We start from the raw sequence: 57,671 nt of genomic DNA on the forward strand, positions 1-57,671 counted from the left end.
AGCGCCCGTCAGGCCCCTTGTTTTTACCGATGACAAACTGGTATTTGTCTTTGCCGAAATCCATGGTGCTGATGATCTTGTTCAGCTCATCCTTCCTTCTGAGTGCCTCACGGATTGCAGTCCTGATTTTAAAGATAAAGTCGTCCTTAAAATGGATCACAGCCGCCCTGGCCTGTTCGTCTGCCTTCCTTCCATACTCTTCCAGCCTGTCGCACCGAAGGTCCTCAAGAAGCTTGTCATATGGACCGTTATCGCGGATTGTAGGGGAAAACGGCCTTCCCGGGTATTTCCTCAGATATTCCATCCTCGCATTCTGAAGCTGGTTATAATACTCATCCTTTTTATTTCCTTCTTCCTCAGATAACAGGTGAAATTTCTCTTTCAGACGCTCATATCTTGGATTCTGTATATCCTTAAGCACTTCTTCCGAAGCTTTCTCACAGCTTTTTGATGGTACAAAGCAGCTTGTCTTTTGAGCAAGCTCTTCGTTCAACGCCAGATTTTCCGCCATCTTTCTGCGGATTGTCTCTTCCAGCTGCCAGATACTCTTTCCTGCCCGTTCCGCCAGTTCTCTGGCGCCCGTATTTCCCTCTCCAGGCTTTCCCGCTCAGCTTCCCACTGGCTGATATGATTTTCCCTGATTTCGGAGAGCTTCGCTTCCAGCTTCCTTTTTTCACCCGTTCTCTTTTTCAGGCTGCCGATGTCATTCAGAAGTTCCATGTACTCTTTTGCATCCAGCAAAAGCGCCTCCAGCTCAAGAATACGTTCACACGATCTTCTGATCTCTTCCTGAGGCTTTTTCTCCTCTCTGATTCCTTCCAGTTCAGCCTCCAGCTGTTCCATCCTCTTCTTCCGGCTCATGGAACCGATCAATGCATTCCGCGTATAATTCTCCGGATTGACATGCTGAAGGCGGAAGCTGTGGTAAAGCATGCAGTCCTTCGTAATGCCGACCCTGCATTTTCTTAATTCCTCCACACTGCTGCATTTCACCACCCGGCCCAGGAGAAAATCCACATATGCCCTTACGTAATCGAAACCGGCAGTGACTTCCTCCGCCAGAGCTCCAGGCAGATTCTTTTCATTTTCTCCACTCTCCATCACCTTTTCCGTGTCAACGAGAGCTACCCGGAAATATCTGTTCTTGTCCAGCTCTTCATAGATTTTCATAGCCGTGCCTATGTAACGGGGATCCACAATCAGGGACAGCTTATTTCCTCCCATATAACCTTCCACTGCATTGCGCCATACGTCGCTTTTAATATCAATGAGATCAGCTAGTACTTCCACGTGCACTGATTTACCGGTTTCCTCCAAAAGCCGTTTCTGAATATAGCTTCTGGCATGCTCCAGATCCTTGGGATATGCATTTTTTCCCTGTCTGAGCTTCTTTAAGTCCTCTTCCAGTTCTTTTTCCTGCCTACCAAGACGGCGGATTTCCGATTCTGCCTCTTTCTGCTGCTCCGCAGCTTCCGACCTCATTTCTGCAATGGCCTTCTGAAGGCGTACAAGGGCTTCTTTAGTAATCTTCTGCTCTGCAAAGGCCTCCATATCCCAAAGAGTCTGATTCGCCGTACAGTCCTCTTCTTCCCATAAACGCAGCCGTTTGGCTGTCTGGTTCCAGCGCTCTTCGCTTCTCCTGTCCTTTTCCACCAGCTCATTTATGGAACCAAGGCGTTCTTTCAAATCTTCATACCCGCTGGAAGCAATCCGTCGCAACAGCTCTTCGCTCTTTGCCTGAGCCGTTCTTACCTGTTCTTCCAGCCTCTCTTTTTCCGCCGTCTGCTTCTGAACGGAATCTCTGGCATTTGCTGCCTCATCCATCGTGCCGTGAACTTTTTCCTGAAGCTCCAGAATCTCCATTTTCTTCGAAAGCCCGCTGTATTTGTCCTCCTCGCTCTCCGCTTCCTTCATCAGCCGGTAACGTCTGCTTATATCTTCCAGATCTCTGATTTCATTCATCGTATCTTCGATCTTTTTTCTCATACGGCCGTACTGCATCACACTTTCCTGCATATCTTCAATATGGATGTCCGCTTCCGTACATATATATTCTTTTACGAAATCTTCCAGCTTGATATCCATCCGAAATGGAATTGCCCGTTTAAAAAGGAGAGGAAATTTCTCTCCGTCCAGGCCTCCCAGGTATACGTTGTACAAAAGGGACCGGAACCGTTCGTTGTGAGAGCCAAAATAGCAGTCTTCATCGGAAAACTCTCTCTTCAGATAATTCTTTACCTCTTCAATCGTCATGGTTCTGTCCGGCGTGCGGTATTCATGGTCCGGCAGCCTGCCCTTGTGCTGGAAAAACAGACGGCTGACTGAATTGGAAGCCGTTTCTACGTCGAAGGCGACGCCTACACACTGGGATTCCCCTGTATCTGTTCTGGTGAATTCCATTACGATCGTACTGGAAAAATTCTTATTTCTCAAGTAGGAGAACTGGTTGTTCTCTTCTATATTAACCATACCTCTTAAGTATTCGATCAGGCTTCTGTCCGAATCGTCCGCCGCCGCTTTGTTGAAAAAGCCCCGCCCGTCCGTATTCGCATACAGTACGATCTGCATGGCATCGATAATGGTAGACTTACCGCTTCCAGAATGGCCTGTAAAGAAATTGATTCCCTCGCTGAAGGAAAGCGTCCTGTGGTTCATATAATGCCAGTTATTCAGGCATATTCTGCTCAACGCCTCAAACCTCTGCTCTGCCATGTCCGTCCTCCTCCATCATAGTTTTCTCTCCTGTTACGGCGTTCTTTCCTGTCACAATATCTTCTTTATCTTCTATTATAATATCTTCTATGGCGTCTTCAGCTGCCGTATTCTCAATCATATCGTCTTCTGCCATATCAGATGCAGAATCATCCTCTGTTTCGTCTCCGTCTGCCTCTGCGCCTTCTGTTTTCTCATTCCCGCTTCCCATGCTGATATCGGCAAGGATCTCTCTGGCATCGTCTGCCATGAGCACGAGGTTTACTGTCGGATAGATAATGAGCCGTGTACTTCCGTCAAAGTCATCCATGATATCTACTGGCTCTACGATCTGATACTTTTTCAGTACCGTTATTGCCCGCTTGACTTCCGTAGGCGTTATCCGTGAAATGAGACCGTATGCGCCAAGCCGTTCGCTCAGTTCTCCAAGTGTGGTATAGATATGGGCGGCTGTAGAAGCCGTCATCATCTGTTCATCATAAATGACCTTCAGAATCAGAAGGTATAAGGTCGCAAGCCTGGAGAGCTTTTCACCCATAACAGTTTCTCCCTGAATATAGATGACCCCCATCTGGCTGTCCTCGCGCACCTCGATCCCGCTGATTCGGAAATATTCCCGGATAAATTCCAAGTGCTTGCTGCAGATTCGGTAATCTCTGCCATACAGGAACCGTCCCTGCCTTCTGTCAAATTTTCTCTCCAGAATATATGTCTGCCTCTGGAGCATCTGAATCACATTTGTTACCGTTTCCTGCTCCTCCTGCAGGAGTTCATCATAATATGGTATCATTCTTTTCTCCTTATAAATGTAAGCTTCGGATAGCAGAAGGAACCATTGTCGATCATTTCTCCCTCTTCTGCTTCTACGTGGTACCGTCCTTTTTTCTTTCCGGCTCCGTCGTATGCCAGGATCATCTTTTCAAAATCTTCCTCTGTCCGGATACTGTCTTCGGAAAAGACAGCCTTTCCGCCCGTCATCCGGCTCTCCACGAAGCGTCTATTTCCTCTCTGGAATACCGCGTTTTCACTTTGTTCAGCTTCAGAATCTCATCTTTTGTGAGCTCGCGGACCGCTTCCTCCGCCGTCAGGTTCTCACGGAAGGATTCCCTCGGTTTTCTCTTTTTATAGAGTGATTTTTCCGACAGGATTTCGCTGTAGGAAAGGTTCATCCTGCTGCTGATTTTACTGATCTCGTCATCTGTATGCACGGACCCGGAGAGATGATTGAGCATCTGGAGAATCAGCCCCTTTGTATCATCCTCTCTGTTCAGCAGATGGTACAGGCGGCTCACGGTTACGCGGACATACTTCGTATGTTCCCTGTCCATATTGGCTATCCGCCGTTCAATATCGTCAAATCCACGTTCGATGCTGTCCAGCATCCTGACCGCCTCTCCTATGTCCGTCTCCTGACCGCTTCTTCGTACGGCTTCCTCCAGAAATTCCTCGTCTTCCCGCATTTCCTGAAGCCACTGCTTGATATCCGACTTGTAGAGGTAAAAATTGTCGGAAGTCTTCAGAATATGGTATTTTTTCCTCACAATTTCTTCTACATACCCATCCAGATGCTCCTGTAACAGCTCCCCGTAGTCACGTTTTTCCAGAAGGCTTGTAAAAAATTTATCCATGTTGTGAAGCATATCCTGAAGCGCCTTATTCAGCCGTCTCGTATTGATATCAGCGGTATGCAGAAGGCTCGTCCCGGCTCTGGCGTCGTTTTTAAAGGAAAACAGGTTGGCGTAGATGTTCTGTATATAAACTTCCGCCTCATCCATATTATCGTTCACAAGGCGTTCAAAGGCTTCAACAAAAACCGCCGCATAGTCCGGAATCACAATATAAACTGTAAAGGAGGCAAAATCATCGAGCCGCTTCAGCCAATGGTTTTTCAGCAGCCAGTTCAGAACACGGGTGGCCGGCGGTTCCAGAGCTTCCACGTCATTTTCCTGCTCTTCTCTCTGAATCAGAAACTTTCTTCTTGAGAAGTGATCTCCCAGCACCTGAATGCACAATTCCCTGCTCAGGAAATAATTGCTGTACTGATATTCTTCGCTGATTTTTAAAAGGGCTTCAATATAGACATCCCGGTTTGGAGACCGGAACAGTCCCCAGAAGCTCCCGGGAATTTCATTCATTAATTTCATTCTCTTATCCTCTGTTATGTTAATGCCATTCATGAAAAATAAAGGATGCTGCCTGATCTTACTTCTGCAGCATCCTGAGCGCCTTACCATTCTTATGTGCAAAACGGGATTATGTCGGCTGTTCATCCTCCGGCACATATTTCTCAAAGCTGCCTTTGGATTTTTTCTTTACCCTGTACATGGCGCTGTCTGCAAACCGAATCAGCTCCCTGTATCCTGCCGTAACCTCAGGATAGCAGACGTATCCGCCTGACAACCGCACCTCTACCGTCTTCCCTCCAGGCATGCAGACCTTTGCATGCATGATATTGTCGTACATACGCTTTATATATTCAAACAGTTCTTCCTGGGAATCGGCGCCGTAAATAACCAGTATAAATTCATCTCCGCTGAGTCTGGCTGCAATCTTGTTCGGCGCTTCACATCCTTTTAAAAGCTCTGCCGCCTTCTTTAATATCTGATCACCATACTCATGGCCCCAGCCGTCATTTACCGATTTCAGATTATCCAAATCGGCCATCAGGATCACCGCTGTTTTCAGCACTTCCGGCTGCCGGAAAAGGCAGTCCATCTTTTTGAAGAACGCCCGCCGCGTAGTCAAGCCGGTCAGCAGGTCAATGTCCCGCTCCAGTTCAATCTTTTTCTTTTCCAATACGTCTTCCGTCGCATCTACGATAATTCCAAGGGTACTGCGCTTTTCCTGATAAGATTTTATCTTCAGATAGCGTGGTTTGTCTCCGCCCAGCTGATACACGTCTTTTTCATCTCCCAGCGGACAGGCGACGATACCGCCGATCATTTCGGCAAAGGCGTCCCTGTCTGCCAGAACTTTCTGCATATCTTCCTCTGTCATCATCAATATCTCGCCTATTTTACTCGTTGCAAGAACACGCTTCATGTCCTGACTGTATTCATAAACGGCCACCGGGATATCCACATTCTGAAAAACAAGAGATAACTTTCCCGTCATCTCCAGCAGGCTCTCTACCATCTGATTGATGTTGCTGCCCAGTTCTGCAAATTCCGGCGAACTCGTCTCATTTACCCTTACATCCAGGTCCCCACCGGCGATCTTCTTCATTCCGCCGATAATTCCGTAAATTCCATGAATAATAAACCGGTCCAGCATCCTCAGAATCAGAAAGATCACTGCGGCCGAAAGCAGACATAGACTGAAAATCACTATCTTCATGTTTGACGGTATATTTCGATACAGGTTCTCATATGTACTGCTGATACATAACAGGACGTCCCCCGACTGGCGAAACACGCAATAATGCTTGTCTCCTTCGATTTTCAGTTCCGCGGCAAATCCTTTGTCTCTCTGCTTCTCATCCGGCAGAATAAGTCCCATTCCCGCTACGTTTTTTCCCGTCAGACTATCATCTGTTGAACCGAGAATCTCTCCTGTCCGCGTATCGGCGGCAAAGGCGGTAATCCCCTTTTCCGCCGTCACCATGGTAAATATATAGGACAGTTCATTCTTCTTCATGGCTTCCAGAAGCCTGACCGGTTCCATCCCGATCTGGACGATCCCCTGACGATCCTCACGCCAGACGGCAATATACTGCATCAGCTTCCCTTCTGCCGTATTCGGGGTAATATCCTGGCACAGCTGGAGGGAATAGTCATCGAGCATGGGAAGGAAAAACTGCATTTGTTCCCCTGATCGAAACGTATAGTTGAAATACTTCGGCTCTGTTCCTGCATAAAGAGTGCCTTTCGTATCGAACAGGTGAAATTCATCCACCTGAAGCAGCGCAGCAATCTTCGACATCTCTTCCTGATCGCCTGTCACTTCCGGATGATTCTGCACAATATATGCCGCTGCCTTCGCGCGGATAAAGTAATCCTCTTTCAGATTCTCTTTCAGACGCTCCACATCCTCGCTGTTGTTATCCAGGACCTGGGATATCTGGCTGATTCTGATCATGGAATTGACATACATGGCCTCTTTTGCCGATTTTATCTGAATATAGCAGCTCAAAAATGCAGTCACCATCATACTGATTATGATCACGATGCACAATCTGAGCGTAATAGCTTTTTTCATATACGCCTCCCCTTGCAGATTAAGGCAAAACATCACTAAATATAGGAACTGTTCAGGACAATTCCTATATAGTTTATCATAGCCTGATCTCAATCACAATCCCGTTTTATCCCATATTTTAGAAAGAACCCGTGATTATCTCCCGCTTTTTCCGGAAATGAGGAAGAGAGTGCCGCCTCTGATTTTTTGTTTCTGCAGCACTCTCCCGTTATCCATTTTTGCTTATCTCCTATTATTTTTCCAGCAGCTGAATCAGTCTGCTGGTTCCCAGGCGGTCTGCCCCCAGCTCTATGAACCGCTCCGCATCCTCCACCGTGGCAATTCCACCGGCCGCTTTTACTTTCACCCTGCTTCCAGAATACTTCCTCATCAGCGCAACATCATCAAACGTTGCTCCGCCTGTAGAAAATCCGGTTGAGGTCTTGATATAATCCGCCTTCGACTCTGTTACAATTTCACACATCCGAATCTTCTCTTCTTCTGTCAGAAGGCATGTTTCAATAATAACCTTGAGAAGTTTTCCATGGCATGCTTCCTTAATTGTATTGATCTCTGCCAGAACTCCGGGATAATCGCCTTCCTTCACCATCCCAATATTGATGACCATATCGATTTCATCGGCTCCGTTCGCTACGGCATCCTCTGTCTCTGCTGCCTTGGCAGCCGTTGTCATATTGCCGTTGGGGAATCCGATTGCGGTGCAGACGGCCAGCCTGTCTTTTACATATTCCTTTGCCCGTTTTACGAAACAGGGAGGAATGCATACGGATGCCGTCTGATATTCCATGCCTTCATCGCACAGGGTACGAATCTGGTCCCACGTCGCCGTCTGTTTTAATAGCGTATGATCCAGTCTCTTTAAAATTTCTCTTTTATCCATTGTATTATCCTCTTTTTGAAATGATCCTGATGATCTCTTTCTCTTATTTTTTGTTCATTCCACTTCCTGAAGAAGTCGGTCCAGCAGGGAATAGCCGATCGTTCCGTCCGGCATCTTCACGTTAAAATTATCTGCAGCAGTCGCGCCGATCACGGCAAATGTATCCGCTTCTCCAAGGCTTCCTCCGTTTTTCATAGAAGGTGACCATGCGAGAAAAGGCACCTGTTCCCTGGTATGGTCCGTACCTGTATAAGTAGGATCATTTCCATGATCTGCCGTCAGAATCAGCAGATCGTCCTTATTCAGCACATCCAGCAGCTCTCCCAGTTTTCGGTCGAACCGTTCCAGCTCTTCTCCGTAGCCTTTTACATTTCTCCTGTGGCCCCACAGGGCATCGAAGTCTACCAGATTGACGAAGCAAAGGCCTCTGAACTCTTTTCCAGCCGTATCGATGGTCTGTTCCATACCGTGTACGGAAGAGTTCGAGTGAAGGGATTGCGTCAGTCCTTCTCCGTCAAAGATATCGTGGATCTTGCCAATACCGATTACATCCAGTCCTGCTTCCTTCAAGGCATCCAGCGCAGTCTTTCCAAAAGGTTTTAATGCGTAATCGTGACGGTTGGACGTACGTTTGAACTCACCCTTTTTCTTTCCAATATAAGGACGCGCAATGACCCGTCCCACCTTCCACTCGTCTTTCATGGTCAGTTCCCTGGCTATCTCACAGTAATGGTACAGCTGATCGAGTCCCATCGTTTCCTCGTTACCGCAGATCTGGAGTACGGAATCAGCAGATGTATAAACAATCAGATGGCCTTCCCTGATTTCCTCTTCTCCAAGTTCGTCCAGTATGGCTGTTCCGCTGGCACTTTTATTGCCGATAATCGTCCGGCCTGTCTTTTCCGAAAGAGCTTCTATAAGCTCTTTCGGAAATCCGTGTTCCGTAAACGTTTTAAAAGGCTTCGTCACTTTCAGTCCCATCATCTCCCAGTGGCCCGTCATGGTATCCTTTCCCAGACTGGCCTCATGCAGAACCATATACCGCCCAAGCGGATCCGCTTCCGGTGCAATTCCTGCAAGAGGGCGGAGATTAGCGATTCCAAGACGCTTTAAATTTGGAATCTTCAGATTTCCCGCAGCCTCAGCAATATGGCCAAGGGTATCCACGCCTACGTCTCCGTACCGGGCCGAATCTTTTTCTGCTCCAATTCCGAGAGAATCCAGAACAATTACAAATATCCGGCTATATCCTGCCATTCGCTCCACTCTCCCGTTCTTCCTTAATCAGGCTTCTGATTGCCTCCACCGCAACCGTTATGGCTGCCTCCGTATCGTGTACGATCGGATTGTCCAAACCGGCTTTATCACGTTCCTGATTACCTACGACCAGGAAATCAGAACCGCAGCGCACGCCCAGATAGCTTGCTACAATAAACAGCGCGGCAGATTCCATCTCTGATGCCTTGCAGCCAAGGCGCAGCCATGCCTTCCACTTATCCGTCAGCTCATACCCTACCGGCTTTGACTCCGGGTCATGCTGGCCGTAAAAGGAATCCTTACACTGCACCACACCTGTATGATAAGTATAGTTCAGCTTTTTAGCTGCTGCCGCAAGAGCATTGGTCACATTTAGATCGGCAACGGCCGGAAATTCTATCGGCGCATATTCCTTGCTCGTTCCTTCCATGCGTACCGCCCCTGTGGCTACCACAATATCGCCGCCCTTAACATCCATATCCATACCTCCGCATGTTCCGACGCGGATAAATGTATCGGCACCGCAGTTAACCAGCTCTTCCATTGCGATGGAAGCCGACGGCCCTCCGATTCCAGTGGACGTAACGCTTACTTTTTCTCCGTCCAGATATCCTGTATATGTTACATATTCCCGGTTGTCGGCAACCAGCACCGGATTATCAAAATGCTGGGCAATCTTGACGCAGCGTTTCGGATCACCCGGCATGATTACATACCGCCCTACATCCCCTTTTCTAATCTGTAAATGGTATTGCAGCCCTTCTTCTCCTGAATAATTCTGCATAGCATAATACCTCCTTCTTCTCTTTGAATCAATCTGCTCTGCAGTCATTATACCATATCCGCTACGCGGATACGGCGCCTCCGGCGGAATTTAGCGCCCGGTTTTCTGCGGTGTACGCAGAAACCGGGATGCGCTGGTATAATGCCTGCTCTGCAGTCATTATACCATTCAAAGCCCATGTTTTCAATGAGTCGTCTGTGCCTTCCACTTTAGTTTATTTTCTGCAAATGATGCTTCTGTCATTCCCCTGTCGTGCAGATAAGAGAGGTAAGAACGGATGGTGCTGCCTACAAGAGCATACTGAGTAAAATCCATCGTCAGCCCGTAGTGCAGAATACGCCCTGTATTAAATCATCCGTACTCATGGGTTCCCTGCACAAATCCAGAAGCAGTTCGATAATCTCTTCTGCCTTGGCCCTGTTGACAGCCGCCAGTGGCCTGATGTCTGCAGCAGGTTCTGCATGAGCCGGTATGAACAGTTTTCCTTCCAGTCTGCTTATGACCTCTAAGGTATTCAAATATCCTTCAACATCATAAAGAAAAGAAACGTGGTACTTTTTTATAATCGCCTCACTTGTCAGGCAGTCTGCCAGAAACCAAATATCATCATCTGTTCTGATCGCCGTCATGGAAATGCTGTGTCCGTCTGTCCGCAGCATTTCAAGGCCCTGCGGAAGCACGTCTTCCGTCAGCTCCTCCACTTCACTCTCCTGAGCCATCAGAAATTTGTTCTTCAATTCTCTGCACGGCCGGCCGCCGAACAGAACGGATGGTTCCAGCAGAGGAAATCGGGCAAAGGCTTTGTCTATACCCGCCATGTAAATTCTGCATCCCGTCCTCTGCTGCAGCAGGCGGTTTCCGCCGATATGGTCTGCATGAGAATGGGTACAGATCACCATATCCAGGGTCCATCCGTTGGCCTCCAGGATTTTCAGCGCCTTTTTCGCCGCATCCTTGTCATTGCCGCTGTCGATCATGCAGACCTTATTCCCATCCATCACATAAATTCCCATCTTTGCCGGACAGTCGATATAATATGTCCGTGTCCCTGCCTGAATTAATTCATACATGTTCTTCTGCCTCCTCCTTTACAAACATCATCACGAAACCTACAAGCATGAGCATGGAAGCAATCCAGATCGCCCTGTCTCCGATCTTCATGGAAAGAACCGCTCCCACTGCCGCCCCTACTGCAAATATAAAGATAATAAAATAGTAATGCTCCGCTCTGCGTTTCATCTCTTCGTCCTTTGTGATATGGTATTTACAGAGCATCTCCGTGGCGCTTCTCATATTGCCGATACACATGGTCGTAGCACATGGAATCCCTCTGAACTTCCGGAAGCTGTCCACCTGCATGGCACATGCGAAGGACATCAGCACATTTGCCGGTATATTCATACTCTGGGGAAGAAATCCTGCAGCCAATAGTAAGAGCATTTCAACCAGCAGCACAATCTGCCTCCAGTGAATTTTCCTATAGTCCTTATAAAGCTGCCTCACCCACTCTGTCATATATACGCCTCCGATAAATGCCAGTATCGGAAACAGATAGCGGACGGCGTGCTGCCAGTTGCCTGTCGCCAGGTTTTGGCCCAACAGCACGATATTGCCCGTCTGGGCGTTGGCAAATACCCCGCCCCTGCAGTTATAAGAATACGCATCCTGAAATCCTCCGGCAAGGGTCAGAACGATTCCCAATGCCATCGATTCCGACATCTGTTTTGACTGTCCTGTCATATTATCATCCCTTTCCATCTCTGTTTCCCAAATTATAGCGCAGGCCTTTTTATGTGTCCAACCATATATGAAATCATAGCCGTTCCGAACGCCCTATCTTCCTGCACTTTTACCGTACGAAACAGCTGCATAAAATCTTACATCGTCTCCGAAATCCACACTTCCAGCTCTGCCAGCTGTTCCGGCGTATGGAAATAGTGGCCTGCTTCCGGTAGCGTCTTCAGGCTGCATGAAAACGCATCCGTAAATTTCGTTATCGTATCGATTTCACACATATCATCTCTGCTTCCATATAAAATGCTGGTAGGAGCTTTCCATGCCTCCACCGGGTGTTCCTTCACATAACAGTAATAATCCCAGTACAACATCTGGCCTGCCGGTGTGGGAACCGCCTGTTCGCTTTCCAGCCGTTCCTCCGTAACATGAAACCATTTCATCATGTTTTCAATCATTCTCTGCATATCCACAACCGGTGAGAGAAACCATGCCTTTTTCAGCTGCTCCTCTTTATATGCCAGCAGGCTGAAGTATGCTCCCAGGCTGTTTGCGAACAGGCTGAGTTCATTCCAGTTCCCTTTTGCATATGCCATGATTGTCCTTAAATCCTTCACTCCGTACTGTACTTTACATGGAATTCCTTCCTCTTTCCGGTCTCCATGCTCCGGCAGATCGAAGCTTAAAACCTGGTATCCCTTCGATACGGCCTTCTCTGCGAATATTTTAATCGGTATATCCGCTTTATTCGACATATTTCCGTGTACTGCAATGATCCCCTTATCTGATTTTTCTCCCCATATTATAGATGGAATCCCGTTTATTTTAATCGCTGCTTCCTTCATAGCTGTTTTCCTCTACGGTATAAGGGTCGGAATTCGGATACTCCGACACGATTACCGTAACCTTTCTTTCTACAGGGCTGTCTGCCTGGATGCCGACTGCGTAATCTTTCTTTCTGTCAAGCTGAAACATCGTCCCCGCCCCTCCTGCCTTTATTTCCATTCGGGCGGCCGGTTTCTCTACCTGTATCGCTTCGCCGTCTATCTCGTAAAGAAACCACATCATATCAACATCCCCATGATTTTGCATACTCAGTTCTCCGGAATCTGTCTGAACAACAGTATTGCTCAAAACGATCTCATCACTGTTCTGAGGTATCGTTACCGTACAATCCCACGTTCTTCCTTCCTTTTCTTTTTCACATCCAGACAAGACAGCTGTTAATATTGCAACAAACAGCAGGTATTTTATAACTCCTGGTCTTATCGTCAAACTGCATGCACCTCCATTCTCTGTATTTTCCTGCCGGTGTCCGCCGAAAGCGGACCGCCATTGAGTCATTTCCATACTAATCGGTCTCTCTTCTAATGTCAATTTATTTTACAGAACCGGCAATCGAACGCCTTTTTCTTTTCTTATAAAATTGTAAATAGTTTTTAAGAATACGGCAAGGTTATCACAATACGCTTTCTATTCTTCCATGATATAATAATGGCAGCCGAAACGATTCGGACAGCTGCCATTTTGTATGTATGAAGTATTCGAAAAGGAGTGTTCATGATAAAATTAATAACAAAGCCGCCATATATTCTTCTTTTTCTCCTTTCAGCCTCAGCTCTGCTGTTGTCAACTGGATGTTCCAGGCAAAAGGAGCCGTCTCCTCTTCCTCCTGAAACGGAGGTATTTGCAGAAACGATCGCTCCCATGGCTTTCAGCGAACAGCAGATATCCATTCCGTCCCTCACGGTAGTAAGCGAGGAGGGGGTACAGGAAATTCCTTCATCCTCTGGAAATTCATCCTGGTCTTTTACAGACGACGCCGGAAACATGCACTCGGCAGTAGCATGCGGTTCCGATCCCCTGATCGATCTGATCGAGCATGAAGAATCCATTCCTTATGCAGAACTCGGCAGTACCTTCCAGCTCCTGTTTGACGGAGGACCGGCTCCTGACTCCATAGAAATCGAAGATATTATTCTTAATGAGAACGGAAGCCATAAATATAATGATTCTACGATCAATCGAGGCACTCTGGAATGCACGGACAAAACCGCAGTGTTTACACTGAATCAGAATTCATTTGCTCTTCTCAGCTCCGACATGTCCACCTATGAAAAGGGCGGGGTGATCCGCGGCTTCCGTGTGATCTGCAGCTGGGATAACGGCAGCAGCGCCGAATATGGATTTGTCCTCCGCACGGATGCCCAGCCGGATGATCCTATTTCATAAAAGGAAGGGGCCGGACGGTTATGATGCAAGAACAATATCTTTCCCGCATAGCAAAAAGGAGATACTGCAAAACCAATACCGGCTCGTTTTGCAGTATCTCCCTTGTTCCTTCCAATACCTTTCTTCTCTGTTTCTGTACTTTTTAAAGGCCAAATCCAAAATAACGGTTTACATTGCGCCAGCAGATATCCTGTATCATGCTTCCTGCAAACGGAATATCTTTAGGGTATTCTCCCCTGTCAATCCATTCTCCAACCGTATCACAGAGTATCCTTCTGAAGTAATCGTGGCGTGAATAGTTGACGTATGCACGTGAATCGGTCAGCGTTCCGATAAAATTCCCCAATACGCTCAGACTCGCCAGCGAAGTCAGGTGATTCCTGATTCCATTCAGGTTGTCACTGAACCACCAGGCCGCTCCGTGCTGTATCTTTCCGACGGTACCCGCCTCCTGGAAACACCCTATCATGGAATCCAGGACCGGATTGTCGGCCGGGTTGATGGAGTATAGGATCATCTTTGGAAGGCAGCATGCCTCATTGAGCGCATCCATGAATTGCGGCAGCATGCTCAGATTGCCGAAACTGCCGATACAGTCGCCTCCCACATCCACGCCCACCGTGCGAAGCAGATAGCTGTTGTTATCCCTCTTTGCTCCCACGTGAAGCTGCATTACCCAATCGCGTTCTTTGCATGCTGATGCTATTTCAAACAGCAGGCCGCACAGGTAAATATCTTCTTCCTGTTTTGTCGGAATGCCGCCTGCCAGGGCCTTTTTCAAAATCCTGTCAATCTCTTCCCTGGTAAATGGTGTACATGGTACATCCATCAGCGCCTGATCGATGCTGCGGCATCCTCTTTTTGCGAAATCATCCATTCTGATACGGATAGCCTTTGCAAGACCGGCAAAATCCGTTATGGCGCAGCCGGCCACATCCGACAGTTTTCCCAGATATTCAGAGAATCCGGGAAGACCGATGTTGACTACGGAATCCGTTCGGAACGTCGGCACCACCGTTACGTCAAAGGACGGATCCGACCGGATCGTATCGTGCGCTTTCAGCGGGTCCAGGATATCGTCGGTACTGCCGATCAGCTTCACGTGAGCTTTTTTAATCAATTCCCGGACAGGCATATCTGCAAGGCCCTGTTGCAGACCTCCCAGGCCTCCTGAGCTGTTTCGGGACTTAATGTCTTATCAAACCCAAATACGTCTTTCAGCTCCATATGGGAACGGTGATATAATGGATTGCCGATACACTTCGGAAGAACCTCTGCCCATGCGAGAAATTTTTCTTTGTCGCTGCCCTCTGCAGTGATGTATTTTTCTTCTATTCCACAGCTGCGCATCGCCGTCCATTTATAGTGATCCAGAGAAATCCACGCCTGGGTGATATTATCATAATGCAGGTTTTCGGCGATTTCACCAGCGTTCACATGACAGTGGTAATCGATCACCGGCATCTGTTTCGCATAGCCGCGGTATAGCTCCTGGGCAGTTTTTCCCCTTAGTAAAAAATTGTCATTGATATACATGATTCTCCCCTCTCTGCCTCCATGCTTGCTTCTTACTGACTTTCATGTGTCTCAGCTTTCATGCTGCGGATAAATGCCTGTATCTGCTCTACGTCATCCTCCATCTCCAGCAGTACACTTCCAATATAAACTCCGTCGGCCTGCGCTTCCCGTATCATGCGGACGTCTTCAGGAGTATATACACCTACGCCGCAGTAAATTTCCTGCAGAATACCCCTTTGACGCAGGTATGCCACACAGTCTGACAACGCTTCATATCCTGGACGTACATTATTGTTATATGTAGGCTTGGCCTGCAGATAGACCAGGCCGTTTGTCTGTTTTGCCGTTTCGATCTCTTCCTCCGGCATGTGATATCTCACAAAGGCCGCCAGGCGGATTCCCCCTTCCAAAAGCTTGTCCTGGAAGTCTGGCCGTTCAGAGCCTACGTAGATCATTGCGTCGATACCAGCCTTCTTACAGAACGCCACTACCTTGTCGATACCGATCCGCTCCATCGTATTTTCATACAGGGCCAACTGGACTGCAACCCGGGGATATTTATTTCGAATCTCCTGTATCGCTTCAAAATATTTGTCATAATCGTGACAATTTTCAAAGGCAGCCGCCATATGGCGGGCAATTACGTCACTCTCGAAGTAAGGATCCGGGGAAGGAATATCCAATTCCAACGTATCTGCTCCTGCTTCTATGTATTTATCCACCATCTCCAGGCTTTTTTCCATTGTGGGATAGCCGAGAGAAGAATAGCACACCAGCTTTAACTTTTTCTCCGGAGCCTGATAATCACTGCCCAGAAATGCCTGGCGGAACAACTCTTCAAATTGTTCTGCCGAAGGCACCAGCGGGTTTGTTCTCGTACAGCCGTCCAGCAGCGCCTCCCTGCTCATCTGAGGAATCATCTGAAGATATTGTTCCCTGTCATCAATGATTTCCTTCAGGCAGGATGGAATATCCAGTTTGATCTGGAGCTCCGATACAATTTCCTCCAGACTTTCCCCTCCCATGTCTCTGGCCAGCACCTCATACCGTTCCTTTGCCTGGGGATTCCTGCAGTTAAACCGAATGACATATGGTAGTATCACAGCATCTCCCAGTCCATGGGAAATCCCGAAGCGGCTGCCGATTACGTGGGCCATGGAGTGGACAATTCCCAGGGATGAGTTGGTGAAAGCCAGCCCCGCTGCGGTAGACGCATCCAGCATCATTTCCCGCGCCTTCATATCAGCACCGTCACGATAAGCGACGGGAAGCCATTCCACAATATCGAGAGCCGCCTGCCGGGCCAGCGTATCGGAGATGTAATTCGGGCGTCTGGATACCCAGGACTCAATGGCGTGTGTCAGGGCATCCATGCCTGTTTCCGCTGTCAGATGCTTTGGCATGCTGGCAGTCACCGCCGGATCACAGATGGCCACATCCGGCATCATCTCCATATCTCCGATTCCACATTTATTATGGCTGATATCGTCCGTAATCACGATGGAACGGCTTACTTCACTGGCAGAACCGCTGGTAGAAGGTATGCACACAAACTTCGCCTTTTTTCGCAGCGGCGGGATGGTATTCGGTGGTTTCAGCTGATCCAACGTGGTGATTTCGGAATGCTCGTACAGCACCCACATGCTCTTTGCCGCGTCCATCACGGAACCGCCTCCAATTGCGATAATCCAGTCAGGGCCGTAATCTCTCATAACTTTTGCTCCGGCCTTGACCGTAGAAAACGTCGGGTCCGGCTCCACCCCCTTAAAGACCGTGGATTCCATTCCGGCCTGGGAAAGGTATTCCTGGGCCTGGGAAACAATTCCGGCCCGTTCCATACTGCCTCCGCCGATTACAATAAAAGCTCGCTTTCCTCTCAGAGTAGCCAGATGATTCAGGCATCCTGTACCAAGCATCAGTTGTTCCCCACCCAATTTCAGAGGCTTTGTTTTCATAGGTCTCATATTCTGTTCACTCTCCCACTTATCAATTTTTGCTGCATCCTTCATCTAATTCCATAAACAGTTCTTCTCTTGTCAGTACGCGGCCCAGATAGCGGCGGATATCCTCCAGGTTTATCCGTCCTGCTTCCTCACAGTCCGTAGCCACACAGTCTTCTGCCACAATCACATGATAGTCCAGATTATGGGCGTCGGTTGCCGTAGCCCGTACGCAGCAGTTTGTCTTCACCCCGCAAAGGATCACGTTCTGTATTCCGTTTTCTCTGAGCACGAGGTCAAAATCCGTGCCGAAAAAGGCGGAGTATCTGCGTTTTCGGATAACATAATCCTCTGGAAGGACCTCCAGATCCGGGTGAATCTCTTCCCCGCCGGTCTTCTCCACACAGCATTTGCGCATTTCATTTAAGTTGCGATCAGGTTTTCCCTCCCGGTAGCAGTGCTGGATAAAAACTATTTTCATTCCGCGCCTGCGGCAGCCGTCCAAGAGCGATTTTACATTCGGCACAATATCCCGGCTGCTCTCTGCATAGGCACATCCGCCCTCGCAGGTAAAATCATAGAGCATGTCTATAATAACCAGTGCCGATTTCTTAACGTCAATCATTCATATACCCCCTTATCTGGTTATTTCTGTTGTCAATCAGGGCGGTAGCAAACATGGCAATCAGGATAAACACGTACGGCAGCATCTCAATCAGGGAAGCGGTTGCTGAGTCCACTACCGTCGTAAGCTTGATCTGCAGGGCGCGGGCCAGACCGAAGATCAGGGTAAACAGGCTGGCTTTGATCGGGTTGCCCTTTCCGCATCGAGCTGCGGACAGCGCGATATAACCGCGGCCTGCTACCATTCCCAGCGTGTACATGCCAAGGCTCTCTACCGACAGATTGGCTCCTGCCAGACCGGCCAGGGCGGAGGATATGAGGATTGCAAAGTAGCGTATTCCTTTCACCTTGATTCCCACCGCTTTTGCAGCCTCTTCATTTTCTCCTACCAGCCGTACATAGACGCCGATCTTTGTCTTATACATCAACATCCAGATAATAAAGATCAGAAGGAAGGAACAGTAGGTCAGGATTGTCTGATTATTCAGGACTTCGTTAATTATGGGGATGCTGCGCAGGACAGGAACGTCCAGCCGGAAATCCGTCGTATGGATCACTTCCGTGGCAATCAGGGAAGTCCTGTTGCTGTACATCGTCTGAAGCAAAAACGGAACAATACTGATGGACAGCAGGTTCACAGCCAGTCCGGTGATAATCCTGTTTCCTTCCAATGTGATGCTGAAAATGGAAAAGATGAGACCCAGTACCATGGCGCACACCACTCCCATGACGATACCAAATAACACATTGCCGGTGATAAACGAAAAATATATGGAAGCAAATGCCCCGATATTCATCATACCGTCCATCGCTATGTTCAGCACCCCGGCCTTGTGGGGAAAGATCCCTCCCAGAACACAGATCACAAGCGGCGTAGACATGGCTATGCCGATATTCATCATATTCAAAAGTTCATTCATAGTTTCTCCTCCTTAGCGGAAGATACGGCTGCCTGTCCGTTTCTCTTTCCCGGAAACAGCGAGGACAGGGTTTTTCCCGCCCAGGGATTCTTCTTCACAAAGTCCACTGCCAGGAAGAGAATCAGAAGGCTCTGGATAACCGTGATAATATCATAGGGAACGCCTACATAACTCTGAAGTGTCGTACTTCCGTATTTCAGCGCCCCGAAGAAGATTGCAGCCACAAAGACGCCGACCGGATTGTTTGCGCCCATCAGCGCTACCAGCATGCCGTCCCAACCCAAACCAGGATTCGAGGAAAAGGTGGGGGTAAAACGGCGGTGTACCCCAAGCATTTCCGTAGCGCCGGCCAAACCGGCTACGGCCCCGCTGATCACCATGATAATCATGATTTTCCTGCGGACATTCATCCCGGCGGCATCGGCAAAACCGATGTTTTTTCCAATTGTATCCACCTCATATCCCAGCTTTGTTTTGTTATAGATAAACCAGAACACAGGGACGCAGGCGACTGCAAACAGAATTGCTGCGGAGAGTGTGGTACTTGGCGTCAACCGGGGCAGCATGGCACTGGAAGCCACCTTGGCAGTAGCCGTATATCCGATATTCTGCTTGAATGGACCGCTGGTCAGATATTCTGTAAATATCGTTGCCACATAGTTCAGCATCAGGGTAACCACAATCTCATTGATATGGAAAACTGCCTTGAATACACCCGCCACACTTGCAAACAGCGCGCCTGCTGCCATAGCCAGCAGGATGCAAAGGGGCAGATGAACTGCCATTGGAAGATTCGTAAAGGTAAACCCCGCCCAGGTGGCTACAAAAGCGCCTATGTACATCTGTCCTTCCACGCCCATATTGATAATCTGAGCTTTAAAGGTAATCGCTACGGCCAGACCCGTCATAATCAGCGGACTGGCATAACAGAGCGTTCCCATCAGCCCGTCTTTTGTAAAAAGTGACTGGCTGATTAAACACCGGTATGTCTCCAGAGGACTGTGGCCGGCAGCCAATATCAGAATTGCCCCTGTTCCAAATGCCAGCAATATGGGCAGAAAAACATTGATGAGGGAGCCTGCCAGTTTCGATCGTTTTTTCATCCAGTTTTTCCTCCCTCCTCATCTGATTTTACACCCATCATGTAAAGCCCGAGTTCTTCCTGGGTCGTCTCAGAAGCTTTAAAGTGACCGGTAATCCTGCCCCGGAACATGACAACGATCCGGTCCGACAGGCCAAGAATCTCCGAAAGCTCTGAAGAGATCAGCAGAACTGCCTTTCCCTCATCCCGCAGATCAATCAGTTTCTGATGAATAAATTCAATGGAGCCTACGTCCACCCCGCGTGTGGGGCGCGATACAATAAGCGCTCTCGGATCGGAGGAAAATTCCCGTGCAACCACAACTTTCTGGGCATTTCCTCCCGACAGTCCGTCCACATCCGTATTCCAGCCGTCGTTATCATCTCCGGATGTACGGATATCATAGGATTCGATCAGCTGCGCTGCATTTTTTCTCATCTGTTTATAGCTCAGAATCCCGAACCGGCATACAGGTTCATGGACGTGATAACCAGCCGTCAGGTTTTTGGCAACATTCATCCCCCTGCAAAGGCCCAGGCGGAACCGGTCCTCCGGCACGATAGCCACACCGCTGTCCCGAAGCTGTCTGGGATAGAAATTTGTAATATCTTTCTCACCGAGGGATACGCGCCCTCCGGATGTTTTCATCATCCCCGTAAGAGCCATGGTCAGCTCATACTGCCCGTTTCCCTCCACACCGGCGACTCCCAGAATTTCACCTTCCCGGATAGCCAGAGAAATATCATGGAGCACCGTTTCCCCGTGGGAACCTTTCACACAGAGATGCTTCACTTCATACGCAACGGGTACACCTTCATAATTATGCTCACTTTTCTCCACATTCAGCTTTACTTCCCTGCCTACCATAAGAGCCGCCAGTTCATCTTCGCTGAACTGAGTGGTACTGTATTCTCCTACCAGCTTGCCTCTGCGCAGAATCGCACAGTGTTCGGACAGGCTTTTCACCTCTCTCAGCTTGTGAGTGATGATGATAATGGTTTTTCCGTTGTCTCTTAAATTTTTCAGAATCTGTATCAGCTCATCTACCTCCTGAGGCGTCAGCACCGCTGTGGGCTCGTCCAAGATCAGAATGTCCACATCCCTGAGAAGCATCTTCAGGATCTCTACCCTCTGCTGCAGCCCGATCGAAATATCTTTCACTCTGGCTGCAGGGTCCAGGTCAAAGTGATATTTTTCGATCAACTCTTTTACCCGCTTCTTCTCCTCCCGATTGTCTATGAAAGGCAGTTTGATCGTCTTACCCACCGTTTTGGAAAGCTCTGTGCCCAAAAATATATTTTCATAGATCGTCAGGCTGGGAGCCAGTTTAAAGTGCTGATGCACCATGCCGATGCTGTTTTCGATGGCGTCCTTGGGAGACTCATTCTGACCTGTCTGGAATTGATCCAAATCTCCCCCCGGGTTGGGGAAAGCAGCCCGTAAAGCATATTCATTAACGTTGATTTTCCGGCGCCGTTTTCCCCGATAATACACAATATCTCGCCTCGTTTCACCTTCAGGCTGACCTCTCTGACTGCGGTAAAATCCCCAAAGCATTTCGTCAGCCCTCTGGTTTCGATAATATAGTCCCCCTGTACCGGACTTTCGCTCATAAACCGCCCTCCTGTCAATTCACCCGGCTTCTCTCATTTGTTTCAGGCTCCCGGTGTAAAGACTTCTCCCATGGATCCGTCCACTACATTGATCTTGCCGGAGATAATGTCCTTCCGTGCCTGTTCTACTTCCTGTTTGATCTCATCCCATTTCGCCTCATCGGTAATATATGGGGCAATGACGCTGTAATCGGTCAGATCTGCGCCTCCCTCTTCCAGAGTCATGACCACAGTTCCCTTTTCCAGTTCTCCGTTCAGCAGCTGATCTGCCAGTTTATACAAAGCCGTATCCATTCGTTTCACGGCGCTGGTTACGATAAATCCCGGCTCCTTGGCATCCATGTCATCGGTTGCCCCCAAAGCCAGCACGTTGCATTCCTTTACCCCCTGGAATACGCCCAATGCTGCCAGGCCCGCCGCTACAAATATTACATCGGCATTCTGGCTCTGAATCTGGTTGATGGCAACTGCCTTCGAATTCTGTGTGTCGGAAAAGCCAACCGTAAAGTCCGTAATGATCTGGATATCAGGATTCACACTGTATGCCCCCTGATAGAAGGCCTCATAAAACACCTTAAAGCCCGGGCTGTCGGTAGCGCTGATAAATCCAACCGTATTGCCCGCCTTCATCTGGCGGTCACCGATAATTGTGACATCCGGTTTTGTCAGTTCTCCTGCAATAATTCCCGCCAGATAAGAGGCATCCTGGATGTCAAACATGATAGAGATGACATTCGGCTTATCCACAATCAGATTGAATACGACAAATGTCACATCCGGGAATTCGTCTGCCACCATCTCTACCGCATCTGCATGGCTGTACTCCAGCGTTACCACCAGCCCGTACCCTTCCTGGGCAAACTGGCGCAGGTACGTCTCTCCCTGGGATACTTCCGCCGGTTCTACAATAGTATATTCCAGCCCCAGTTCCTCTGCAGCCTGATCCAGCCCCCGTTTCGAGGCATCGTTGTAACCATTGTCTCCCAAACCGCCGGATGAACAGATCACCGCCATCTTCTTTGCATTATCTCCGGCCGCTTTGTCTCCGACTGCGCCTGCTGCAGAGGATGACTGAACTTCGGAACTGCTGCCGGCCGCTTTCTTTCCACAACCTGCAAGCACTGAAAACACCATGGATACGCAAAGCAGAATCGATATTATTTTTCTCATGTATATTTCCTCCTCTTGGTCTTGCCTTTTTTCTTACCGCTTCTTTGTTACTTTTACCGTTTCTTTGTTACTCTTACTGTTTCTTTTTTCCATCAGACATTTCTGTCAGGCGCCCAGTCTCGATCCAGCAGAAGCGTCTCCTCCTCCTCTGCCATCATGCCAAGTGAAATGTCATGGCGGCCGCTTCATACTCATTTGTAAGCCAGGCTTCCAAAATATCCAGCAGTTCAAAAATCCCCTGTGTCTTTCCTCCCAGGCAGAGTACGTTTGAGTTATTATGGCGTCTCGTCATCATCGCCATATAATGGCTTGTACACAAAGACGCCCTGACGCCCTTGAACTTATTAGCCACCATGCTCATGCCGATTCCGGTCGAACAGATCAAAATCCCTCCGTCTGCCGCCTTTGTAGCGACAGCTCTGGCCACCATAGCCGCATAATAAGGATATCGGACGATTTCAGAAGAATCTGTGCCTACATCCTTTACCTCATAACCTTGTCTTTGAAGATATTCCCGAATCTGTTCTTTTGCCTCGTATCCCCCATGATCACATCCTATCCAAATTGTGTGGAACACACAGCCCCCTCCTTTTTCACCAGTTTGTACAACAACACCGTCAATTAACTTGTCTTTTATGTTATAATTATACAATTTCAATCCACTCAATTGATATAGTATACAAACCAAAAAAGGACTAGACTTGTTTGTTATTCATGCCAATTTTTTCTTTGACTTCTGAAAAAAGCATTGAAAAGCCAAAATATTCAGAAGAATTTTTTAATTAACAAAAAAACTGCCGCAAAATTAATTTCTCATATCAGATAATGGTTTCAGCCAGGTAGCCAAAAACCATATCTTTCTGGAAATTATTATTTTGCAGCAGCCTTTTTCGTTCCCTGTGAACTCAATAGTGCTGTCCGGAATCAAAAAGAATCGCAATATAAAGTTTCAGTGCATCACAAGTATTCCTTGGATCATAGCCGGTCTGTTCCTTTATTTTGTTGAGTTTATACTGAAGCGTATTTTTGTGTATGTACAGCATCTCTGCTGTTTTGCCTATGGAACCGCTCTGTGTGAAAAATGTGCGCAGCAGTACCTTCCACTCATCCACATCACTTTTTTTGCAGTTGGCAAACACCTTGCTGACAAAATCCGTCTTTATCTGAGCCGGTATTTCCTCCACCAGCAGATCGATGGAAAGCTCTTCATACCGCATAACCGCTGTTCCTCTGGATTTGAATGAAATCGTGCAGGCTTTTTCCGCCTTTTCATAGCTCTCATGGACGTCCCTGTAATCGCAGCTGGCCGGTCCGATTCCTCCCGATACACTGACGGAAAAGCTGCTCTCCAGGATATTTTTCAAGGTGGCAAGAGCCCTCTGAACCGCCACGGCGCTTTCTGTTCCAAACAGAAAAATCACCTTGGACTCCACCATAATCTCTCCGATCAGCGTTGCCATATGGGTGGTATGCTGTGACACCGACTGGCCGATTTTATGCATCATTTCCTCATCCAGAGGGCGTTCGTCAGGAGAAAGTACCTGCAGTACCCCCACCACATACCGGCCGGAAATATCAAGGCCTGCAATCATCGCGCACGTTTCAAAGGTATTATCCTCTGAAACAAAATCATTAAAAATCCACTGTTTAATCAGGTCTCTTCTGTTGATTGCATGCAGTCTTTCCTGCTGTTCCAGCAAACTGGTCCTGATCAGCAGTTCTGCCAGCCGCTTCGCCATAAAAAGCTGATCCTGCCGCTCTTTCTGCAGCCCTTCTACAATTAATACGCCCACCGGTTTGTCCCCCACGGTCAGCATGGACACCCCGTCCGGGCCGTCAACAGCAGCAGACAGTTCCGCCCCTGCGGCATATCGGCTCAAAAGCCCGGCCGCACCGCCGTGGATGTCCCCCGGTCCGTCCTTCGTTAAAATCCGTCCATCCATATCCGCGACGCAGACAGGAAGATGCAGCATTTCGTAAAGTTCCTCAATGATTCTTTGTGTCGTATCCCAAGATAGTATCATGTTATCCCTCCCGCCGGTTTTGTCATGTTTTGTCAAGATGGACTGTCAGGCTTTTGTCCGATTAACCAAAAGCGTCCCGGCTATCTTTGTGTGCAAATACATATTCATATCGATTATAATGAAATCATCACCGGGCAGTGTCTGCTGTCCCGATATAAACCACCAAGAGGAGGCGCTGCAATATGTATTCCCAAAAAGTAGATTTACAAAACTGTATTTCGCTGCTTGAGCAGCATCAACAGGTAATTCGCGTAAAAAGTGAAGTGAACCCAGTCCATGAACTCAGCGGAATTGCCAAAAAACTGGAAGGCGGACCCGTAATTGTGTTTGAACATGTGAAAGGCAGCTGTTTCCCTGTTGTGACAGGACTGTACGGCAACCGTGACAATCTGGCTCTGATCTTTGGCTGCACGGCAGCCGATCTGCCCTTTTACTTGGACCGTGCAGTCCAGGAATGGCTCAGGAATCCGGTAGAACCCGTCATAGTCGACCATGCGCCTTCCCAGGAAGTCATACAAGAAAAACCCAATCTGTATGAAATTCCCACCCCGACTATTTCACTGGAAGACGGCGGCCCTTATTATGCCAGCAGTTTGGTAATTGCGAAAGATCCCGATACCGGCGTGCGCAATGCCTCCGTCCATCGCATTATGGTAACCGGAAAAGACCGTCTCACCATGCTGTTAGGCACTGGAGGACATTTGAAAGATTATTTTGAGCGGGCGGAAAAACAGGGCAAGTCTGTGGAAATTACAATCAATAACGGCGTGGACCCCCTTGCTTTTTTCGCTTCTATTATTCCAAGCACCTCCGTTCCCATCGACAGAGATGAACTGGGGATCGTCTCTTCCCTGCTGGGACATCCCATGGAACTTTGCAGAAGCAAAACGGTCTCTGTTGAAGGAATTGCCAATGCCCAGGTCATAATTGAAGGTGAAATACTGCCGGGTGTCCGGGAACCGGAAGGTCCTTTCGGGGAAGTGACCGGGTATTACGGAACCCGTGCGGACCGCTGGGCTGTCCGGGTGAAAGCAATCACCCGCCGCCGGGAGCCGATCATCTCCGCTCTTCTGCCCAGTAAAGAGTCTTATGTAGCCTTAGGTGTTCCAATGGAAGCAGGTCTTTACCGCATGGTTTCCAATGCAGTAACAGGAGTTAAGGCGGTCCGCATGCACGACGGAGGGTGCGGTACCTATCATGCTGTCATTCAGATGGAACCGGCACGGGCCGGGATGGGGAAAGTCGCCATATGCGCTGCCTTTGCTGCATCACCTTCCATTCAGATGGTAACTGTGGTTAATGAAGATGTGGATTTATCCAGCGCAGAGGATCTCATGTGGGCCATGTCCACCCGTTTTTCCCCTGACGAAGACACGGTCCTGATTCCCAATATGAGTTCTCAGACAATTAATCCCATAAGCGCCAATGGATGCAGCGCCAAAATTGGATTTGACTGCACGGTTCCCGTACCCAGGACCGACCGATTCAAGCGGGCCGCCTATCAGGAAGTAGACCTGTCTCAATACGACATCGTATATCCCGGATATAAAATGGGACGGTAAAAGAGGAACCGGGCCAATCTCAGATATGTTCCTGTTCCAGTCTGGATGACCACTGTCTCTTTTCCTGAACTGCTATGTCCAAAAATCCAAGAGCATGGGCACAGGTCTGGAGCACCAGCTCTTCGATCCCCTCAGGCCTTGTGTAAAATGCCGGCATAGGGGGCAGGATAATGGCGCCTGCTCTGGCAAGGCGCAGCATATTTTCCAGATGGATCGCTGAAAGAGGAGTCTCCCGCGCCATAAGGACTAGCGGTCTGCGTTCTTTCAGGCAGACATCCGCCGCCCGAAGGAGCAGGTTATCCGTATATCCTCCGGCGATCCCGGCCACCGTCTTCATGCTGCAGGGAGCAATCACCATACCCCTGCATGGAAAAGAGCCGCTTGCTACAGGAGCTGCCATGTTGTCATTGGCGTAACAGAAGTCCGCCAGCCGGCAAACCTGTTCCGGCGTATCATCCGTTTCCTCCAGAATGGTACGCCCGGCCCACTCTGACATCACAAGATGCACCCGTATATCAGGTTCCTTCTTCAGTAATTTCAGCAGCTGGATTCCGTAAAGGCTTCCGGTTGCGCCGCTCATCCCAATAATAATATCTTTTGTTCGATCCATATGTCCCCTCTTATCCCAATTATTTCCCTTTTATATACTCTATCTATTGTAACAAGCTTTCTTTTAAACTGCAAATGGTAATGAATCCCTGTCTGACGACCGCTTCACAGCGATATGCTTCCCGGTAAACAACAACGGGAGCGCCGCAAAATGAATCGGGACAGTCCGATCCTGTTTCCGTCCATTTTCCCGGAAACAGGATCAGATATCAGAAATTCACTTTACAGCATCCCCCGTATGTTCTTCCCGCTCCTCTTTTTTTTGCTTCATTCTGCGGAAATAAGAACTCATCTCATCCGCCATTCCCGACAGCCTGTTCAAGAGCGTCGAGAAGTCCTTAAGCATTTCATCATCTTTAAAATAGGGGTATACGATATCATGGTCGATCTCGCTCCACCCTTCTTCAAAAAGCGTTCTTCCCTGTATTTCCACATAATAGCCTTTATATTTAATGATATAGTGCAGGGACCTGTATATCCCGTCGGAACGGATTTCAATCAGATCATCATCATAAATCCTGGTGTCTCCCGTTCTCCTGTATACTTTCGGCCGCTCTGCAATATAAAAATGGCCTTCATTTTCGTCAAAGTCTTTAATTCTGTTATGCACATAGATATCGGGATTATTTTCAAAAACAGTTGTAATATACTTGTGAAAATGAATCCAGTCTTCCCGATAGAGAAAAAACACACGGATTCCGATCAGATCCGTAATATACTTATGGTAATTGGAACAGTCGATATTTTTAAACTTTTCGTACTGTTCATCCCTTTTTCGAATGATCTTCTCCAGCAGATGGCCCGGCTCCTTTACGCGGTAGCGGTATGAGTGAATTCCTGCCTTTTCGATATCATAAAGGTAGTCATCCACAAAGTCCTTGCCGATTTCCCTCAGCCTTCCTTCGATTGTCTGGTAGTTTTCGTAAATCGCTTCCAGCTCTTCCCAGCTGATTCTGGCGCCCTCAAAATCCTGTTCTTCCATATTATAATTCTTTAAAAACTCATTCTTATCTATCATTTATGACTCTCCGCTCATTTTCTCGTCCCTGAAAAAGCTCTTTTCAAAGATATCCGCCGCCACCGGACGTCCAAAGTAATATCCCTGAAAAAGCTCAATCCCGCTGTCTCTGACTGCATTATATTCTTCTATTGTCTCTACGCCTTCCAGGCATACGATCTTGCCTACTTCATGACAAAGCTCTGTAATATAAGAAATAAATGTAGCATTAAATACGTCTGTCGCAATATTTCTGACAAATCCCTGGTCGATCTTTACGATATCCACAGGAATTTTCTTCAACGAAAACAAGGAAGAATACCCTGTTCCGAAATCATCCATGGCGATCTGAATTCCCATTTCCTGCATTGCGCTGACCATCCGCCTGATGGCCACATCTTCCTGAACCAGATAAGTTTCTGTCAGTTCCATTGTAATATGGGACGGATCAAGGCCGGATTCATCGATCGTCGTCCGAATAAAATCCAGAACGTCGGTATCTAAAAGCTGTCGGTAGGACACATTGATACTGATATGAAAATCACTCTTCTTTTCACACCATTTGCTGCACTGGAATACAGACTGTGCGAATATCCATTTTCCAAGCTGTACGATCATTCCGCTCTGCTCCAGTAACGGAATAAATTCTCCCGGCGAAACATCCCCGTATTTCCCGCAGTGCCATCTGGCAAGAGCCTCTGCTCCGTAAACCTCTCCTGTAGCTGCATCGATCTGAGGCTGATAATAGATGGAAAATCCAATAAAGCCACGTTCAATGCTCTCTCTCAAAAGTTCATTCAATTCCAGTTTACGTTCTTTTCTCCGAAGAATATCCGTGGAAAATACTGTCATTCTGTTCTTCCCCATTAATTTTGAATATTCCAGAGAGTAGTTAGCGTATTTCAGCAGATCCAGATAGTTGTCTGCGTTTTCCGGGTAGAACACACAGCCGGCAGAGAGAGTACAGTAATATTTTCTTCCATTGTGCTTCTGCTGATTATGAAAGCTCCTCTGAACTCTTCCGAAAATACTGCTTAAGTCCTCCATCACTCCGCCCAGGACCACGATTCCAAACTCATCTCCGTCCAGACGGAAAAGCCTGGCGTTTGGAGGAAGGAGCGCCTCGATCTTGTTGGCAGTCAGGCGCAGAATCTCATCGCCGAAGGAACGGTTATACAGGTCATTAATATCCTTAAAGGAATCGATATTCAGGATTATAATCCCCAGCGTTTCCTGTTCGCCGTCGGCAATCTGTTGTTTAATCAGGCCTTCAAATTCGTATTTATTATAAAGCCCTGTCATATGGTCAACCTTGTTATTTTTTCCCTGATTTGTAATCATACCGGCAAACAGCCACGGTACGCCCTTTTCATCCCGCATCATTCTTCCGCGGCAGCGCAGCCATATCCATTCGCCCTTTACATTTTTAGCACGGTATTCAATATCGTGACTGTCCGCATGACCGTCGGCAATTTCCTGATTGCTCTCTAAAAATCCCTGTTCATCGTGAGGATGGATCAGCTTTCCCCAGAAAGCAGCTGCGTTCTCTACGATTTCTCCAGGCAGGCCGAATTCCGCCACCATCGCAGGAGGATACCGGAAGACTCCCGTCTTCATATTGCCCACAAAGATATAATCGTCCGTGCTGTCCGTCAGCGCTTCATAAAGATGCTCTCTGTCATAATCAAACGGCTCTTCATACTTCTGAGGAGCTCCTGCATTCGCCAGCCTTTCTCTTGCGCACCTGATATGATATTCCCTCTTCTGTATATACATTCTCTCATCTGCTTTGGAAATAATCTCAGGAACGGTGTAATGATCTTCCGGATAAACTTCCGCCAGACCGCAGCTGAAAGAGACTTCATAGAAAATGGACATATCTTCTCTGCCTTCTTTCAGCTGTCTTCCGATCCACTGTATATTCTTGTCAGCTTCTTCCTTATCCTTACCCATAAAGATAATGACGAATTCATCCCCGCTTAAACGGAATGCGAAATCTGGTTCTTCCACATTTCGTCTGATCACGGATGACAAATAGCGAAGAAGATGATCCCCCTCGCTGTGTCCGTACATGTCGTTGACCCGCTTCAGCCCGTTAACATCGCAGAGGGCCGCCGTAAAAATAATTTTTTCGCTTCTGGCCTGATCCAGAGCTGCCGTCATTCGTTCTCTGCCCGCCCGTCTGTTTAACATCTTCGTCAGTTCATCAATTCTGGCCGTCTCTGAAAGACGGGAAAACTCAGTAATATCTGTCTCATACTGTATAAAATACTGTTTTCCATTCTGCTCCAGTATCCGTCCGTAGTTCTTATAAATCTTCCCCGTTATCAAATTGGTTTCATCCCAGGTACAGCTGTTTTCCGATCTTCCTGCCAGAAGTCCGTCGATATTGCAAAGACTGCAGCGCTGTTTCCCATCGCGGACAAGTATTTTCCAGCATTTTTCCCCTTCTGGATGCTTCAATTTAAAATCCTTTTTCATCGTTTCATTCATATAAACGATCTGATCCGTCTCTATATCCGTAATGTAAATATTGACGTTTATCTGATCCAGGATATCATTCAGAAAAACTTCGTCAAATGATCCTTTCCTATCCAACGGCATATCAGTCTTCTCCTTTACTGCCAAGACATACGTTTCCTATCACATTATAAGCTTTTACGGCGCGGTGTACAAGCAGTTTATTCCGCCAAACCCAGGCAGCTGCGCACGGTATCGGCGGTAATGCGTTGTTCTTTTAATGTATCCTTCATTCCTGTGAATATCAAGAAATTTCCGCAGCTTATTGTATTTTCTTTATATAAGGTATAAAATTGATCTAAATATATCAATTCATCTGTACATCCAAATATATACCAAGGAGGTTCTGCCATGGAACACATAAAGAAAATTCCTGACTGTCCTGTTGAAATGACCATACAGCTGATCGGAGATAAATGGAAGGTCCTGATTATCCGCGACCTGCTTACCGGAACAAAGCGGTTCAATGAACTGATGCGTTCTGTAAACGGCATCACGCAAAAAGTCCTGACCAGCCACCTGCGTGCCATGGAGGCTGACGGACTTTTAACGCGCACCGTTTATCCGGAAGTTCCGCCCAGAGTCGAATATACGCTGACAGAGACCGGATGCAGCTTAAAGCCGATCCTGGATTCCATGTACTTATGGGGAACAAAATATAAACTGGACAGCGCCAGGAAACAGTCTGAGCACGAGGAGGTAAGCTAACAGCTGTCCTGGCTGCACTTCCCATCCTTTCATCCCGGCGGTACAGTGTTATGCCGTTTTCACCCCAAAATGCTCTTCAAATCCTCTTTTGGCATCGTAACAGGCGCAATATTGTAATTCGCAGCCAGGAGATTCAGTACATTCGTGGAAAGGAATGCCGGCAGAGTCGGACCCAGGCGGATATTCTTGATTCCCAGATGCAATAGAGTAAGCAAAATGCAGACCGCCTTCTGTTCATACCATGACAAAATCATAGACAGGGGAAGGTCATTGACGCCGCAGCCAAATGCAGAAGCCAGAGCAGAAGCCACTTTAATTGCGCTGTAAGCATCGTTGCACTGTCCCATATCCATAATACGGGGAAGCCCTGCAACTGTTCCAAGGTCCAGGTCATTAAAACGGTATTTACCGCACGCCAGCGTCAGTACCACCGTATCCTCCGGTGTCTGTTTTACAAATTCCGTATAGTAATTTCTACCAGGGCGGGCCCCGTCGCAGCCTCCGACCAGGAAAAAGTGACGTATCTGCCCTGACTTCACAGTTTCTATCACCTGGTCTGCCACACTTAGCACCGTTTCATGTCCAAAACCGGTCAGCACAGTATTTCCTCCGTTAATTCCCGTAAATACCGTATCTTCAGCGTAGCCTCCCAGTTCCAGAGCTTTTTCTATCACAGGAGTAAAGTCCCTACCCTCGCCCACATGGACCATTTCCGGATATGAAACCATCTCTGTAGTGAATACGCGGTCGGCATAGCTTTCCTTTACCGGCATGATGCAGTTAGTTGTAAACAGCACGGGCGCAGGAAGTCCTGCAAATTCCTTCTGCTGGTTCTGCCAGGCCGTTCCTAAATTCCCCTTGAGGTGAGAATACTTCTTAAGCTCAGGATATGCATGGGCCGGAAGCATTTCACCATGAGTATAGATATTAACACCTTTACCTTCCGTCTGTTCCAACAGCAATTTCAGATCATACAGATCATGGCCGGTAATGACGATAAACGGCCCCTTCTCCACAGTCAGGGATACCGACGTGGGCTGCGGCGATCCAAACGAAAGCCTGTTGGCTCTGTCCAGAAGTTCCATACAATCCAGATTTACTTCACCCGTTTCCATTACAACGGGGAGCAGTTCCTCCACGGTCCATTCTTCTGCCAGGACAAACAGCGCCTTATAGAAGAAATCATTTACCCTCTCGTTTGTATATCCCAAAAGCATGGCATGGTAAGCATAAGCCGCCATCCCGCGTATCCCGAACAGAATCAGTGATTTCAGAGAACGGATATCCTCATCTGCGTTCCACAGGCGCGTCATATCATAGTCATCCGTATTTCCGCAGCGGGAAGCACAACACGCACAGCCTGGAGCAATCCTGGCCTTTTCTTCCCGAATCCGTCTGATCATCTTCGTTATCGTCTCGTCATTAAAATTGACATTTGTTACTGTTGTAAAAAGTCCTTCCAAAATGAGGCGGTCCGTATCCTTCGTCTTAGGATTGCTGCTGCATGCATGGGCCAGACCGATCATAGCTCCGGTCAGTTCATCCTGAAGGTTGGCTGTATTGGCAGTCTTTCCGCACACCCCAGCACTCTGTGTACAGCCTGAACAGCCTGCCGTCTGTTCACATTGAAAACAAAACATCTGTCGTTCCATGATTCTCTCCCTATTCTTTCCTTTTTCTATTTCTATTCTGCTCACATAGAGGAAAAACCTTTTTCCTCCTGTTGTTCATTTGTGAGTTTATTATAAGAGAATCATTCCGACATGTCTGTTGTTATAACAACGAATTTTCTTTTTAATTTATTCCGACTCCGTTACAGGGAAACTTTGCCCGCACCTCACTGTGATTGTTCAGGCTCCCAGTATGCATGAATTTCTTCCTGGCTCAATTCTTCTGCAAATTCTCTCTTCATGATCAGAAATTGTTCCAGCTCCAACAGAATCTGAAACAGTACGGCCCGCGCTTCAAACTCCTCCCTCCCAGCGGGAAGCGGCTGCAGCTTCATTTCCTCTTTCACATCCTTCACTTCTGCCAGCAGGCCGACCGCATTGTTGGATTCATGAAAGGAACTGCTGACAGAGGAAAACAGACCGGCCAGTTCTTCTGCCTGTTTTGGCAGCCTCCCTGTCCATTCCAGGCCGTCCCGTATTCTGTATAAAACGGAAAGCTGGCTTTTACGGAGTCCCATATATCTCAAATAATACCGGGTATCCGTCAGCAATCTGTTTTCCATATGTTCATATGCTTCTTTTTCTCCTTCTTCGATCATATGCTCGAGCGCTGTGAATCCATCTCCATATTCTGCGTCCTGCTTTTTCCCCTCCAGGATTCCGGCCATACCCGCCAGGAGCAGCTTAAACTGTGCCTCGATCTGACGCTGTTTTTTCCATATCAGCTCAGTTTTTCCGGGAATATAGAGGTTCATCATGCCTCCGATTCCTGCGCCGGCTAGCAGCAGGAAAATCTCATTCCATACATTGTCCGCCGACATGGAGCCTTCTGCCAGAAAATGGGTCATCAGCACTGTGCTCACTGATATTCCTTCCTGAAGCTGCAGAACCATGCTCGCCGGTGTGAATAGAAGAAGAAATGCTCCAATCGCAGCAGGTCTATATCCGGCCAGCCGAAAACAAACAGGTGCAATCATCAGGGCAATGCCGAACGAAACAAGACGCCTCACCATCACGCGGAGCGTCTCCCTCTTCGTATCATGGATGCTCAGCAGGGCGATTACCCCTGCCGATGAACTGTAGTTCAGCCCAATCCATTCGGCCAGGATAATTGCAAGAAAACAGCCCCCTGCCGTCTTTATGGTTTTTAATAAATTCAATCGGCTGATCATCGGATGCTACCTGGCCTTTCTTCCTTTTAATTAAATATGCCGGAACATTTTTGCTTCCTACTTATTTTCCCCTGTTCCTTCTCCTTCCATTCACAGGCTGAATACGCGATTTCACAAATAAAGCTTGGCTGATCTCTCATAAAGGCTGCCGAGTTTATAATTCTTCCGTCTCACTTCGTCCGTTCCATATGAGATTTTTCAGATATTCCTTCGTCTTCCTGTCCGTAAATGCAGCCTCGGCCGCATTCAGGAGAAGGCGTTCCTTCTGTGCCTCTGAAATTCCCAGCTGATCTGTTACATATTGGAATTCGTCCGCCATAGTCGTTCCTGAAATTGCCATATCATCCGTATTCACAGTTGCCTTAATCCCCATATCCAGATACGTTTTCAACGGGTACAGCCGCATATCCTCTACCGCTTTCGTCTGCCGATTGCTCGTCGGACACATTTCCAATGGAATTCCTCTGTCCCGAACCAGTTCCATCAGTTTCTTATCCTGATAAATCCTGACCCCATGCCCGATCCGGCTGGCTCCCATTTCTACTGCACATGCAGCGCTTTCCGGTCCATCCGCCTCACCGGCATGGATTGTAAACGGAATCCCGTATGATTTTGCCAGTTTGAAGATATCCATGTAATCTCTCGTTGGAAAAACCGCTTCTGCCCCGGCCAGGTCAAGAGCTGCGACTCCGCTGCTCTCTCTGAGGAACTCCCTGGCAAGTTCCACCGTTTCCAGATTGGCTTTTCGGTTTCCCGCTCCCCGCATACAGCATAGAATCAGGCTGCACGGGATATCCGACTGCTCCAGCCCCTCCAGGGCGGCTTCAATCACTTGCCTCTGCGTCAGGCCCTTTTCCGTGTGCAGCTGCGGAGCAAACCGTATTTCTGCATATACAACGCCCTGTCTTTTCACATTTTCCTGCACCATTCTCACCGCTCCCACGATGCCTTCTCTCGTCTGCAGCAGGGAAAGCGGCAGCGCAAAACATTTCAGGAAATCATTGAGGCTTCTGCAGTCTGCCGGAACAGACAGCAGTTTCGCAAGCGCCTTGTCCCCATCCGTCGGAAGCTCCATATGCTGAACAGCGGCCAGCTTTTTTGCAATATCCGCTGTGATCGCTCCGTCCAGGTGTATATGGAGGTCAATATAGACATCTTTCCTCATCGGCTTATCCCCCTTCCATTCGATTCTGCTCTGGTTGTTCAGATCCGGTCAGCCGGTTATGAGTCCGCTTTTTTTCAATCCGTCAAGGATTTCGTTTTCCTCCTCACAGCATCCTGTACTGCCCAGATGAATTGCAGGTTTTGTCTTGCCGTGGAAGTCGCTTCCACATGTAACGAACAGTCCGCCGCGTCTCGCCTGCCTGTAAAAATGGTCGCACTGGGCAGGCGAATGATAGCTGCTGAATGCCTCGATCCCATCCATTCCCGTCAGAATAACCGGCATAAGAAGTACTTCCCTGTTCTTCAGATTTACTCCGGGATGGGCCAGAACCGCCTTTCCTTTACTTCTGTGTATCATCTCCACCGTTTTTTCTAAACCGGGATATTCCATCTTTACGTAACACGGTTTACCCTGAGAATAAAAGTCCCAGTAGAAATTCACATATGGATTGTCGCTCCTGGAACCGCCCTTCCGGTAATCCTTAAGAATGGGATGGTCTTCATATTCCGGCTTTTTAAGCAGCACCTCTGCAAACATTTCGCCTGTCCAGCGTCCCTTCCAGAAACAGGATTCTTCCAGCTTCTCCATATCGCCTTTTGTGACCTGAAATCCCATTTCCTGCGTAGCACGGAGCATCTGATATGATGCCTCCATGCTCTGGCTGTCGATGTTATGCTCAATCCATTTAAAATCCTCACTTTGGCTGTCGATTCCATATCCCAGCACATGCAGGTTCACTCCCTGGAACACACAGTCAATTTCAATAGCCGGTATGTACGTAATTCCCATCGCTCTGGCGGCTTCTTCTGCTTCCTCATTCGCCCGCACACTATTGTGGTCCGCAATCGCCATCACCTGAATTCCCTGCTCTTTACACATGCGGACAAGGTCTGCCGGGGAATATTCTCCGTCATCGCTGTACAGGCTGTGCATGTGCAGATCGATTCTTTTTTTCTCCATAAATACACCCTCTTTCTTTTACTCCGGAATCCATCTGAGAAACGCTTCTTTTGACTGGCTGTCCCATTTGGCCTGGCCTTTTCCATTAAATTTAGCCTGATAGAGCGCCTGATCGGCACGCTGATAAAGGGACATAAAGCTTTCATGGCCCGGTTCTGAATAGGACATTCCGGCTGAACAGCAAAACGGCGTGCCCAGTTCATCTGATACATGGCTGCATTTTTCCACCAGCATGCAAAACCGGTCTTCTGCCTCTTTCTGAGCAATTCCCGGGCACCATACGGCAAACTCATCTCCGCCCATACGGCCCAGAATCGCTCTGGAATGAAATACCTCCCGCAGCAGCTGGGCGAACTGCTGTATCACATGATCCCCCTGCAGGTGGCCGGCCGTATCGTTAATTTCTTTGAAATTATCCAGATCAAGCATGATAAAAACACCAGACTCTTTTCTCATGGCCTGGCCGATGTGGCGCTCGGAAGCGACCCGGTTCAGCAGTTCGGTCGACGCATCCAGCTCCATGCGCCGCTCCAACACCATATTTTTCTGTACGGCTTCTTCTGCCAGTGCCGACAGAGTCCTGGGATAATATTCTTGATCCGATTGATCGACGTAAGGAATGGAATGATGGATGCTGCAAATCTGAACGCCGTCCGGCGTATCTCTGCATACAGCCGTAAACCGGCTGTTCATCTCCACGTAAACCATCTTTCCAAGTGCAGCCTTTTCCCGAACCCAGATCGTTCCGTAAATACAGCAGACATCTGCAGTAATCGCCTGAACTTCATACCATTCATCCAGAATGTCAAATTCTACTTCCTGAGCTTCTGTCTGATCGGCCTCCATCCCTGCTATAAATGCCTCCCGGTTCTCATACATTTCGTGTCTTCCTGTCCCAATAACCACCAGATTGCCAGGCATGGCAGCTATTTCGGCAGCCAGCTGTCCGGAATTAATATTCAGAATATAAAGATGCCAAATCTGTTTCATTTTTTCTCTGGCTCTGGTGTGGAAATCCGTCTGTTGTATATTCACGCAGTACCTCCCTCTCATTCATTCTCAACTCTCTTGTTTCATCCGTATCCTGTATTCTTCAGTACCAGTCCCGCCTTTCTTTAGCGGTACAGCACATAATCCTGCATCTCTTTTAAAAATCCGGCCGCTTTCAACGCTTCTGCCGCTTCCTTCGGGTACTCCTTCACGATCAGACGCTTTAATTCGGGGAACAGGAGTTTTTGACGGAATCCTACAGAAAACTCTTTAAAAACTGCCTCAAGTCCTTCCGTCTCAAAAACACGCAGGATCTTTCCCTGCCGTTCTAAGACAACCACAGGTACACCCGCCCTGAGTGCGGCAGCCGTCCCGGGAACATTTAAAAAGTTCTCCCCTTCCGTCTGATTCAGAACTTTTCCCCATACCTGCGACGGATCAGACGCATTCAGCCAGATGATTTCATCCCCCGGTACCTTCAGGGCGGCCGTTACCGCCTCATAGTCTTCCCTGCGGACAAACTGAGCGCCGGACATTCCTTCAACAAAATATCCTCTGCGTGCTCTCCCCGTATATTCCCAAATCCTCAGAACTTCCAGGGCCTGTTTAAAACTCCATGCCCCCTCTTCTGCCATATCCTCAAAAGCATATGGAGATGAGATACATGAGGCAGCCGCTCTGCGGAATGTTTCCCTGCAGATCACCGGCTGTTCCTTAAAAAGAAGTTCCAGCCACTCCTCCATCGTTTTCCTCTTCACAGGCCGGACGACATCCCACCTTCCAGCAGACAGCGCCATTACTCTGGCATTCACCCGCTGTCTGGCAGTGGCTTTCTTTACCTTTTCCCTGTTCTGCCACTGTCTGACCGGCACAAAGCTGTCCGCACATACCAGTCCCTTCTCTGCCAGGCTGATAAGCACTTCCTGCGCACTGTGTTCCCTTGGAATATCCGTTAAAAATTTCAGGAAGCAGGCGCCTCTGCGCTGAAGCTCCCTGTAAATCAGCAGTTCGTCTCCTTCCAGCTGTTTTTCCACATCCGGGAGAGGCTCATCCCAGTCAATATCTTCATACCGGCAGAAACAGATGGTGCCATCCGGCGACATTTTCCAGAAATAATCTCCTTCCGCAAGAAGCTTATCCAGCATATTCTCTGAATAATTTTTCACTCTTCGTCCAAGTATGACCGTCTCCCACTGCTTAACCGGAATCATTCTGGCGTGATATTGTTCCATAGTCTGCTTCAGCTGTTCGGTTCCCGGAGCATAAGGTCTGGCTTTTCCTGCCATCAGCGCGGCATAATGGGCCGCAGGCTGTACGGAAGTTTCTCTTCTCATGTTCTGAATGACCGTTCGTCTGGCTCTTTCATACAGCGTACCATGATAGAAAACGCCGTCTTCTTCCACAGCCTCTTTACTGTTGCACAGCTCCTGTAATATCGTTTCCGCCTGCCCTTCCGGCAGAAAATAGCGCTCCCTGATCTGACCTGCCGTCTGTCCTCCCCGGTAACGAAGGAGGCGGCGTACAATTGGAACCGCCGCTTTCATATGTCCATTCATAAATGCAGCTTCATATTCCTCTTTCTGTTCTGCCGCAATCCACAGTCCTGGTTCGATATAAAAGGCACGCGCCTGCTCCGCCAGGCTTAGAAGCCATTCCACAGGCACTTCCAGCTCTCCAGCCGCCAGATCCCCCTCGATCATCAGCAAAGAATGGAGCTGCTGCTCATCATCCGGCAGCTTCTTTCGTTCCTGCTGCCTTGAAAGATCTGCCTCCGACGGGCGAATTCCTTCCAGATACTTTAATTCATCGTAAACAGCCTGCCTGATTCCTGGCGTTGCAGGTGAGTATTCGTACATTTCGGCGGCTTCCGCCTGCCACTGCAACGGCAGAGACATGGGAGACGGGATATCTACCGCAATCTCCCTGACAGCAATCGTGCCCGCATGAATACCGGCCAGAATCTGCAGAACGCCTTCTATATCCCACTGGTCTTCCAGGCACTCCCTTCTCGTTTCCCGAATGAGGGGGTGGTCCCTTTCCTCCATCAGGGAATCCAGCATCTCCGTACTCTTCAACCGCTGCATCCAAAGAGGCTGGCGTCCGTTTCGTTTCATTCCCATCATCAGTGCTCTCGCCGCATTATAGCGGAATGTCATATTAAATAACGGCGTAACCGGAAGCATGGCCTCCAGGATCTCTCTCACCATGTCCGGATGAATTTCATATAAAATATGTTCAGGAATCGTTTCTTCCCCATATGGATAAAGCAGGAATCCATCCTCCTCATCTACACAGCCCGCGTCAAATCCACATTTTGTTCTTACCATATGCTGCATCAGAAGAGCAAGAGGGGCATTGACCCGACGGCCAAACAAAGCGTGCACCATTACCTGATGGCAGCCGGTATGATCCGTAAAATGTTCAACGATAATTGTCTTGTCATTTGGAAGTCCTCCTGCGGCCTCAATCTGCCTCCTTAGAAATCCGGATGAATTTGCCACAGCCGCCTGATCCATTCCCAGGCCAGCCAGCGCCTCCTCCAGCCTGTCCTCTTCTTCCGCTACCTCGAGTCCTCTCAGTATTTTTCCAAAAGCCTGGCTCGTTCTCAGAGTCCTTCCTCTTGTTTCGCCTTTCCAGAAAGGCAGTCTGGCTCCTTCCGGCGGTGTCTGGGAAACGTAAACCGTATCCCTGTCGATTCCCGTAATTCTCCACCCAAAGGATCCCAGCATAAACCTGTCTCCAAGCTGTGATTCATAGACAAATTCTTCATCCAGCTCTCCTAATTTAACTCCGTCTTCCGTTTTCGCCGTGTACAATCCTTTATCCGGAATGGTTCCGCCTGCCGCGACAGCAAGCATACGACTATATGGGTCACCTTTCACAGTGCCGTGAATTCTGTCATACAGAATCCTCGGACGCACCGGTATATCGCGTTTATGTTCATAGTCCCCGGCCAGCATGCATAGGACAGAAATGATATCGTCCTTTGTCACATCCCGGAAGGAGTAGGTCCGTTTCAGAATTTTCATAACATCATCCACCGTGTATCCCTCTCCGTTTGCCATGGAAACGAGATGCTGAGACAGCACATCCAGACACATTCTGGGGGGCTTCGTATGCTCTACACCGCCCCGTTTTGCTGTTATGGCCGTCATACCGCAGTAAACGGTTTCCGGAGCTGTTCTGGGATACATATACATGACACTGACCCTGCCGGGACTGTGTCCGGCACGCCCCAGTCTCTGCATGGTGCTGGATACTGTTCTTGGACATCCGATCTGGAGAACAATATCGATTTCTCCCACATCGATTCCCAGCTCCATGGAAGACGTCGCGCAAAGAAGCCTCAGTTTTCCGTCCCTTAAATCACGTTCTGTCTCCGCCCGCTGTTCTTTTGACAAACTGCCGTGATGCACTCTGGCAAACCCGTCCCCGCCCAGCAGATTGACATAGTAAGCCAGTTTTTCTGCATAACGGCGGCCTTCTGAAAACGCGATCACACTTCTGCAGGACAGACACTGCTGATAAACTTCCCTTCCCAGCTCTTCCCACACAGGGTCCTTCCGCTTTCCTGCCGCAGGATCCGTTCCCACAACTTCGATTTTCACCATTTTTTCCATTGGCGGAGCACAGATGACTGCCGGTTCCGGAGAAAGATATTCCGCCGACCGGTCAAGCGGTTCAATTGTCGCCGAAAGGCCAATGCGCTGGAGCGGCTGACCGCACAGAATATCAAGCCTCGCGGCAGACAGCATCAGATGGGCCCCCCGCTTTGTATCGATCAACGCATGGAGCTCGTCTATAATCAGCGCTCTGGCCGTTTTCAGTATTGACTGACCCGTCCTGGAGGTCAGCATGAGATAAAGGGATTCCGGCGTAATTATCAGGATATGAGGCGGATGCTTGATCATTCTCTGCCTGTCCTTCTGAGGGGTATCTCCCGTTCGGACTGCCACCTGAATCTCCGTTTCAAATCCCCCGGCCTTTTCTTTGATGATCCCATCGAGAGGGCGGCGTAAGTTTTCCCGAATATCGCCTGCCAGGGACTTTAAGGGCGAAACATAAATCAGATAAAGCTCTTCTTTTAAAATTCCTTCTTCTGCCATCGAATTAAGACGGTCGATAAATACCAGAAAGGCGGAAAGCGTTTTCCCCGTTCCGGTCGGGGCGCTGACAAGAACGTGTTTTCCTGCTGCGATCGCCGGCCAGGACTCCTCCTGCACTTTTGTAGGTTTTCCAAACGTCTTTGAAAACCAGCTGGCAGCTGGCTTTGAAAAAAGAGTTAATACATCATCTGGCATAGATACCTCCGTATTGAAAATCGTCTGCCCGTTTCACACGCTGCACAGCGTTTTGCGAGACTCCGTTTTCTGCTTTTTATCATGCGCACATTAAGCAGAATCTTTTCCTGTTTAGCGCGGGTCATACGCCTGTACCCGTCAGTGTATTTCACAGACTTTGTACAAGCTGTATGCTTTCTATTATACAATCATAACACAGAATCTCAGCTCTGTGGACTATTTTATCCTGTCCTGCAAACGAAAAGAGGGCGACATCTCTGAAACGAATCATTTCATCCTCTATCTCCGACCAGTGCCCTTTCAGTTTCTGTATAACAGAACAAAGTCTTTTCTGGAAAGTGAAAAAATAATTTTAAAAACCTCTGCTAGAAGTTGTGATTGACCCGCCCACAGCTACCGGCTGGGTCAAGAACGATTCCGGCCACTGGCTCTACTACAAAGGCGGAACTGCCTTCACCGGCTGGAGAGAAGTTGACGGGAAATGGTACTTGGTACTACTTCGACGAGAACGGCGTTACGGCTGTGAATACCACCATCGGCGGCTATATCATTGGCCCGGACGGGGCGTGGAATGAGAATACCTAAGTTTAGATAAAACACAAGAGGGTGCAGCAAAAAGGAATAAAGTATTGCCACTGATACCAGATATAGTGACTTAGCCACTGCCTGGAACGGAATCTGGTATCAGTGGCACAGCTAATTCGACTTTTTGCTACACCCTCTTGCATCAACCTTGTATTTCTCGAGAATTTTCAACAGATCATTGCCATATTTTCCTGTTTTTACTTCTCCAAAACCATCTACTTTTTTTAACTCCTCAAGATCCTTCGGCATCTTTGCAATCAAATCTTTCAGCTGGCTGTTGTTACAGATAAAGTATGGCTTTATGCCTTCTTCTCTGCTCTTTTCCCATCTGTACTTTTGGAGTTCTTTATAAATATCACTTTCTTCTATGGGAATCTCCCCTTCTTCTTTGTTTCCATTAACTGCATGGGTTTTTAAAGCATTGGCGTTTTGTGTTATAGCTTCTGCCTCTTCACCCTTTATTCTGTATCGCTCATACTTCGCAGTATAATCTTTTTCCACTTCCTTGTGCAAAGCGAGGTACGACTGCGCCACTTCCAGAAGCCCCCTGTCTGATTCTGCAATTTCTTTTGACTTATCATGCAGATCTTTTATGTATTTAACCAGCTGGTCCGAACGTATGACTTTCTCTTTTATCTCTTTTTTCGCGTACTTCGCATTTAATACGGTCTTCGGATTCGCTAATACGACTACTGATTTGTTAAAATCATCAAAATATCGTTCCGCCATCATTTTTGATACAATATTCTTTCTTTTGTCTATTTTAATCTTTTTAAGCAGCTCCAGATGATGCTGGTTTTGAGTGATCGGAGAATAAATCCCTTCCTTCTTTTGTTTCCCGCCAAAATTCATCGTACGTATGAAATCGCCTGCACTATTAATCTCAATATTACCATACAAATTTTTACATTCTATAACGATAGCTATCTTTCTTGTAATCACAAGATAATCGATCTGCGCGCTTAAATCACCGTCTTCCAGATACAAATCGTGTAAAATATAAATCGGCATATGGCTGTTTTTCAATTCAAAGGCAATATTCTTTTCACCAATAATCCCGTATTCCAGACATTTGATATCCTGCCTTATAATCGATTGTCCCTCCGGAGTAAGCAGCGGTTCCAGTTTTCTTAAATTTTCCAGCTGAATTTCTGCTGTGTTGCTCTCCTTCAGAAATACAGGCTCTTTCATTCTATTTAAAAAATCCATATCTCTTTCCCCCTGATCTATTCAATAGAAAGTCATTAATGAAATAAAGCGCCGGGCCACAAACAAAACTCACAGCGTCCCCGTTTCTATCGCTCCATTTTCTGTTCTTTATTGCCCGATTTCGTGATTCTGCCTGAGGACAAATATTTTCGGAAGTCTTCCTCCTGCACAGGCTTTCCATAAAAATAGCCCTGGGCATAAATGCATCCCATCTCCTTCAGAAGTTCAATCTGTTCTTCCGTTTCGGCACCCTCCGCAATTACCTGGAGCTGCAGTTCTCTGGCCAGATTGATGACGAACTGCATAACTCTCTCTCTGTGTTTCAAATCATCACCCAGTCTCAAAAATTCCAGATCCATTTTCAGAACATCAATCGGCAGTTCAGACAGTGTATTTAAAGATGAATAACCATTGCCGAAATCATCCATCTCAATGATAAAACCATATAGCTTTAAGCGCTCTGTCACAGCAAGAAGCGGATGGGAATCCAACGCATACGCCGATTCTGTAATCTCCAGGTGCATATCCTCCGGCTGAAGACCATAACTGTCTACAAGTTCTTTCAAAACCTCCGGCAAATCAGAGTGATAAATATCGGCTCTGGATACATTTACCGATACCAGAACGGAAAAACCGAAGTCATTTTTCCATCCCTTGATAATTTCGCATGTTTTTCTCCAGACAAACAGATCCATTGAATAAATAAATCCATTTTTTTCAAATATTGGGATAAAATCACCAGGAGAAATCATTCCGAATTCCGGATGCTTCCACCTGACAAGCGCCTCTGCTCCAATTAATTGTTCTGTTCCAATCTCTACTTTCGGCTGTAGATATACCTGAAAATCTTCCCGTTCCAGCGCTTCCATCATCGTATTGATAATCTTCTGCTCCACGATCATTTTATCGCGCAGGGACTCATCATATATGGCAAATCTTCGGTTGAAAATGCCCTTTATGTTATTGGAAGCAAGCATGGCACGGTCGCACATTCCTGCAATTCCAATTTTCCGGTCATGAATCTGATAAACTCCATATTTAATCTGCAGCCGCATCGGTATTGGATAATGTTCCACCAGCAAATCGATCACACGGTTAAATTCACCATACCATTCTTCCATCCGCGGTGCAAGTATGTAGAATTTATCAGCTCTGGCTCTCGCAAACAATGTTTTATCCCTTACCCGCAGTCCCAGAAAACAGTTCGCCAGTTCTATCAGAAGCCTGTCCCCTTCTGCTGTTCCGAATGTATCGTTTACCATTTTAAACCGCTCAATATCTATAACAATAATGTCAAAAGCCTCTGACGGGCGTTGATTCAGAGTCGCAGCTGCCCGTTCAAAAAACGCATTCTGGGTATAGAGATTTGTTAACGGATCTCTTTCCAGGATCTCAATGGCACTCTTCGCTTGGCGCACTTCCTCCAGAACCATTTTCAGCTGTTCATTTGCCTTGGCAAGCGCCCTTTGATAGTTAATCAGCTGATTGTTTACCTTCTGAATTTCGTAATAGCTTTCCTCGTAAGGTTCCTGCTGAACAATTTCCAGCTCGTCGATCAGGGATATGTACATTTTCATCAAATCCTGTATTTCTGTGAGATTTTGCAGATCACACATCAGAAACAGCATTTGCTTCCCCTTTATTTTGAGAGCAACCGATACCATTTTCTGCTCTTCTCCAGCCATTTTAAGGCGCGCGGAAACAACCTGTTCCTTACAGGCGTCCAGCAAACGGTCAAACGCCTCTTGTTCCGTAAACAGCTGTCGTATATTCTGTCCTTTATTTATCATCAGAATCGGGATGCTTTGAATCACTTTATTTATTTTTCCTTGTGTATCACATAAAGCTTCGTATCCGGTCATATCCTTCTTTGCAGCGTATTATTCGCCCATTTTACAAGGTTTCTTGCATCCTGCGTATATACATCTACTCTCCATTTCTTCCAGATTTCATTTGTGGTCTCAAACGCATGACCGCCGACTGCAATCTTCACCTCCGGGTGAATCTTTCGAATCTGCATCACCGCCTCTTTACAGAGCCCCAGATGCTGAGGCATTGTTACGGAAAGCGCTATTAATTTTGGATGGTATACATCTACAGAAGATAAAATGGACTCTGTAGGGACGGCCGCACCTAGATAAATGCTGTCCCATCCGTCATATTCAAACAGATCAGCTACCATACGCGCGCCCATTTCATGAAGTTCACTGCCGACACAAGCCACCAATACTTTTCCATTTTTTCTCTTCTGTCTGAAGATAATGGGATACATCTGAGCCAGCGCGAGCTGCGTTGTCGAGGTGCAGTAGTGCTCTTTATCCACGGTTATCAGATGATGATGCCACAGTTCACCGACTTCTCTCATAGACTCGGCGATAATATCCACATAGATATCTGTCAGAGGAATCCCCTTTTTTACATATTCCGAAACCAGATACACCGCTCCCCTGGTATCCGATCTCAGAAGACATTCCAGATACTGTCTCGTTTCCTTTTCATATCTTCTGGGAGCCCGGAACACAGAGCTGCCGGCATTTTCACATTCCTCAGCTGTAACCTGGCTGGCTTTGTTAATCAAACGCTCTATCCTGTCCAATTTCTCTTTTGCCGCAGTCTGCTTTAAGCATTCCTTTACAAGAGCATAGTGTTCCAGCATTTGATCCTTTATTCTCTCCCTGCTGCAGTACGGCATCAGAGGGCAAAGCAGCTGATACAGCCATCTGGCATAATATTCAAAAATTTTCTCGTCTTCCAGTTCCAGAGCTGTATAAAGCACGTCCATATTGTATATTACATCCTGATACATCTTATTCCTGGCCGCCTCATTCAGCTCTTTGTTCAGCTCCGGATCAGACTCCAGCTGACGCTGAAAAACCTCATTGGTCAGCCTTAGAAATTCCGGATTGCGGTCGACCTGCAGTAACCCCATATCCAAACCTCCTCCTATAAAAGCACTTTTCATAAATCCCCGCCCTATCTCTCACCCTCATTAGCCTCTTCCATTACAACCTGCTCTCCATAATGATCGCCTGCAAAAGTCACCTGCATTACTGCCTGAGGCCAGTTCAGGCTGATTCTGGCGTGCATTTCTTTTTTAAGCGCTGCCTCTTCTACTATGGACAGCAGTTCAGACAGCACCTCCCGTGTCAGGTGACCTCCCCTCCAGTGGAAAATCAGTGATTTCCCCTTTCGGACAGCCTGTTGGGCGCGCTTTCCCACATCCTCCATTTTCGTAAAAGAAAGCTTTTTTTCCTTGTAGTAAAAGTGATCTCCATCGCTGCACTGTGGCAGTTCATACATCGCCGGTTCATGGTCTCTGAAAAACCGTTTGTCATCCAGATTAAAATAATCATAGCGAACCTCTCCGCCATGGCTTAAACTGTTGTCAAACGTGGCATCCAGCTGGTAGTAAGAACCTCCGATCCTGACAACATTCCAAGCATGGCGGTACTTGATATTCTTATCGGGATTCGCTTCTGAAACGGCTATTATACACCAGATTCCCAGGGCGTCGCAGAGTATCTTCACTGATTTGGCTATGCCTTCGCAGACTCCCACTCCCTGACCCAAAGGACCGATGATCTCGTGAGAATACGGTTTTTTCAGCTTATCATAGCGAACGCTGCTGCAGATGAAGTCGTGTATATACTGTTCCTTTTCCAGTTCCGTCATAGACAGCGCCGGTCGGACCAGTTTGGATACTCTGGCATTCATTGCCTTCTGGTGTTCTTTTATTTTTCCCTTATCAAACAGGTATTCCGGTATCATTTCCACATTTTCCGCATGTTGATAAAAACGGTAGCGGAATCCGACGCCATAGAAAATCTCCGGCCAGTCCAGCCGCAGTTTAAAAAATATATCCGTCAGTTCCCGGCCGTCCAGCCTGGGAACTGAAAAGGAAGGTTCCAGAGCAGTCAGACCAGTTTTTATGGAATGATAAGCGCTCTGCTGTATTTTGTTCATCTGACCGTAATAGTATGGTTCCATGCTGTTCTCCATCCTGATATTATGAAAAGAGAAGGTGCTGCAAAAAGAATAAAGCATTGCCACTGAGACCAGCTGCAGTGGATTGGCCACTGTCTGAAACGAAATCTGGTATCAGCGGCACAGCTAATTCGACTTTTTGCAACACCCTCCCTCTATTCCTGCTGCCGAAAAGCGCCGTTCTCTTACTGGCCGTCCCTTCTCTCAGCAGTCTCCGGGGTACCGGTTAAATATTTATGCATCATCTGCTCAAAACGCATGATATTGATCGGTTTGGCAAAATGTTCATTCATTCCTGCGCGAAGAGCGGCGCGGACATCTTCTTCAAATGCATTGGCAGTCATTGCAATAATAGGCAGCGCTGCAATATCATGGCGGTCTAAGGAACGAATTGCTTTCGTGGCCTCATACCCATCCATTTTCGGCATCTGAATATCCATTAATATCATATCGTAATATCTCTCCTTCGATTCCGATACCATTCGCACTGCTTCTTCTCCGTCACACGCCTCATCTATTTGTATGCCTGTTTCTCCGATCAGCTCTCTTGCAATCTCCCTGTTTATCTCATTATCTTCCACCAGTAAAAGACGTTTTCCTGTATAATCCGGCTTTTCATCAGAAAATACCTGCCTGATCTGCTGTTTATCTCCGCTCAGTCCGCTGAGCAGGGAAGAAATCCTGGAACGGTAAATCGGTTTGGATAAAAACGCAGTTACTCCGGCTTCTCTGGCTTCATTTTCTATTTCCGTCCAGTCATATGCTGACAATACGATCAGCGGAGCTTCGGCCCCCAGTTTTTTTCTGATCCGCCTTGCCATATCCACTCCATTCACATCAGGCAGCTTCCAATCGACAATTATCAATCGGAAAGGATCACCTGCCTCAGCTGCCCTTAGAATTGTACGGACTGCCTTTTCACCTGTCGTATCATATTGAACACGCAGATTCAGCTCTCCCAAAATCTCAGCGGCGTTGCGGCATATCTGTTCATCGTCGTCTGCCACCAGGCAGCGCATCCCTGCCCACTCCTGAGGCAGTTTTTCCTGGCATTCCTCCTGCTGCTGCAAAGGATGGTAACCGTAAACACCGATCCCTGTCCCGGCGTGCTTTCAACAGTTATATCTCCATTCATTAAATCCACCAGATTCTTTGTAATTGCCATTCCCAGTCCTGTGCCGGCTACTTTACTGCTTGTCGAATCCTGCGCCCGTTCAAACGGCTGAAAAATCTTTTTCAAAAATTCGCTGCTCATACCGATTCCGTTATCCGCACAGAGGAATACATAATTCTGGAATCCTCTTCGGAATCCTTCCATCTGCCTCGCTTCCACTCGGACAGTCCCGCCTTCCGGCGTATACTTTACAGCATTGCTCAGGATGTTAATGCACACCTGCCTAAGACGCAGGGAATCTCCTACGACATTCTCATTTTTCAGGGCAGACAGCCGCACTTCTGTTTTCAGCCGTTTTGCATTCGCTTCAGGCAGGATCAGATCGACCGTATCTGACACCAGCTCTGCGAAATTAAATGGCTCATTTTTTATAGACAGTTTTCCGCTCTCTATTTTTGACATATCCAGCACGTCGTTGATCAGGCCAAGTAGATGGCTGCTGGACAATTCGATCTTTGTTAAACATTCCATCACGCGGTCACGGTCATCCAGATGAGACGCTGCAATAGCTGTCATTCCTACGATTGCATTCATCGGTGTCCTAATATCATGGCTCATATTTGATAAGAACTGGCTCTTGGCTACGCTGGCCGCCCGCGCGCTGTCCAGAGCGCTCTGAAGCGCCTGGCGATGCTGTTCATGCTCGTATCTCTGTTCGTCGATACGCCGCGAAATAAGAATTGCCAGCTTATCCTCTGAATACGGATTGTCCACATTAATAATCTGAATGGATGTCCAGTGATATTTTCCATCCATAAGCTTCTGTTCTGTCTCTATATAAACTTCATTTTTCTCAGGTCCAAGCGCTTCCCTGAGATTGTCCAGTGCAAATTTCTCCTGGAATTCGTCCCTGCTTCCCGGATGAATCGTATACAGAATGTTTCCGAACAGACGGCTGTATTGCTTTTCTTCCCCAAGACCTATCATCAGATTCTGTTTCACGTATATAAAATTAAGCGTATCCTTCGTCAGATTGATGCTGATTATAACAGGATAAGCATTGGATATGGCTCCAACAAGGGTGATTCGCTCCTGAAGCTTTTCCCTCTCCGCAGCTTCACCAGCCAGTTTTTCAACTGTAATATCATGAAATGCAGCAATCAACACCGGAATTCCATTTTCATCCAGTGTTTTTTCAATCATACCGTTCGCCCAGAACCAGCCGCCTTCCAGCCTGACCATTCTCGTTTCAAATCCATGTTTCTGGCCGTCTTCAGAAGCTTTTCTGAAAAGTTCTTCCATCTTCCGGTAATCTTCCGGGTGGACCGTTTTCTGAAGTTCAGTTCCCTTTGGCGCATTGTTTTTGGCACCTTCCGGATACCCCAGCAGGCGCAGTCCCTCCTGATTCAGCTGCAGAAAACAATTCGGCGTTTCTGCTGTAATCAGGGCTACGCCTTCTGGTATCGCATTGTACAGATGACCGATATAATCAGCCTGATTTTTCAGCCTTCTGTTCGTCCTGTTGGCATATCGCATATAAAATGCAGCCAGCGCGGAGATTCCAAATATAATACTGACAATGAGTGCAAGGGAACGCAGCAGAATCGCATTCGTCTGAGCATTTACTACCTTTTGAGGGATAATCGAAATCAAATGCCAGTCCGATCCCAGCTTCAGCGGTATATAGCAAAATACCGTTTTCTCATTCTGGTACGTAAAAACTGCCCATCCTGTTCGTGAATTTTCCAAAGACCGCCTGAACTCGGTCAGGCCATCTGAAGAATTTTGTGATTCCGGAAGCATATCAAAGATATTTTTAATCGTTTTATTGCTGTTCGGGTGAGGGGAACGGATCAGGATTTCACCTTTTGCATTTACCACATAGGAAAATCCGGAATTATTATAAAAGGACAGGCTGAAGCTGTCGGCAATTTCGTCCACCTCATATTCCTTAATCAGATAGCCTTCTGTCCCATCCGCCATCTTTATCTCTATAAAAATATCGAACACGTTCACTCCTGTCACACTGCTGATGTGAGGATTGACAACGCCTTCCGGCAACCCGCTTTCAAACAGGGCTTTTTGGGCTTCCATGTCCATCTGTGTCCCCGCCGGAATGCACGTGCCGTCTTTCAAATACAGGCTGGTACCACTTTCCGTCTGCGAATATTCAGACAACATTTCCTCCACGCGAGCTCTTTGTTCCCTGTCTTTTCCAGACAACTCATTCAGATGTTCTGCTGTGGCTCTCAGGGAATTATAGTCGTCGATCAGCTGCACTCTGAGGGTATTGCAGCCCTGCCTGGTACTCTCCATAATTGTACTGACCGACTGCTCCCAAAGCTGCTCCTTTACCTCCTGTATAAAAGAAAAGGTCAGGAAACCAAGAGCCGCAATGACAACTACAGCCGCAAGAGCAATCTTTTTCTTGATGCCTGCGGTGCTCTCTCGTTTCATTTTAATCCCCTTTCCTGTATCGTCTCATCCATCCAACTCATAGCCGACTCATTCGTCTCACCGGACAGCAGCTTTTCCGATACCTGGGCCGTCAGCTCCCATATGGGCAGGTCCAGCTTTCCATCCGCTCCAATCACAATGCTGCCTGACTGGTAACAGGGTATTAATGGCTGGATTTCTTTGACGGAAGAAGGACTCCCGCCTTTCAGCGGGCTGAATGAAGACTGCTGATCCGCAAATTTCTGTATATTGTCCGCCTGTGTAAAATATTCTACAAATCTTTTTGCAGCTTCCAAATGCGTGCTGTCCGCATTGATGCTAAGACGCGTATCTGCATTTATGACTAGCATATTCCCATCCTCCAAAATCGGATATGGAACGACCTGAAACTCGAAACCCGGCTGCATATTTTCCACACGTCCTGCCGCCCATGCGCCTGTCAGCATAAACGGAGCGTTTCCTTCTGTAAATTCCATAAGATCGTCTGATGTTTTCTTTGTATGCAGCGCTTTTTCTCCATCGATAAATCCTCTGTCTATCAAATCCTCAGCCATGGAAAAACCAGGAGACAGATACTGGCTCAGCTGATCTTCTCCCCTGTTCAGCCTGTCAAATGCTTCTGCCTGTCTGTTATCACGGTACAGTGGATAGAATCCCTTACCGATCGCAAGGGTTTTTAAAGAGATATCATTGTTGGCGATAATCGGGGTAATTCCAAGATTTTTAAAATACGTACAGCTGTCTTCCCACTCCTGAAAGTTTTCAGGCGCCTTCTGTCCATGTTCTTTTAAAAGATCCATATTGCAGTAAAGTCCAAAAACGGACACCGTTGTAGGGACCCAGTAGATCTTTCCGCCGTTCTCCATCTGGCTGAGCATTTGATCCGTATATCCTGAAATCGTACTGAGCCCGGACAAATCTGCCAGCTGTCCTGTTGCTTCCAACGCCAGCACCGCATCGTGATTCACCATAAACACATCGTCGCCTTTTCGAGCTGCCATCCGCTTTTCCAGGGCCTCATAATATTCTGATCCCTTAAGGCTTTCATAAGACACCCTGATATCCGGATTCTTTACCATAAAATCCGATATAATTTCCTCAATAACCATAACATTTTCCGGTTCATACTTATTTCCAAAGAAAGATATTTCTGTAACCTCTTCCTGTGATTCCTCATAATTCACCACTGAACTTTCGTTTCTGCAGCCGGCAAGTACAAGAACCGACACGAAAAGCGATGTGCACAGTTTTATTTTTCCTTTTCTGCTCATATGCTTACTCCCCAATATTGATGCAATGTTGCGCCCGGTTTTCTGCGGTTATCGCAGAAAACGGTATGCGCAGGTATAATGCCCGCCCTGCGGTCATTATACCACATCCGCTCCTGTTAATCTATCTTTTTGAAAGCGATTGCGCAGTTAAGTCGTATGCGGATGAGATGGGGCAGTCCTACCCGAACCGGGTAAAGCTGCCCCATCTCATCCGACCATCTGATTTAACTTTTTATTCAAATCGTTCTGTTGTTTCTGCCTGGCTGTACCGGTCCCGGTACTGTTTGGGAGTCAGTCCTGATTCAGCCTTTAAAAGTTCTGTAAAATGGCTCTGTGATCCCAGCGCCAGAAGGCTGCAGATATCCAAAATTGAAAATTCCGAGTACTTCAGCATGTTCTTGGCCGTATCCAGCTTTTGATCCCTGATATAGTCGGAAATCGTACACTTCATTACCTTTTTAAACAGCACTGACAGATAATTAGGATTTAATCCCACGTATTCTGCCAGGACAGGGACTGTTATTTTTTCATGTAAGTGGCAGCAGATATAGTCAATACACTGTTTTACCGGTTTTGAATCAATCGTCCTGCTCTTAATCGCCTTCATTCGTTTGATATAATCAGAAACCATCTCCAGATACAGATCATTCAGCTCCTCAACCGCATTACATTCATCTGCCTTCTGGATATACAAATCGCTTAGGTCATAAGCAGTCTGATACGGCATTCCCCCCTGGATACACGCTCTGGCTGCCTGTGCTGTCTCAACCACAAAAAGATACTGCTTATTTCTGAGAGGATTCCGGGACAGCGTACCATTATGTGCGCCGGTAAACTTTTCATATCCCAGGTCAGCCGCGGAGGCGTCTCCGCGCTGAATCAACTCGTATATACGCCGTTCATCATCGTATGTATGATGAATAAACTGACTTTCCCGTCTTACATAGGCCAGATACACCAGTTCCTTGTTCTGAACACGCTTCACAGTCCCATTCCCCTTTTCTTTAAAGTATATAATAATTATGATATTTACGCAACAAATCTGATAGATGGTTTCCACTGTGAAAGATATGATAGAGAAAATAGGATAGAGAAAAAAGGAGATTATTTATGCAGTGGACGATACGAACGAAAGCAGGCTATAAAAGAATCGCTGTCATGGTGTCGGGAATTATCCTCCTGGGCCTTGGCATCTGTCTATTTAAACTTTCCATGCTTGGAAATGATCCGTCGAGCGCGATGATGATGGCGATCGGCAGCCGGATACAAGTAAATTTTGCAAAAGCTCTTCTTGCCGCCAATTGTCTGTGGTTTTTGGCAGAATGGGTATGGGGAAGATGTTACCTTGGACTCGGAACGTTTGTCAACTGGTTTGGTGTCGGAACCATCAGTATGGCCTTTACGGAACTGTTTACCCATATATTGCCTGAACCGGAGTCCTTCCCTCAAAAGCTGACCGTCATGGTAATCGGTATGCTTGTTCTCAGCCTGGCCGCCTCTCTTTATCAGACGGCCGATCTGGGCATCGCTCCTTACGACAGTCTGGCGCTCATGTTGCAGGATCGTCTTCCACTTCCTTATTTCTGGTGCAGGATGGCAACCGATACGCTGTGCGTAATCATCTGTCTGCTCTTCGGTGGTCTTGCCGGAATCGGAACCCTTGTCTGTGCTCTGGGGCTTGGACCTTTTATTCAGTTTTTCAATCACTTTATATCGGAAAAACTGGTGGCGGACTGACCGCCGGGAACACGGCGTTCTAAGAACATCCAAATGTAGTTCATATACTGCTTTTCTTTCTTCAAAAAAGCAGTATGCGTTGCCCTCCTGATCAGCTTGAGATCGCTGTGAGGAATCATATCTGCCATCCATCTCGTATGGGACGGGCGGATCAGGTCAAGCATACCTGCAAGCAGAAGGACCGGTGCTGTGATCTGTCCCAGGCGATCGGCATTCAGACGCGGAGAATAGAGCATCAGCCCGGCCAGCTGCCGTCTGTAAATCAGTTTTTTTCTCAATTTTAAGCTGTATGGAATATGTTCCAGTATACAGGTCAGCAGATATTCTGCCATGATAAACAGGCGTACAAATCGGTACAGCCCGGAGGGAAGCGCATTTCCGCTCACGGAAACCACAGCGGCCGCCCGTTCCGGATGGCTGCTGGCCGCATCCAGAGCCACGTTCGCACCGTCGCTGAAACCGAGCAGTATCGCCTTACCTATTCCCAGATAATCCATCAGGCACACCAGATCCTCTGCCATATCTGAAATTAAAAGAGGGATTCCCTGTTTTCTGCGTTTGATTACGGATTTTCCATGACCGCGGCTGTCAACCAGGATTACCTGATATTTTACCGCCAGTTCTCTTGCCTGCCGATAAAATATCCTGTGAGATTCTCCATTCCCATGAAGCATAATCAGAGGCATGCCTTTCCCGTAAATCTCATAATAAAGCCTGATATCCTTCGTATGAAAGTAGCCTTTTGTCCCCCGCTTTGCCGTCTTTCTTTCATTTTCTTCCATTTTTTCCATCACTTCCATTTCCGCCAAATTACCGCCCGTCTTCCGTTTTCTTCCGCTGAATCCTTCCCTTCAGAAAGGAACGGACATAATCCATGATTCCTTTGGGATTCTGAATCCGCACTACGGCATAAAACATGTTCGGCGTCGGAATTTTCGGAAGATATGCATAATACTCCGGCAGCCACTCGGTAGGGCTGTATTTTTCCTTCGCCCTGTATAGATCCTGAAATCCGTAACAGTCATTCAGATGGTGATATACAAATTCCAGCAGCCTCTGAACGGCGCCGCCTCGTTCTTCCCCACTTTCCAGACCGGCCAGCGGTGCCACTCCCAGACTTGCATACTGAATTCCCTCTTCTTTAAACTTCATCAAGGCTTCATACATAATTTTTTCAAGTATGCCGCCTGGCGCTTCGTCTCCATGCCTAGTTACATCTGCCATATAACCTTTCATTGCGTCAAAAGGGACGAAGACGATAAACGCGCACATTCTTCCAGCTCCGTTCAATGCGTAAAAATACCGTTTATCCATGGGATTGTCAAATCCCACTCCGCCCAAAGTAAATGACAGAAGGCTGCTCTTCTTTTTTGATATCCACTCTTTGGTAATCCTGTTAAATTCAGCTTCCAGCTCCCGATCCTTCTTTCTGTTAATCTCGTATTCATGTACAGTCACTCCCGCATTTGACGCATGATTGATGTTCATACGCATTTTCGCCCCTTTTTTACCGGAAATACCATAATCTTTGAGGCGGAACCGGGCCTCTTCCCCGCACTTGACGATACCAAAGCCCTGCTTTTTATACTCTTCTAAAAAATGGTCCGTAATACTGAGAAAAAACAGATTATGCGCACTCCTCAGACAGAAGTCCTTGAACTCATTCAACAGGACAGGAAAATCATCGTCGGCGCATATGGGATCACCATTGATAACAATTGTATCACGCACGACTCCATAAGGAATAACACCGTCTGCCTTTTCACCAAAGTACCACGTTTTATCTTCTTCCAGCGCCAGATAAGAACACGGGTTCTGGCCGTAAAGATTTACAAGCGTCCTGGCATGCTGAAAGTCATTTCCTGTCCTAATCTGTTTTTTAATCCATGGTCTGGCGGCATAGGAAAGAGAAGCAAAAATGCAGATCCAGCTGAACCAGACCATCGCGGTTTCAAATCGCGTCACATTGCGGGAAGACGGGTAAAGACTGCTGGTATTCACCCCAAACACAGTTTCGACGGCATACAGCAGGCTGTCGGTAAAATGGAGCTGTTCCCCGGAGGATACTGCTGCTTTCAAGTCGTGGTAGCTGATTCCTGCGTTCACCACGATGCCAACCATTGAAAAAAGCAGAAAAACTGCCGCCTGCACTGCAGTTCTCTTTCCTGGCGGACAGCAGAAATCTTTTCTGCATACGATAAGCACGGCCAGTACGGGTACATTCAGAATCATAAAAACAACTGCTTCCGGCTGCCACAGCATAGAGAAGCTTCGAATCAGGTTCACCGTACAAACAACTGCCGTAATCAGCCAGGATACCCGCTTTCTCTTCATCAATCCGAAGGAAGTGCCGATCAGCATGATGGAAAAGGCTCTCTGTACCATCCTGTTCGTCTCCATCATCTCATGCATAGCTGCTGATATCCCGGATACAGGAATAAAACTGGCAATAAACATCATGGCTGCCGCCGCTGTGATCATGTATATTGCAGCATTTTCAATTCTAATTTTAACCGTCTGTTTCTGCCCCATCTTTTCACCCGTGTAAGCCCTCAGAATTTTCCCACAACAGCAATCCCCACCGATCTCTCATCTTAATCCTTATCTATTTATTCAGAATAAATTAGTAACTTTCCGATTTTCTATATGCCTTACAAAGAGTATAGCATAATCAAAGCCCGTCTGCATTTATATCACGTCATTTGTTTTCATCATAGCCTATCGCCAGTACCCATTTTTCATAGATGCCTCCTTTCCAAGCCGTACACAGGAAAGCCGTCGTCCCCTGATGGCGGACGACGGCTTTCTTAATGTCTGATGTTTAGTATAGCGGAAAATCAGGATTCTTTTCTTGCCCCATCCGGTCCTACTTCATAGCCGTCCACTTTAGTATCTACTGCCATAGCTCCGTCTTCAAAGAAATAGTACCATTTTCCGTCAATCTCTTTCCAGCCGGTGGAAGCTCCGCTGCTGGTATAGAAGTACCATTTCCCGGTGGCGTCCTCCCGCTTCCAGCCTTCGTGCATTACGCCGTCCACGCCAAAGTAGTAGCGCAGCCTGCCGATGTTCTGCCAGTCAGAGAGGGCCTTGCCGTCCAGATAATAGAGCCAGTGGCCGGAATCATTCTTTACCCAGCCCGTGGCCATAGCCGGCTCGATGATGGTTTCCACGAACCGGTGCAGCACCGCCGAACCTTCTGCGCGGGTGGCGTTTCCCTGCGGATCAAAGCGGTTGCCGTCCTTGGCCTGGATGATACCGGCCCTCTGCATAGCGGAAACTTCCTTTGTTACCCACGCGCTGATGGCGCCGCTGTCTGCAAAGGCGGCTTCTTTCAGGGGTGTGGGAATGGAATAGCCCATCTGTTCGGCATAGTTGGTCATGATGACCGCCATCTGCTCCCTTGTCACGGCTGCATCAGGACTAAAGGTGGTGGCCGAGGTTCCGTTGACGATCTTTTTCTGCGCCGCCCATTTTACCGCGTTGGCGTAGTAGGCGTCAGCAGATACATCACCGAAAGCCCCGCCTTCACCGGATACTTGCGGAGTTCCTGCAAGCCGATACAGTGCTGTCACGAACATCCCCCTTGTCATGGTGCTGTCAGGAGAGAACAGGTTGTTCCCCGTACCGGAGAGCAGTTTCCGCGCCGCCACAAACTCCATATCCTCTTTCGCCCAATGGCCCTCGATGTCAGCAAACACCGGCACGGACGTCTTGTAAGCCACGCCATAGATGGAAAAATGAGGAACGTCGGCCAGCATCTTGCCATCCGCATAGCTGGACATGTCAAGCCAGGTCACGGTGCCGCTGCCGTCCACATAGACCACGAACAGGCTTGCAGTGGCTTCTCCCGCCGCAGGCAAATGATTCAGGGCGATGGAGGCCGAGCCTGCCGGGAAGTTTACATTGGCCGTGACCGAATCTCCATTACTGTCCTGATAACTGACGTTAAAGCTGTATGCCGGGCGGGCGCCGAT

General features: G+C 47.7%; 47 protein-coding genes and 2 pseudogenes (2 of these 49 cut by a window edge). 5 read left to right on the top strand and 44 right to left on the bottom strand.

The window, feature by feature from the left end:
- From DXA13_RS23050 to DXA13_RS10290, 14 genes are all read right to left on the bottom strand, one after another.
- Positions 1 to 511: the beginning of an SbcC/MukB-like Walker B domain-containing protein gene (locus tag DXA13_RS23050; protein ID WP_118244079.1), read on the bottom strand. 647 nt of this gene lie to the left of the window's left edge; the window shows 511 of its 1,158 coding nt (coding positions 1-511); the start codon lies at positions 509 to 511; its stop codon lies beyond the left edge, outside the window.
- The gene (locus tag DXA13_RS10240) at positions 490 to 2,712 is read right to left on the bottom strand and encodes an ATP-binding protein (RefSeq protein ID WP_118244081.1); all 2,223 of its coding nucleotides are present in this window, start codon (positions 2,710 to 2,712) and stop codon (positions 490 to 492) included. The genes DXA13_RS23050 and DXA13_RS10240 overlap by 22 nt, the downstream gene beginning before the upstream one ends.
- The gene (locus DXA13_RS10245) at positions 2,693 to 3,502 is read right to left on the bottom strand and encodes a DUF4194 domain-containing protein (RefSeq protein WP_118244084.1); all 810 of its coding nucleotides are present in this window, start codon (positions 3,500 to 3,502) and stop codon (positions 2,693 to 2,695) included. Before DXA13_RS10245 ends, DXA13_RS10240 begins: the two co-directional genes overlap by 20 nt.
- On the bottom strand, positions 3,499 to 3,690 hold the full coding sequence (locus DXA13_RS23055; protein ID WP_347559811.1) for a Wadjet anti-phage system protein JetA family protein: 192 nt from the start codon (positions 3,688 to 3,690) through the stop codon (positions 3,499 to 3,501). Before DXA13_RS23055 ends, DXA13_RS10245 begins: the two co-directional genes overlap by 4 nt.
- Positions 3,687 to 4,856 (bottom strand): Wadjet anti-phage system protein JetA family protein, encoded by a 1,170-nt coding sequence (locus DXA13_RS10250; RefSeq protein WP_347559812.1) that lies wholly within the window; start codon positions 4,854 to 4,856, stop codon positions 3,687 to 3,689. Before DXA13_RS10250 ends, DXA13_RS23055 begins: the two co-directional genes overlap by 4 nt.
- A 109-nt stretch (positions 4,857 to 4,965) precedes the next feature.
- Positions 4,966 to 6,909: a diguanylate cyclase gene (locus DXA13_RS10255; protein WP_181995606.1), complete on the bottom strand. Its 1,944-nt coding sequence runs from the start codon at positions 6,907 to 6,909 to the stop codon at positions 4,966 to 4,968.
- A gap of 232 nt (positions 6,910 to 7,141) precedes the next feature.
- A complete protein-coding gene (gene deoC, locus DXA13_RS10260; protein ID WP_118244088.1) occupies positions 7,142 to 7,789 on the bottom strand; it encodes a deoxyribose-phosphate aldolase in 648 nt (215 codons plus the stop codon).
- Positions 7,790 to 7,843: 54 nt separating this feature from the next.
- Complete coding sequence (locus tag DXA13_RS10265) at positions 7,844 to 9,046, bottom strand: phosphopentomutase (protein WP_118244091.1); 1,203 nt, start codon at positions 9,044 to 9,046, stop codon at positions 7,844 to 7,846.
- A complete protein-coding gene (gene udp, locus DXA13_RS10270) occupies positions 9,033 to 9,830 on the bottom strand; it encodes a uridine phosphorylase (RefSeq protein WP_118244093.1) in 798 nt (265 codons plus the stop codon). The genes DXA13_RS10265 and udp overlap by 14 nt, the downstream gene beginning before the upstream one ends.
- A gap of 183 nt (positions 9,831 to 10,013) precedes the next feature.
- A complete protein-coding gene (locus DXA13_RS23060; protein WP_347559813.1) occupies positions 10,014 to 10,145 on the bottom strand; it encodes a hypothetical protein in 132 nt (43 codons plus the stop codon).
- A 2-nt stretch (positions 10,146 to 10,147) separates the two neighbouring features.
- Complete coding sequence (locus DXA13_RS10275; protein ID WP_347559814.1) at positions 10,148 to 10,900, bottom strand: MBL fold metallo-hydrolase; 753 nt, start codon at positions 10,898 to 10,900, stop codon at positions 10,148 to 10,150.
- Positions 10,893 to 11,588 carry a YoaK family protein gene (locus DXA13_RS10280; protein ID WP_118244095.1) on the bottom strand — a complete coding sequence of 232 codons (696 nt, stop codon included), beginning with the start codon at positions 11,586 to 11,588 and terminating at the stop codon, positions 10,893 to 10,895. The genes DXA13_RS10275 and DXA13_RS10280 overlap by 8 nt, the downstream gene beginning before the upstream one ends.
- A gap of 119 nt (positions 11,589 to 11,707) precedes the next feature.
- Positions 11,708 to 12,409, bottom strand: a complete 702-nt coding sequence (locus DXA13_RS10285) for an alpha/beta hydrolase (RefSeq protein ID WP_118244097.1) — start codon at positions 12,407 to 12,409, stop codon at positions 11,708 to 11,710.
- Positions 12,390 to 12,839: a hypothetical protein gene (locus DXA13_RS10290; protein WP_147348018.1), complete on the bottom strand. Its 450-nt coding sequence runs from the start codon at positions 12,837 to 12,839 to the stop codon at positions 12,390 to 12,392. Before DXA13_RS10290 ends, DXA13_RS10285 begins: the two co-directional genes overlap by 20 nt.
- A gap of 285 nt (positions 12,840 to 13,124) precedes the next feature.
- Between DXA13_RS10290 and DXA13_RS10300 the strand changes: the two genes are divergently transcribed.
- Complete coding sequence (locus DXA13_RS10300) at positions 13,125 to 13,796, top strand: hypothetical protein (RefSeq protein ID WP_147348019.1); 672 nt, start codon at positions 13,125 to 13,127, stop codon at positions 13,794 to 13,796.
- Positions 13,797 to 13,938: 142 nt separating this feature from the next.
- Here the strand turns inward: DXA13_RS10300 and uxaC are convergent.
- From uxaC to DXA13_RS10350, 10 genes and pseudogenes are all read right to left on the bottom strand, one after another.
- Positions 13,939 to 15,332, bottom strand: a pseudogene (gene uxaC / locus DXA13_RS10305) (glucuronate isomerase).
- 32 nt (positions 15,333 to 15,364) lie between these two features.
- Positions 15,365 to 17,278 carry an iron-containing alcohol dehydrogenase gene (locus DXA13_RS23065; protein ID WP_147348020.1) on the bottom strand — a complete coding sequence of 638 codons (1,914 nt, stop codon included), beginning with the start codon at positions 17,276 to 17,278 and terminating at the stop codon, positions 15,365 to 15,367.
- A 22-nt stretch (positions 17,279 to 17,300) separates the two neighbouring features.
- Positions 17,301 to 17,879 carry an isochorismatase family cysteine hydrolase gene (locus DXA13_RS10320; RefSeq protein ID WP_118244118.1) on the bottom strand — a complete coding sequence of 193 codons (579 nt, stop codon included), beginning with the start codon at positions 17,877 to 17,879 and terminating at the stop codon, positions 17,301 to 17,303.
- Entirely contained in the window at positions 17,872 to 18,798 is a 927-nt protein-coding gene (locus DXA13_RS10325) for an ABC transporter permease (protein ID WP_118244120.1), read from the bottom strand. The genes DXA13_RS10320 and DXA13_RS10325 overlap by 8 nt, the downstream gene beginning before the upstream one ends.
- Positions 18,795 to 19,901, bottom strand: a complete 1,107-nt coding sequence (locus tag DXA13_RS10330) for an ABC transporter permease (protein ID WP_118244123.1) — start codon at positions 19,899 to 19,901, stop codon at positions 18,795 to 18,797. Before DXA13_RS10330 ends, DXA13_RS10325 begins: the two co-directional genes overlap by 4 nt.
- Positions 19,898 to 20,992 carry an ATP-binding cassette domain-containing protein gene (locus tag DXA13_RS10335; protein WP_347559819.1) on the bottom strand — a complete coding sequence of 365 codons (1,095 nt, stop codon included), beginning with the start codon at positions 20,990 to 20,992 and terminating at the stop codon, positions 19,898 to 19,900. Before DXA13_RS10335 ends, DXA13_RS10330 begins: the two co-directional genes overlap by 4 nt.
- 12 nt (positions 20,993 to 21,004) lie before the next feature.
- Positions 21,005 to 21,492 (bottom strand): annotated as a pseudogene (locus DXA13_RS23070) (ATP-binding cassette domain-containing protein); the annotation flags it as partial.
- Between the two features lie 42 nt (positions 21,493 to 21,534).
- Positions 21,535 to 22,662: a BMP family ABC transporter substrate-binding protein gene (locus DXA13_RS10340; protein ID WP_118244125.1), complete on the bottom strand. Its 1,128-nt coding sequence runs from the start codon at positions 22,660 to 22,662 to the stop codon at positions 21,535 to 21,537.
- 154 nt (positions 22,663 to 22,816) lie between these two features.
- Positions 22,817 to 23,239, bottom strand: coding sequence for a ribose 5-phosphate isomerase B (rpiB, locus tag DXA13_RS10345; protein WP_243009067.1), 423 nt, complete (start codon positions 23,237 to 23,239; stop codon positions 22,817 to 22,819).
- Between the two features lie 328 nt (positions 23,240 to 23,567).
- Positions 23,568 to 24,686 carry a helix-turn-helix domain-containing protein gene (locus DXA13_RS10350; RefSeq protein WP_118244128.1) on the bottom strand — a complete coding sequence of 373 codons (1,119 nt, stop codon included), beginning with the start codon at positions 24,684 to 24,686 and terminating at the stop codon, positions 23,568 to 23,570.
- Positions 24,687 to 24,868: 182 nt separating this feature from the next.
- On the opposite strand from DXA13_RS10350, the gene DXA13_RS10355 reads away from it, so the two are divergent.
- Positions 24,869 to 26,248 carry a UbiD family decarboxylase gene (locus tag DXA13_RS10355; protein ID WP_118244130.1) on the top strand — a complete coding sequence of 460 codons (1,380 nt, stop codon included), beginning with the start codon at positions 24,869 to 24,871 and terminating at the stop codon, positions 26,246 to 26,248.
- 19 nt (positions 26,249 to 26,267) lie between these two features.
- Here DXA13_RS10355 and DXA13_RS10360 read toward each other — a convergent pair whose 3' ends face one another.
- The 3 genes from DXA13_RS10360 to DXA13_RS10370 form a co-directional block, all read right to left on the bottom strand.
- On the bottom strand, positions 26,268 to 26,858 hold the full coding sequence (locus tag DXA13_RS10360; protein WP_118244133.1) for a UbiX family flavin prenyltransferase: 591 nt from the start codon (positions 26,856 to 26,858) through the stop codon (positions 26,268 to 26,270).
- Positions 26,859 to 27,074: 216 nt separating this feature from the next.
- Positions 27,075 to 27,875: a GTP pyrophosphokinase gene (locus DXA13_RS10365; protein WP_118244135.1), complete on the bottom strand. Its 801-nt coding sequence runs from the start codon at positions 27,873 to 27,875 to the stop codon at positions 27,075 to 27,077.
- Entirely contained in the window at positions 27,876 to 30,458 is a 2,583-nt protein-coding gene (locus tag DXA13_RS10370) for an EAL domain-containing protein (protein WP_118244137.1), read from the bottom strand.
- A gap of 267 nt (positions 30,459 to 30,725) precedes the next feature.
- Between DXA13_RS10370 and DXA13_RS10380 the strand changes: the two genes are divergently transcribed.
- Positions 30,726 to 31,082 (top strand): helix-turn-helix domain-containing protein, encoded by a 357-nt coding sequence (locus DXA13_RS10380; RefSeq protein ID WP_118244141.1) that lies wholly within the window; start codon positions 30,726 to 30,728, stop codon positions 31,080 to 31,082.
- A gap of 59 nt (positions 31,083 to 31,141) precedes the next feature.
- Here the strand turns inward: DXA13_RS10380 and hcp are convergent, their stop codons facing one another.
- From hcp to DXA13_RS10410, 6 genes are all read right to left on the bottom strand, one after another.
- Positions 31,142 to 32,734 carry a hydroxylamine reductase gene (gene hcp / locus DXA13_RS10385; protein ID WP_181995607.1) on the bottom strand — a complete coding sequence of 531 codons (1,593 nt, stop codon included), beginning with the start codon at positions 32,732 to 32,734 and terminating at the stop codon, positions 31,142 to 31,144.
- A gap of 185 nt (positions 32,735 to 32,919) precedes the next feature.
- Positions 32,920 to 33,924: an aromatic acid exporter family protein gene (locus DXA13_RS10390; protein ID WP_118244143.1), complete on the bottom strand. Its 1,005-nt coding sequence runs from the start codon at positions 33,922 to 33,924 to the stop codon at positions 32,920 to 32,922.
- Positions 33,925 to 34,078: 154 nt separating this feature from the next.
- Positions 34,079 to 35,089 (bottom strand): adenosine deaminase, encoded by a 1,011-nt coding sequence (gene add, locus DXA13_RS10395; protein WP_118244146.1) that lies wholly within the window; start codon positions 35,087 to 35,089, stop codon positions 34,079 to 34,081.
- 48 nt (positions 35,090 to 35,137) lie between these two features.
- Complete coding sequence (locus DXA13_RS10400) at positions 35,138 to 36,049, bottom strand: PHP domain-containing protein (protein ID WP_118244148.1); 912 nt, start codon at positions 36,047 to 36,049, stop codon at positions 35,138 to 35,140.
- A gap of 18 nt (positions 36,050 to 36,067) precedes the next feature.
- Positions 36,068 to 37,084 carry a diguanylate cyclase gene (locus DXA13_RS10405; RefSeq protein WP_118244150.1) on the bottom strand — a complete coding sequence of 339 codons (1,017 nt, stop codon included), beginning with the start codon at positions 37,082 to 37,084 and terminating at the stop codon, positions 36,068 to 36,070.
- 80 nt (positions 37,085 to 37,164) lie between these two features.
- Complete coding sequence (locus DXA13_RS10410; protein WP_118244153.1) at positions 37,165 to 41,340, bottom strand: DEAD/DEAH box helicase; 4,176 nt, start codon at positions 41,338 to 41,340, stop codon at positions 37,165 to 37,167.
- A gap of 378 nt (positions 41,341 to 41,718) precedes the next feature.
- On the opposite strand from DXA13_RS10410, the gene DXA13_RS10415 reads away from it, so the two are divergent.
- Positions 41,719 to 41,925, top strand: a complete 207-nt coding sequence (locus DXA13_RS10415) for a hypothetical protein (protein ID WP_181995608.1) — start codon at positions 41,719 to 41,721, stop codon at positions 41,923 to 41,925.
- Between the two features lie 111 nt (positions 41,926 to 42,036).
- Here the strand turns inward: DXA13_RS10415 and DXA13_RS10420 are convergent, their stop codons facing one another.
- The 8 genes from DXA13_RS10420 to DXA13_RS10450 form a co-directional block, all read right to left on the bottom strand.
- Positions 42,037 to 43,134, bottom strand: a complete 1,098-nt coding sequence (locus tag DXA13_RS10420) for an HRDC domain-containing protein (RefSeq protein WP_118244158.1) — start codon at positions 43,132 to 43,134, stop codon at positions 42,037 to 42,039.
- Positions 43,135 to 43,220: 86 nt separating this feature from the next.
- A complete protein-coding gene (locus DXA13_RS10425; RefSeq protein ID WP_181995609.1) occupies positions 43,221 to 44,948 on the bottom strand; it encodes a GGDEF domain-containing phosphodiesterase in 1,728 nt (575 codons plus the stop codon).
- Between the two features lie 44 nt (positions 44,949 to 44,992).
- Complete coding sequence (locus DXA13_RS10430; protein WP_118244163.1) at positions 44,993 to 46,063, bottom strand: cobalamin-dependent protein; 1,071 nt, start codon at positions 46,061 to 46,063, stop codon at positions 44,993 to 44,995.
- A gap of 44 nt (positions 46,064 to 46,107) precedes the next feature.
- Positions 46,108 to 47,121 (bottom strand): transglutaminase domain-containing protein, encoded by a 1,014-nt coding sequence (locus DXA13_RS10435; RefSeq protein WP_118244165.1) that lies wholly within the window; start codon positions 47,119 to 47,121, stop codon positions 46,108 to 46,110.
- 182 nt (positions 47,122 to 47,303) lie between these two features.
- A complete protein-coding gene (locus tag DXA13_RS23075) occupies positions 47,304 to 48,137 on the bottom strand; it encodes a response regulator (protein ID WP_347559815.1) in 834 nt (277 codons plus the stop codon).
- Positions 48,068 to 50,689, bottom strand: a complete 2,622-nt coding sequence (locus DXA13_RS10440) for an ATP-binding protein (protein ID WP_347559816.1) — start codon at positions 50,687 to 50,689, stop codon at positions 48,068 to 48,070. Before DXA13_RS10440 ends, DXA13_RS23075 begins: the two co-directional genes overlap by 70 nt.
- Entirely contained in the window at positions 50,686 to 51,960 is a 1,275-nt protein-coding gene (locus DXA13_RS10445; protein WP_118244168.1) for an ABC transporter substrate-binding protein, read from the bottom strand. Before DXA13_RS10445 ends, DXA13_RS10440 begins: the two co-directional genes overlap by 4 nt.
- Before the next feature lie 232 nt (positions 51,961 to 52,192).
- Complete coding sequence (locus DXA13_RS10450; protein WP_118244170.1) at positions 52,193 to 52,945, bottom strand: AraC family transcriptional regulator; 753 nt, start codon at positions 52,943 to 52,945, stop codon at positions 52,193 to 52,195.
- Between the two features lie 125 nt (positions 52,946 to 53,070).
- Here DXA13_RS10450 and DXA13_RS10455 point away from each other — a divergent pair, with 125 nt between their 5' ends.
- Positions 53,071 to 53,697, top strand: coding sequence for a hypothetical protein (locus tag DXA13_RS10455; protein WP_118244173.1), 627 nt, complete (start codon positions 53,071 to 53,073; stop codon positions 53,695 to 53,697).
- Here DXA13_RS10455 and DXA13_RS10460 read toward each other — a convergent pair.
- From DXA13_RS10460 to DXA13_RS10470, 3 genes are all read right to left on the bottom strand, one after another.
- Positions 53,664 to 54,488 carry an alpha/beta hydrolase gene (locus tag DXA13_RS10460; protein ID WP_243009071.1) on the bottom strand — a complete coding sequence of 275 codons (825 nt, stop codon included), beginning with the start codon at positions 54,486 to 54,488 and terminating at the stop codon, positions 53,664 to 53,666. The genes DXA13_RS10455 and DXA13_RS10460 overlap by 34 nt on opposite strands.
- A 19-nt stretch (positions 54,489 to 54,507) precedes the next feature.
- Complete coding sequence (locus tag DXA13_RS10465) at positions 54,508 to 56,229, bottom strand: DUF2156 domain-containing protein (protein ID WP_118244177.1); 1,722 nt, start codon at positions 56,227 to 56,229, stop codon at positions 54,508 to 54,510.
- A gap of 305 nt (positions 56,230 to 56,534) precedes the next feature.
- On the bottom strand, positions 56,535 to 57,671 hold part of the coding region annotated (locus DXA13_RS10470; RefSeq protein WP_181995611.1) for an S-layer homology domain-containing protein (this coding region is incomplete at its 5' end). 1,581 nt of the annotated region lie beyond the right edge of the window; 1,137 of 2,718 annotated nt are visible.

The sequence above is a fragment of the Clostridium sp. AM58-1XD genome (genome assembly GCF_003464085.1).
Classification (GTDB): domain Bacteria; phylum Bacillota; class Clostridia; order Lachnospirales; family Lachnospiraceae; genus Lachnoclostridium_A.

What these genes read in the sequence shown, in the direction of transcription:
- DXA13_RS10240 (WP_118244081.1), bottom strand. Translation starts at nt 2,712, where the DNA reads ATGGCAGAGCAGAGGTTTGAGGCGTTGAGCAGAATATGCCTGAATAAC.
- DXA13_RS10245 (WP_118244084.1), bottom strand. Translation starts at nt 3,502, where the DNA reads ATGATACCATATTATGATGAACTCCTGCAGGAGGAGCAGGAAACGGTA.
- DXA13_RS23055 (WP_347559811.1), bottom strand. Translation starts at nt 3,690, where the DNA reads ATGACGGGCGGAAAGGCTGTCTTTTCCGAAGACAGTATCCGGACAGAG.
- DXA13_RS10250 (WP_347559812.1), bottom strand. Translation starts at nt 4,856, where the DNA reads ATGAAATTAATGAATGAAATTCCCGGGAGCTTCTGGGGACTGTTCCGG.
- DXA13_RS10255 (WP_181995606.1), bottom strand. Translation starts at nt 6,909, where the DNA reads ATGAAAAAAGCTATTACGCTCAGATTGTGCATCGTGATCATAATCAGT.
- deoC (WP_118244088.1), bottom strand. Translation starts at nt 7,789, where the DNA reads ATGGATAAAAGAGAAATTTTAAAGAGACTGGATCATACGCTATTAAAA.
- DXA13_RS10265 (WP_118244091.1), bottom strand. Translation starts at nt 9,046, where the DNA reads ATGGCAGGATATAGCCGGATATTTGTAATTGTTCTGGATTCTCTCGGA.
- udp (WP_118244093.1), bottom strand. Translation starts at nt 9,830, where the DNA reads ATGCAGAATTATTCAGGAGAAGAAGGGCTGCAATACCATTTACAGATT.
- DXA13_RS23060 (WP_347559813.1), bottom strand. Translation starts at nt 10,145, where the DNA reads ATGGATTTTACTCAGTATGCTCTTGTAGGCAGCACCATCCGTTCTTAC.
- DXA13_RS10275 (WP_347559814.1), bottom strand. Translation starts at nt 10,900, where the DNA reads ATGTATGAATTAATTCAGGCAGGGACACGGACATATTATATCGACTGT.
- DXA13_RS10280 (WP_118244095.1), bottom strand. Translation starts at nt 11,588, where the DNA reads ATGGAAAGGGATGATAATATGACAGGACAGTCAAAACAGATGTCGGAA.
- DXA13_RS10285 (WP_118244097.1), bottom strand. Translation starts at nt 12,409, where the DNA reads ATGAAGGAAGCAGCGATTAAAATAAACGGGATTCCATCTATAATATGG.
- DXA13_RS10300 (WP_147348019.1), top strand. Translation starts at nt 13,125, where the DNA reads ATGATAAAATTAATAACAAAGCCGCCATATATTCTTCTTTTTCTCCTT.
- DXA13_RS23065 (WP_147348020.1), bottom strand. Translation starts at nt 17,278, where the DNA reads ATGAGACCTATGAAAACAAAGCCTCTGAAATTGGGTGGGGAACAACTG.
- DXA13_RS10320 (WP_118244118.1), bottom strand. Translation starts at nt 17,879, where the DNA reads ATGATTGACGTTAAGAAATCGGCACTGGTTATTATAGACATGCTCTAT.
- DXA13_RS10325 (WP_118244120.1), bottom strand. Translation starts at nt 18,798, where the DNA reads ATGAATGAACTTTTGAATATGATGAATATCGGCATAGCCATGTCTACG.
- DXA13_RS10330 (WP_118244123.1), bottom strand. Translation starts at nt 19,901, where the DNA reads ATGAAAAAACGATCGAAACTGGCAGGCTCCCTCATCAATGTTTTTCTG.
- DXA13_RS10335 (WP_347559819.1), bottom strand. Translation starts at nt 20,992, where the DNA reads ATGCTTCTCAGGGATGTGGACATTCTGATCTTGGACGAGCCCACAGCG.
- DXA13_RS10340 (WP_118244125.1), bottom strand. Translation starts at nt 22,662, where the DNA reads ATGAGAAAAATAATATCGATTCTGCTTTGCGTATCCATGGTGTTTTCA.
- DXA13_RS10350 (WP_118244128.1), bottom strand. Translation starts at nt 24,686, where the DNA reads ATGATACTATCTTGGGATACGACACAAAGAATCATTGAGGAACTTTAC.
- DXA13_RS10355 (WP_118244130.1), top strand. Translation starts at nt 24,869, where the DNA reads ATGTATTCCCAAAAAGTAGATTTACAAAACTGTATTTCGCTGCTTGAG.
- DXA13_RS10360 (WP_118244133.1), bottom strand. Translation starts at nt 26,858, where the DNA reads ATGGATCGAACAAAAGATATTATTATTGGGATGAGCGGCGCAACCGGA.
- DXA13_RS10365 (WP_118244135.1), bottom strand. Translation starts at nt 27,875, where the DNA reads ATGATAGATAAGAATGAGTTTTTAAAGAATTATAATATGGAAGAACAG.
- DXA13_RS10370 (WP_118244137.1), bottom strand. Translation starts at nt 30,458, where the DNA reads ATGCCGTTGGATAGGAAAGGATCATTTGACGAAGTTTTTCTGAATGAT.
- DXA13_RS10380 (WP_118244141.1), top strand. Translation starts at nt 30,726, where the DNA reads ATGGAACACATAAAGAAAATTCCTGACTGTCCTGTTGAAATGACCATA.
- hcp (WP_181995607.1), bottom strand. Translation starts at nt 32,734, where the DNA reads ATGGAACGACAGATGTTTTGTTTTCAATGTGAACAGACGGCAGGCTGT.
- DXA13_RS10390 (WP_118244143.1), bottom strand. Translation starts at nt 33,924, where the DNA reads ATGATCAGCCGATTGAATTTATTAAAAACCATAAAGACGGCAGGGGGC.
- add (WP_118244146.1), bottom strand. Translation starts at nt 35,089, where the DNA reads ATGAGGAAAGATGTCTATATTGACCTCCATATACACCTGGACGGAGCG.
- DXA13_RS10400 (WP_118244148.1), bottom strand. Translation starts at nt 36,049, where the DNA reads ATGGAGAAAAAAAGAATCGATCTGCACATGCACAGCCTGTACAGCGAT.
- DXA13_RS10410 (WP_118244153.1), bottom strand. Translation starts at nt 41,340, where the DNA reads ATGCCAGATGATGTATTAACTCTTTTTTCAAAGCCAGCTGCCAGCTGG.
- DXA13_RS10420 (WP_118244158.1), bottom strand. Translation starts at nt 43,134, where the DNA reads ATGGATTTTTTAAATAGAATGAAAGAGCCTGTATTTCTGAAGGAGAGC.
- DXA13_RS10430 (WP_118244163.1), bottom strand. Translation starts at nt 46,063, where the DNA reads ATGGGGTTACTGCAGGTCGACCGCAATCCGGAATTTCTAAGGCTGACC.
- DXA13_RS10435 (WP_118244165.1), bottom strand. Translation starts at nt 47,121, where the DNA reads ATGGAACCATACTATTACGGTCAGATGAACAAAATACAGCAGAGCGCT.
- DXA13_RS23075 (WP_347559815.1), bottom strand. Translation starts at nt 48,137, where the DNA reads ATGCGCTGCCTGGTGGCAGACGACGATGAACAGATATGCCGCAACGCC.
- DXA13_RS10440 (WP_347559816.1), bottom strand. Translation starts at nt 50,689, where the DNA reads ATGAAACGAGAGAGCACCGCAGGCATCAAGAAAAAGATTGCTCTTGCG.
- DXA13_RS10445 (WP_118244168.1), bottom strand. Translation starts at nt 51,960, where the DNA reads ATGAGCAGAAAAGGAAAAATAAAACTGTGCACATCGCTTTTCGTGTCG.
- DXA13_RS10455 (WP_118244173.1), top strand. Translation starts at nt 53,071, where the DNA reads ATGCAGTGGACGATACGAACGAAAGCAGGCTATAAAAGAATCGCTGTC.
- DXA13_RS10460 (WP_243009071.1), bottom strand. Translation starts at nt 54,488, where the DNA reads ATGGAAAAAATGGAAGAAAATGAAAGAAAGACGGCAAAGCGGGGGACA.
- DXA13_RS10465 (WP_118244177.1), bottom strand. Translation starts at nt 56,229, where the DNA reads ATGGGGCAGAAACAGACGGTTAAAATTAGAATTGAAAATGCTGCAATA.